A 57,671-nucleotide genomic window follows, 5' to 3' on the forward strand; every position below is an offset into this window, starting at 1 on the left:
CGACTGTTTGGGGTTGTATAGTCAAGTAATTAAGTGCATGTGGTGGATGCCTTGGCAGTCAGAGGCGATGAAAGACGTAATAGCCTGCGATAAGCTCCGGGGAGGCGGCAAATATCCTGTGATCCGGAGATTTCTGAATGGGGAAACCCACTTACCATAAGGTAGGTATTGCAACATGAATACATAGTGTTGCAAGGCGAACGAGGGGAAGTGAAACATCTCAGTACCCTTAGGAAAAGAAATCAATTGAGATTCCCTTAGTAGCGGCGAGCGAACGGGGAAAAGCCCATTAAGTCATATCAGTTCTAGTGGAATGCTCTGGGAAGTGCAACCGTAGTGGGTGATAGTCCTGTACACGAAAGGGCTGATATGATGATGTCGAGTAGGGCGGGGCACGTGAAACCTTGTCTGAATATGGGGGGACCATCCTCCAAGGCTAAATACTCCTGACTGACCGATAGTGAACCAGTACCGTGAGGGAAAGGCGAAAAGAACCCCTGTGAGGGGAGTGAAATAGATCCTGAAACCGCATGCATACAAGCAGTGGGAGCCGGCATTGTGTCCGGTGACTGCGTACCTTTTGTATAATGGGTCAGCGACTTACATTCAGTAGCAAGGTTAACCGAATAGGGGAGCCGTAGAGAAATCGAGTCTTAATAGGGCGTTTAGTTGCTGGGTGTAGACCCGAAACCAGGCGATCTATCCATGAGCAGGTTGAAGGTTGGGTAACACTAACTGGAGGACCGAACCCACTGTCGTTGAAAAGCCAGGGGATGACTTGTGGATAGGGGTGAAAGGCTAATCAAGCCTGGTGATAGCTGGTTCTCCCCGAAAGCTATTTAGGTAGCGCCTCGGACGAATACCATTGGGGGTAGAGCACTGTTTCGGCTAGGGGGTCATCCCGACTTACCAAACCGATGCAAACTCCGAATACCAATGAGTACTATCCGGGAGACAGACTGCGGGTGCTAACGTCCGTAGTCAAGAGGAAAACAATCCAGACCGCCAGCTAAGGCCCCAAAATCATAGTTAAGTGGGAAACGATGTGGGAAGGCATAGACAGCTAGGAGGTTGGCTTAGAAGCAGCCACCCTTTAAAGAAAGCGTAATAGCTCACTAGTCGAGTCGGCCTGCGCGGAAGATGTAACGGGGCTAAAACTATGTGCCGAAGCTGCGGATTTGCAATTTATTGCAAGTGGTAGGGGAGCGTTCTGTAAGCCGATGAAGGTGGATTGAGAAGTCTGCTGGAGGTATCAGAAGTGCGAATGCTGACGTGAGTAACGACAATGCGAGTGAAAAACTCGCACGCTGAAAGACCAAGGGTTCCAGTCCAACGTTAATCGGGGCTGGGTGAGTCGACCCCTAAGGCGAGGCCGAAAGGCGTAGTCGATGGGAAATTGGTTAATATTCCAATACTTCTGTGTAATGCGATGAGAGGACGGAGAAGGTTAAGTCAGCCTGGCGTTGGTTGTCCAGGTGAAAGGTTGTAGGCATGTATCTTAGGCAAATCCGGGGTACTCTATGCTGAGAACTGATAGCAAGCTGCACTTGTGCAGTGAAGTGGCTGATACCATACTTCCAGGAAAAGTCTCTAAGCTTCAGTTACACAGGAATCGTACCCGAAACCGACACAGGTGGTCAGGTCGAGTAGACCAAAGCGCTTGAGAGAACTCTGCTGAAGGAACTAGGCAAAATGGTACCGTAACTTCGGGAGAAGGTACGCTGCTGGCGGTGATAACCCTTGCGGTTTGAGCGGCGAGCAGCCACAGAAACCAGGCCCCTGCAACTGTTTATTAAAAACATAGCACTCTGCAAACACGAAAGTGGACGTATAGGGTGTGATGCCTGCCCGGTGCTGGAAGGTTAATTGATGGGGTTAGCGTAAGCGAAGCTCTTGATCGAAGCCCCAGTAAACGGCGGCCGTAACTATAACGGTCCTAAGGTAGCGAAATTCCTTGTCGGGTAAGTTCCGACCTGCACGAATGGCATAATGATGGGGGCGCTGTCTCCAGCAGAGACTCAGTGAAATCGAATTCGCCGTGAAGATGCGGTGTACCCGCGGCTAGACGGAAAGACCCCGTGAACCTTTACTGCAGCTTGACATTGAACTTTGATCTTACTTGTGTAGGATAGGTGGGAGGCTTTGAAACTCGGACGCTAGTTCGAGTGGAGCCAATCTTGAAATACCACCCTGGTAATATTGAGGTTCTAACTCTGCTCCATGATCTGGAGCGAGGACCATGTCTGGTGGGTAGTTTGACTGGGGCGGTCTCCTCCTAAAGAGTAACGGAGGAGTACGAAGGTGCGCTCAGCGTGGTCGGAAATCACGCGTAGAGTATAAAGGCAAAAGCGCGCTTAACTGCGAGACCCACAAGTCGAGCAGGTACGAAAGTAGGTCTTAGTGATCCGGTGGTTCTGTATGGAAGGGCCATCGCTCAACGGATAAAAGGTACTCTGGGGATAACAGGCTGATACCGCCCAAGAGTTCATATCGACGGCGGTGTTTGGCACCTCGATGTCGGCTCATCTCATCCTGGGGCTGAAGCAGGTCCCAAGGGTATGGCTGTTCGCCATTTAAAGAGGTACGCGAGCTGGGTTTAGAACGTCGTGAGACAGTTCGGTCCCTATCTACCGTGGGCGTTGGAAATTTGAGAGGATCTGCTCCTAGTACGAGAGGACCAGAGTGGACGAACCTCTGGTGTACCGGTTGTGACGCCAGTCGCATCGCCGGGTAGCTATGTTCGGAAGGGATAACCGCTGAAAGCATCTAAGCGGGAAGCCTACCTCAAGATAAGATTTCCCAAGGACTTTATGTCCTCTAAAGAGCCGTTGAAGACTACAACGTTGATAGGTTGGATGTGGAAGCATAGTGATATGTGAAGCTGACCAATACTAATTACTCGTGAGGCTTGACTATACAACACCCAAACAGTTGTTGTATAAAAGCTCAATTGATTCGATATACATCAAAATAGCTTGATTCAGTAAGCCGTTAGTATCACAATATTCAACTCAGATATATCTGTTAATAACTTCTTTGACCAAGCAACGGCATACATCAAACGATGTGAATAAGACCCAAGCAAAGTCACAACAGTTGTGCTGGCGACAATAGCAAGAGTGAACCACCTGATCCCTTCCCGAACTCAGAAGTGAAACCTCTTTGCGCTGATGGTAGTGTGGGGTTACCCATGTGAGAGTAAGTCATCGCCAGCTCATTATTCCTAAAAACACCCCCTTCAAACGAAGGGGGTGTTTTTTTATGTTTAAAGCATTCTAAAAATTATGTGAAGTAACACTCAGAGCTGAAAGGTACTAAAAAGCTGTTTATAATATAATCAAAATTCATTATGTTTATATCTTTATTGAAGATTTTTTTTTATAAATCATTATTTACTGAGCTGATAGTTTGAGATTTCCATGGTTAACTTGAATCTTTAATTTTGCCTGTGCTATTTCAATGATCCTCAGCAGAGTTTTAAATCTTTAATGGCAAGCTAATACATAGAAAATTCCGAATTTATGTTTCTATTAAAAAGCATCAAGGCCTTAGAAAAAAGATTTACTAGATTACATTGTATAATTCTTGATCATTTTAATTTTCAAACTTATACAAACATCGATATTAACGAATTTCTTCGGTGATTTGTTCTCTATTATTTCTGAAGGCAGTACTTAAAGATTCAAAACTATTAGCTAAACCAGAGGCAATATACAGGTTCGTAAGAGAATACTTTTATCATTGTTGGGACATTGGATTAATTATTTTGATTCTAATTAATGGTAGTGCATGAATATGACGTCATAAGAATAATAAGTTATTGATATTAAAATATATAAATGTATTATTACACGTTGGTTTTTAGCACTACCTAATTAATATTGTTTGCCATTAAACCTTGATTCTGCGCTTCTGCAATCAATCGTTCAGCAGTTTCTCTAGATTTTTTTAAGCCTGGCATACGGAATTCTGTATGACCATAGTCATGAATACGTGTCCATCGTCCCCCCCAAGTCAATCCAACCTCTTCAGCAGTTACACCGTATAGTTGATATCCTTTCATTGCCCAAGGATCACGTTCACTAATTACTACTTTACCATCACGTTTGAAGGCTACATCTGCTGCAAGACCGAATTGATGATAGCTTTGATATGCTCTTGCCAGTGTGGTTGCTTTATTGCCAGATAAACGTGTTTGACGTTCTGGACTACGATATCCTTCAAGTAGAATCAATTCATAGCCATGACGTTCTTTCATCAGCTTAAAGACCATCAGCAAACGCTGTTTGTAACTAGGATGCATTTTATCCCATTTACGATCTATTTTTGTTGGCTCATAAGCATGGCTCTTACCATCATTTTCCTCACCATTATACGTACCAGGGATTGGACTACTTTGAATTGTGGGTGATGCGATTTGATCCGCAAGTATTGCGGCTTCTACCAAGGCTTCTTCCACGGGAGGAGGAGGAGATAGTATGTCTCCATTCAAGAGATTGTAAATTTGTGGATCATTTGATTTCAAGTAATTTGCTTCTACGACTTTGGTTGGGTCAACTTGGGAAGTAAAAGCAAACATTAAAATGCTGGATAGCAAAAAAAAGCCAGCAATTAAAATCCACCACTGTTGTAAATGCCAATGTGATTGGGTTTGTTCGGCAGCAGCAGCGTAATTCATTTCTTGAGCAAAATTTTTAGCTGAAACCCATTTTTTTCTACTCTGAGGAATTAACCCTTTAAGTCTATCTATTGCTTTAGTTCTGAGTTCATATGACATCATCAATGTGAGGGCAATCGTCAGAACAATAAAACTAAGAACAATAAATATAATCACGGCAATTATTCTTTAACTGAGCGTGTAACTGATATCTGTACTGTAGCTTTAGGTAAATCTACGTCATTTTCATTTTGAACGCCCTTAGCTTTAGCTGGTAGCGCTTCTGACTTAGCTTGAATTTTAGGTTCTACTTTTTGAGGAGTAACTTTGTCAGACACTGGTTTTGCTTTAACTGTAGTCGCTGCCACGATAGGCTTTTTCACAACAGTTTTTTCAGAGCTTAGTACCGGTTTAGCCGCTTCTTTTTGGCTTGTAGCATTGGCAAATGGATTGCGATTGGTTTGATCTGCGGTAATTTGTTTTTCTTGTTTAAAAGCATTCGGGATGTCTTTCAATTTGGTTTGTGGCTGATCATAATCATCCATACTATTGTGATCAAGTTCTTCCTTTTGATCATTTGCTACTGCCACTGTCGGACGAGATTTGCTTGAAACTATATTAGTTTGATCATGAGAAGAAGGTTGCTCATTCACTGTAGTATTATTATTTTGAGCAACGATCTGATTATTGTTAGACTCATCACCCAATACTGAAAAAATTAAAACAGAAGTTACAGCAATACCGAATGTCACACCCGCTATACCGTAGTATATCGGTGATAGATTCTTCTTTTTCTGTGAGGGTTTTAGTACCCGAATTACTTTTTGTTTTTCTTGAGTCATTTTTCTAATTCTTTAAGGTAAATGAATTGTAATATGCGCTTGTTCTGCTGGAGCACTGATCACATTCTGATACTTTGCCATCGCGGTATCTTCGTGTTTACCCAACATATAACGCAAACCTGAAAAAGCGAGTAGTGCGAAAAGGAGGAGGAAAAGAAGAATCCATGTGAATGGAAGTTCTTTATGAATAATATTTTTTATCTGATCTGGTAACCCTGCAAAAGGCGAAAATGCTGCTTTTTTACCTTTTAGATAATCAATTTCATCACCCACACGAGCAACAAGGTGATTGAGACTCTCGATGGATTCAATACGGTACTTACCCTGGAAACCCAGTAATAAACAATAATGGAACACTTCAAGTGCAGACAGACGATCTTTACCACGTGCACGAATGTGTTCCAAAATATCAAAGAATCGATATCCTGCTAGTTGTGAACCAAATAAGCTGAGTTGTAATGGGCTAATGAGCCATGAGTTTTGAAGATTAAAAAAGCTCGGATCTTGCTGAGTCACAATAGTTTCATCAAGCAAAGCACAATAAGCATATTTTGCATCATGAATATCTTCGGCAGAAAATTGTAGTTTTTTGGCTTGATGTTCAAAACGGTTTAACTGATCCATGATTTTTTCACGGAACTGTTCTGCATTTTGTGGGACATATTGGTTTTTAATCATGAATACAATATAAAAACCATCATGCATCAAATCCACCAAGTTTGTGGTTTGAGTCATTTTATTTGCATGATTTGGTGTTGAGCCTACACCAATTTGACCATCATCGAAGAGGGAAGGAGCACCATTTGGATTATTCATTATTATTTTCCTTATTATCCATTCATCACAGCAATCAATTCAATCGTAATATCTTGGAAACCAGCAGGAACATAAATACAGATGGTTTCTGAGTCAAGCATACGTTGATAGAGTTCATGATGCGGCTCAACTTCAAAATAATTCACACCTGAACGTACAGGAATTGCAGTTGGAACTTGCATCAGATGATGAATTGGAATCACTGGTAATGCAGAAACTACGCGTTGTTCTACATCAACGGTTGTACCGACTTTGAATCGTAGAGGTACAATCTGAACTAGTTCATGCGTTTGCATCATCGTGCTAGAAACAGCGATGTATAAACGTGAATCACGTGTGATCTTGTCAGATTCAAGACTGCCGACCCAATAAGATGGGCGAATTTCTTTTAAGCCAATATTGATATAACGACTCGAAATAATAGTGTCGAGTAAATCACGCAAAATCACATCGAGCTGAGCAAAGCTTTCTTGGAGATTGTGATGTTTATATTGTGGTAAATGTTCAACTTCGTAAGCGGTTGAGAATGTAAGTAATGAACCCGTTAAACGCAATAATTCAAAGAATAAACGCTCTGGGTGAATTTGTGGATTGAGCATCAAGTGGCTTAAAGTTGCATGCGCTGTATTTAAAGCATTGACCAACCAAAATGAAACGATATCACCAGAGCGGAATTCGATGAGTTTTTGTTCATTTTCACGGTTGTTGGTTTGAATGGTTTTAATTTTTGCCTTAATGACATTCAATGTTCGTTTCAAATTACTGATTAAAGAATCACATGATTCAATATGTAAAATAGGTGGAATGAATTTATAATCAAGTTCAAAATTACCTGCACTATGTCGTTTGATCTTGCCGATGGGCAGATATAAAAAACCATCCATATCGTGGTTTGGATCGATTTGCGATTCCAATAGTTTTATTTCAGCACGTTTACGGACTAATGTAATTTCAGCAGGAACTGCATCCGTATAAAGATCATGTGTTTCATTGAGATACGAATGATAACGACTCGGCTGTTTGGCATCATCTAAGGCAACATTCTTTTTATTGGGTTGCAATATAGAGAGCGCAAGGAAAATCGTCATTTCACCGCGGAAGTTGAGATCATCCAACTGTACAGGCTCAGGCAATAAATCACGAGAGGGTGCAGAATAGATTTCACCATCTTGCCACATCATATCTACGCTTTCTAAAGCAAGGACATGTGTTCCAAGCTGAGTTTCATCGAATCGAATCGACTGAACACCATAAGCATAAGGAATCGTTGAACGAATGGTCTGATTTAACCTTTGCTCATGGTAGGTATCTTGGACCTGAAAGTGTTGAGGTCTTAAAAATAAACCTTCACCCCAAAGTATTTTTTCCGCTTTAAACATTAATTATTACCATTCATTCGATTCATGATTATTGTTGACGCCCAGTAATTCTTGAACAGCTTCAAGAGGGCTTTCAGTTTTAATAACTTGTGCTAACCATTCGTGTAAAGGCATCTGGCTCCACTTTATGGTCTTCTGCAACATATAGCTCACAGGACTATGCGGTTCATTGGTTTGGAAATAGTCAGCAATTTCTTGGAGCACCTTCATCGCTTGTTCACGATTTTGTAAGTGACTTTGAGGTTGCGGTTGAAATGATTGGGTATTCTGGTTGTTCTGCACCATTTCAATAGCTTGTGTTATGTGTTCTGTAGGCTGACCAGTCGATGTTTCTGCAACTAAAGACTGAACTTGGTTGGTATTATGAAAAGCATCCGCCTTATATAATTTTCTAAGGGTCTTATTAATGGAGTCTAATTGAGAGTCAATACTTGCAAAACTTGGTGCATCGAGTTCCATCAATTGATCAAGCACTTGTTTTAACGTATTCCAATGATCAAGAATGTCTGTAAAGTGTTGATAATTCTGAATCTGGAAACTTTTAGATGTATTAAATAGCGCTTGTTCAAAACGATCGAATTCATCCGAAGCATTCACTTCATTTGAGTCATCGGGTTTTTTCAGTCGGTTATTTTGATCATGCAAAATTTTTTCATAATCAAATAAAGAATAAAAAGGCTGTCCTGTCACCAAAGGTATTTTTTTAATGATGGCAGGTACTTGAGTGGTTAAACCTTGAAGTAAACCCAAACGTTGGTCGAGATCATCATCTTCAATTTCAGGATGAATATGTAACCAGTACTCTTCCAAAATACGATGCGATAGCTCTAGACTTTTTGCTAGACCTTCAAGGCCGTATAAGTTACCCCAAGCTTCACTGAGCCAAGTCAGCAAGCGAATATCCTTGGTTTTATGCGTCAACAGCTCAATGGATTTATTACTCACAAAATTCCAATCAGCCTGTTTAGGCTCGGCAACCCATTCGCCTAATGCGAGTAGTGGATCATCTTCTGTTTTCGCTTTTTTGATTTCATGGAAATCATTCGAAAATGACTGGTCATCGCCACATAAACGCTCTGCAGAGATGGGTTGTAATAATGCTTCGAGATCTAAATTCATTGTATTGTCTGTCTCTTATTTATTGCCTAAGCTTCGGTCGCTTTGGCTTTTTTAGGCGTACGCTTTTTAACGGGTTTTTCAACAGGATCTAAAAGATACTCAATTTCATTCTCTTTGCTGTCAATTTTGATCAGCTTAGGCAAGTTTTGATCTGCCAGTGCCATCAATATTTGAGTCGCTAACTCTGGAAGTACAGAAGAATTTAAAATGTTATCGACATTTCGAGCACCACTGTCTACTTCTGTACAACGACTGAGTAATAATTCAACCAAGTCGTCGGTATATTCAACACGAGTTTGATATTGTTTTTCAATACGTGCCGTGATCTTACCAATCTTATGATGAATGATACGAACCAATAAATCATCATGTAATGGGAAGTATGGAACAATACGCATACGACCTAAGAATGCAGGTTTAAACTGTTTATATAAACTTGGTTTAAGTTGATCCAGTAATTCTTCAGCCGTTGGCCATTCTTCAACTGGATGTGGTAAACACGCTTGCATAATTGCACTCGAGCCTGCATTTGAAGTCAGTAATATCGTAGTATTTTTAAAGTCGATGACACGACCTTCGCCATCTTCAAGCGTTCCTTTATCAAAGACTTGATAAAATAATTCTTGTACGTCTGAATGGGCTTTTTCAATTTCATCTAACAGTACGACACTATAAGGATTACGACGTACAGCCTCAGTTAATACGCCACCTTGACCATATCCGACATAACCTGGAGGTGCACCTTTTAAAGAGGAAACCGTATGTGCTTCTTGGTATTCAGACATATTGATGGTGATTAAATGTGATTCACCACCATACAATTCATTGGCAAGTGCCAAGGCTGTTTCTGTTTTACCTACACCACTTGGTCCAACCAACATAAACACACCTTGTGGTTTATTTGGGTCTTCAAGCTTCGCTTTGGATGTTTTAATACCTTGAACCAGTTGATGAAGGGCATAATCTTGTCCCATCACGCGCTGTTCAAGTTTTTCTTCTAAACTTAAAATCTGCTTAATTTCATCATTGACCATCTTACCGACAGGGATTCCAGTCCAATCTGAAATGATTTCATTAATGATTTGTGCATTAACGCGTTCAAAAACCAGTGGAAATTGCCCTTGGAATTGAGTTAATTCATCACGAACTTTGGCAATGGCATCTGCTTCGAGTGCTTCACCATTCTCAGCTTTAATTTCAAGTTCTTTAAGCTGTTGAACCAGTTTCAGTTCATGTTGCCATCTTTGTTCTGTTTGTAGAATATCAGCTTCAAGCACTGTAATGGCATTTTTCAAATTTGCTAAGCGTTCTTGATGAATTGGAAAATGCTGATGTTCGTTTTCTAAAATTTTTAGTTCTAAATTGAGATTGTGTTGTTGAGCTTTGAGTTGATCTAGTTTAACGGGTTGCGCATTTTGAGTCAGTGCAACACGTGCAGCAGCAGTGTCTAAAACACTGATGGCTTTATCTGGAAGTTGGCGACCGGTAATATAACGATGTGATGAATGGACTGCTGTCACAATCGCTTCGTCATCAATTTTTAAATTGAAGTGATTTGCCATGACTGGAATCATCGCACGAAGCATATCAATAGCAACTTCCTCAGTAGGTTCTTCAACTTTAACCACTTGGAAGCGGCGACTTAATGCTGCATCCTTTTCGAAGTATTGCTTATATTCAGCCCAAGTTGTTGCTGCAATCGTGCGTAACTCACCACGAGCCAAAGCCGGTTTAAGTAAGTTAGCAGCATCATTTTGACCCGCTTGACCACCTGCACCGATCAAGGTATGTGCTTCATCAATAAAGATAATAATCGGATGTGCCGAACTTTGAACTTCTTTAATCACTTGCTTTAAGCGATTTTCAAACTCACCTTTTACACTTGCACCCGCTTGCAATAAACCCATATCCAATACATGTAAGTGCACATTCTTAAGTGCATCAGGTACTTCATTGTTGGCAATTTTAAGTGCTAAACCTTCAACAACTGCGGTTTTACCTACACCGGGTTCACCCGTCAAAATAGGGTTGTTCTGACGACGACGCATTAAAATATCCAGCATGAGACGGATTTCAAACTCACGACCAATCACTGGATCAATCCCGCCTTTAAGTGCTTTTTCAGTCAAATTGATTGTGTACTGATCTAATGCAGGCGTTTTTGGCGTAGCCGTTTCTGAATGATCATTAGACAATGACTGTTCATTATTTTGAGATTCAGTGTGGTCAGATTCAGATTGTTGTTCAGCACTTTTCACACAAATATCAAGAAACTTGTGTTTCATCGTGTCAATCGGGAATAGATCAAATAAACTTGAAGCACGAATAGCAATTTGATAAAGATCCGGTGCTGTAAGCAACGCAACAAGCAAATGCCCACTACGGATAACAGGATTCTTTTCAGCAGAAGCCAGTAGCCAAGCTTGCTCTAATAATCGTACGATTGATTTAGCAAAAATAGGCGTACGTGAATTGCCCTTTGGCAATTGAGAAATGGTTTCTTTAATATCGTCCAGTAAGCCATCTTTAGAAATTTTGTATTTTTCTAAGAGGATAATCAGATCATTTTTCTGATCTTGATTGAGCAATTCATACAATAAATGTTCAATTTCAATTTCGTAATTTTGTTGTGTAATACAAAAATTGGCAGACTTTTCTAAAGCTGTTCTTGTTGTTGTAGATAGTTTTGTAATTAAAATTTTCAAATTATTCATTTGAGGTCTCTGTGAAATTATAAATTTTTTAGATCAATTTTGCCTGTAAAATAGACAACAACATTTATGTTTAAATCTGTGTAAATGTATAAAAAACAACAAATTTTTGATACATATTTAATGGTTCTACTCGTTATTGTACATAATTTTTAATGAGATAAAAACATTATTTAGGTATCAAACTATATCGCAACTATATTGTTTTGTAACCAAAAATTGATAACTAATTCACTTTTATGGCACGATTGTTCTTGACGAGCACATAGTTTTTCTAGTTAAATTTCATACGGTTTAATAAAAAAGTCAAAACCTTAACAACAATAAAATTTATTTTAAATAAACTTTTAATAAACAATGGGGTCGTTAGAGCATGAGCAAAGTTGTACAAATTAAAACCTAAGAATTTAATACAGTGGCAGAGGTATATTTTGAAAAATGCAATATTATTTACAACGCTTTTAGTGGGTTCGTTGCTAACCAGTCCAGCATTTGCGAATGAGCTTAAAAGAGGTTGTTTAAAGGATAATCCTTTGGCTGTGGGTGAAACGGACCCAACATTGTTGCAAATTTATGCTCAAGCATGTGATAAGAAAAATAAAGATAATGTAAATGGATACCTTGCCCAAGCAGCGCAAAGATTTCAACAAATGGGTAAAAACTACAAAGCGCTTCAATTGGTGAATGAGCTTAATGCTAAACAAGTTCAGCATTCATCTTTAACGGATGTGAAGTTTTTAGCGGGTGTTGCAATCGCGAATGAAGCTTTAACTCAGATTCGAGACAAAGAAGTGCGTTATCTTTCGGATGAGGGTTATGCGCCAGCAGTGGCTTTTTCAGAAGCAGTGAGAAGAGCAAAACCTTTGGCTGTAATTGAAGATAAGAAGGAAGTGGCTGTATCTGAGTCCCGTCCTAGAATGCAATCTTCACGTACACAAAGTCGTCCTAAAGTACAGCCTAAGCGTACAACGACTCGGAAAGCACCGACTCAAGCTCCTGCGAAAGTAGCACCTAAATCTAAATCAACTGCACCTGCAAAAGCGTCAGGAAGTAGTCCATTTGCAAATTTATAAGATTCAATTATTAGGATAAAAAATTATGGCTAAGCGTGAAAGTGTACAAAAAAAATTACAACGCATTCGACCACCGCGTGTTCAGTTGACGTATGACGTTGAAGTCGGTGATGGTAAAGAAATTAAAGAATTACCTTTTGTTGTTGGGGTGATGGGGGATTTTTCAGCGGCATCTGAACTCGAGAAAACCAAATTAAAAGACAAAAAGTTCATCAATGTTGATTTGGAAAATATCGATGAAGTGATGGAGTCCTTGGCTCCTCGAGCAGCTTTCCAAGTTGAAAATACGTTGACTGAAGAAGGTGGGCGTATGAACGTTGATCTAACGTTTAACTCAATGGAAGACTTCCGTCCTGAAAATGTCGTTCAAAAAGTTGATCCTTTGAAAAAGCTGGTTGAAGCGCGTGAGCGTTTGACAGATCTGCGTAATAAAATTTCAAATAGTGAGCGTTTAGAAGATCTTCTAGATGATGTATTGAAGAATACAGATCAAATTCGCAAGATGAGTGCTGAAGCGGGAGCAGATGATCATGAGTAATTTACAAGCTGCTCAAGCAAACAGTCAAACGACAGAAGATGTGGGTTTATTAGATTCAATCGTTGAACAAAGCCGTATCGCACGTAATGATGAAGAGCATGTGCGTGCAAAAAGCTTACTTGGTGACTTAGCAAAAGAAGTGATGGCTGGAACAATTACAGTTTCAGATAATATGACGCTTTCGATTGATAAGCGTATTGCTGAGATTGATGCCTTAATTTCAGCTCAGCTCAGTAAAATTATGCACAATGAACACTTTCAAAAAATTGAGTCGACGTGGCGTGGACTTTATTACTTCTGTCAGGAAACACCATCAAATCCTTTGATTAAAATTCGTATGTTGAATACGACGAAAAAAGAGTTGGTCAAGGATTTTCAAAGTGCGACAGATTTTGATCAAAGCACATTGTTTAAAAAAGTCTATGAAGAAGAGTATGGTTCATTCGGTGGTGCGCCTTATGCAACACTCATTGGTGATTTCGAGTTTGATCGTACACCTTCTGATATGTATCTGCTTGAGCAGATTTCTCATGTTGCCGCTGCGGCACATGCGCCGTTTATTTCAGCAGCGAGCCCATCGATTTTAGGTTTAGAATCATTTACAGAGATTGATCGTCCACGTGATGTATCAAAAGTATTTGAAACTGCTGAATATGTACAGTGGCGTTCGTTCCGTGAAAGTGATGACTCACGTTATGTTGCATTGACTATGCCACGTGTCCTTGGTCGTTTACCTTACGATCCTAAAGAAGGGTGGGCAACTGAAGGCTTCAACTTCGTGGAAGATGTAAATGGTGATAACCATGACCAATATCTATGGATGAATGCTGCCTACGGTTTTGGTACACGTTTAACCAATGCGTTTGACCAGCATGGTTGGTGTGCTGCTATTCGTGGTGTTGAAGGTGGTGGTCTGGTTGAAGGTTTGCCTGTTCACACGTTTAAAACAAATGATGGGGAAGTGGTCTTTAAATGTCCAACAGAAGTGGCAATTACAGATCGTCGTGAAAAAGAGCTCAGTGATCTAGGCTTTATTCCGCTGGTACATTGTAAAAATACCGATTACGCAGCGTTCTTTGGTGCTCAATCGACGCAAAAACCGAAGAAGTATGACAGTGATACAGCCAACGCAAACTCTGCGTTATCCAGCCAAATTCAATACATCATGGCAGTGTCTCGTATCGCCCACTATTTGAAAGCGATGATGCGTGACAAAATCGGAAGTTTCGCATCCGCAGGTAACGTGGAAGCTTTCTTAAATGAATGGTTGGCGCAATATATTTTATTAGATGATGGTGCTTCTCAAGAAGCGAAAGCACAGTACCCGCTTCGTGAAGCATCTGTAAAGGTTGTAGAAGATCCAGCAAATCCGGGTCACTACAAGTCGGTCGTTTTCTTAAGACCACACTTCCAGTTGGATGAGTTGTCAGTTTCTCTGCGACTTGTCACTGAGTTACCTCAGTCCTCTAACTAAAATAGGGCAACTTTATAATAATGTTAATATAATAGGAAATCTTCAATGAAAGATATATATCTTCAATTTCGAGGAAAATACAAGATTGATGGCGAATCGCGTGACAATGAGCACAAGAAATGGCTAGAAGTTAATTCTTGGTCTCATAACATTCGTCAGCCTAAATCAGCAACGTCTTCAAGCGTAGGTGGTCATACTGCTGAACGTGTTGAACACTCTGATATGCTTTTTGTTAAAGATTTGGATGCTACAAGTCCAAAACTTTGGGAAGCAAGTTCAGCGGGTTATACATTTGATGAAGTACAAATCGATTTTTACCGTGCAAATGGTGACAAGCGTATCAAGTACTTACAAATCAAATTAAAACACGTTTTGATTTCAAGTGTATCTCCAAGCGTAAGCGAAGAAGGTGTGCCACACGAATCATTTGGTCTTAAGTATGCTGCGGTTGAGTGGACTTATAACCAACAAGATATCTCTGGCGCTCAGCAAGGTGCGATTACTGGTAAGTGGTCACTTGCGAATAACGTTGCGCAATACACTGCTGCAAACTAATTGTAATTTAAGTGTTAAGACAAGGATCAATACTCTATTGGTCCTTGTTTCTCCCTTAAACATAGATATATAGAATGAAACTCGATCATTTATATCCTTTTGGATTTAGGTCAACATTGTTTGATCGTTTAATACCAGAACAAGAAGAACAACTCAGAGGTTTAACGATTAAGGAGTTGCGGGAATCTGTTGCTCATGATTTAGAAGACCTTTTAAATAGTCGAGTTGCAAAATTTGAAACCATTGATGATTTTCCCTTAGTTAAGAAATCTATTTTACAGTTTGGCATTATTGATTTTGTTGGACTGTCCACAGCAAATCCAATGGATCGAGACAAAATTTGTCAATCAATCGAAAGTTCGATTGCTGCGCAAGAATCACGGTTAACACAAATAAAAGTAGAAATGTTAATTGATGAACAAAATATGGGATCGCTTTGCTTAAGCATACAAGCATATTTAAATATTCATCCCTTATATGAACCTGTCATTTTTGATGCTTTATTAAAACCGACCACGCAACAATATGTAATTTCTGCACGATCTTAGACCCGGGGCTCCAGTGATAGAAGAACTTTTACCGTATTATGAGAAGCAGCTACAAGAATTTGGTCAGCAATCGCGGGAGTTTTCGCAGAAGTATCCAAAGATTGCACAACGCCTATCCTTAAACCAAGAGCAGATTGACGATCCTCATATTGAGCGTCTAATACAAGCATTCTCACTGATTGCTGCACGTGTCGATAAAAAGTTAGCTGACAGTTACGATATTTTTACTCGTGCATTGTTTGAGGTGATGTTTCCTCAGTATCTCCGTCATTTTCCAAGTTGTACGGTGGTAAGTTTTGAAGATGTCAATAAAGTGAAGCAGCTTACTGAAGCACATGTGATTCCTAAAAACACGATGTTGAAATCACGGAGTTTTAAAGGCGTGCAGTGTGAGTTTAACAGTACCCAGCAAGTTAAATTACTCCCCATTCTTCTCAATAAACTTGAGTTTAAAACCAATCCAAGTGCACATATTCATTTGAATCAAAATGCCACGATGGTCTTGGGTTTTGAATTGTTTAATGATGCGCATAAATGGATCGGTAATGAAAAGTTACCCATTTATTTGGATGCGATTTCAAATTTCCCACTTCAAGTTTTGGACAGTATTTTTAAAACGACCACAGGTTTTTCAGTCAAAATCGGTACTCAAAACTTCCCCATTCAAAATCCTTTTGATGTGATTGGATTTGATGAAGAGGAAAGTGTATTGCCGATTGATCAGCATACGCATCATGCATATCGCTTATTGATGGAATATTTTTGTTTTGCTGAAAAATATAATTTTCTCAACCTTAATTTAGGTTTCCTGAAAGGGCGGATTAAAGAACAGACCAGTTTTGAAATTCATATTCATTTTAAATTGAACTTGAATGATCAAGTGGTGATCCGAAATTATTCTGAGTTGAATGTTGCCAATTTTAAATTGTTTTGTACACCTGCGGTTAACCTATTTGAAAAAAGTGCAGAACCCCAAAAAATAAACCATAAGAATATGGAGTATCCATTACTCACAGATACGCATCATCCAGAATTTTATCAAGTGTATTCAATACTCAGTATGAATATGGTGCGCGAGAAAAATAGTGATGATCAGGTTTTTTATCCGATCTTACCTTTCTTTGCGATGAGTCATTATAACGATGAAAAAGTGCAATTTTTTTATTCGCTAAATCCGACTCTGATGCATAGCAAATTTGTGGAAACAGGCTATTCCATCATCTCCAAGCAATTGAGTCCATTTGATACCAAATCTGATTTTATTAGTACTAAACTGCTGTGTTCAAATCGAAATTTGCCCCATGAAGCACTGAGTCAGTCGAATAATGTCCTGAATCTGAATGACAGTAGTTTGGCACGGCGTGCTTTGGTCTTGAAGCGTCCGACACTACCGAATCAATTTAAACAAAATCAGCAAGAGCAGTGGCGTATCATTTCGCATTTGTCCTTAAATACTTTAGCGTTGATGAAAGGGGATGCGGTGAGTCATGTTAAAGAATTATTAGAACTATATAACTTACCTAAAACCAAAGAAAATCATTTATTAATTGATGCGATCAAACAAGTTGATTTTGAATTGACCAATAAGTTGGTTGAAGCAAAACCCTTCCCAATGTTTGTTCGTGGTGTGAAAGTTCATCTGCATATCGATGCAAAAGTATTCCATGGACACAGTCTTTATATTTTTAGTCAATTACTGAGTCATGTGTTTAATTTAAAAGTTCAAATGAACAGTTTTGTTGATGTCATTATTTATGATGTGAACTCACAACAGGAGTTATACCAATGCGTTCAGAACGTTGGTGGCAAGAAGCTTCTGTAACTGATGAGTTGTTTAAAGCACCGACTTCCTTTGAGTTTATTCAAAGTATTCGACTGCTAAGGCATGTTCCTTATCAACAAAATTTAAAGTATTGGGCAAATGATTTTCGCTTTGAATCATCAGTTGAGTTGAACTTTCCCAAAACTGAAATTGAATCTTTACAATTGGTTGAAGAAAAGGTTGAGCTGACCAATCTAATGGTGGGTTTAACTGGTATGCAAGGTGCATTACCGTATAGCTATACCAATAAAGTGAAACTTGCTCCACGTAAAGCGAGAGAAGAAACGCGGAAGTTTCTAAGTTTATTTAACCATAAACTGACTGCGCAATATGCTGAGTCAAGTGTTGCCTATAATTTACCGATTCGTTATGAGATTGAAGAAGAAAATCATTATTTAAAGATTCTACATGCGCTAAATGGATATATCAGTGAGCATCATCAGCAAATTGAATTGGATGATTACTTTGCTGAATTTGCAGGTTTAATGCAGGGACAGAATAATAATGCCTATGCTCTAAAAACCATGTTGAGTAGCATTTTTAAAACTGATTTTCATATTGAAGAATTTGTGGAAGAAAAATTTAAATTAGCACCTGAACAGCGAACCAGTCTCGGTGGTACAAATCCGAGTTTGTTGGGTATCAATACTTTTTGCGGTGAAGTGGTCAAACAGATTGATGGGAAAATTGAAATTCAAATCGGTCCCTTAGATCGTAAGACTTACTTAGATTTTTTACCCCATAAAAAGCGCAGTCAAAAATTAAAGAGCATCATTCAGAGTTGGTGTAGTCCAACCTTAATGGTGGATGTGAGATTGATTTTAGATAAAAAAGAAATTCAACCGATTTGCTTGTCATCAAATTTTGATATGGGCTTAAGTCAAGGGGTTTTTTTGATGCCTCAACAACCGGAACATAATAATGAAACCTGTTATGCACTACTTGGGGCTGCTTAATGATTAAAATGATTTTAGGTGTGTTTATCACTGTTTTTGTCATTGTAACGGCAGTTGTAGTGTTCTATTGGCGTGATATTAATCATGATCCTTCTACACAGGATATGTTGTTATTTTTTGGCTTATTGCCCTTCGCTTTATCGATGCTCTTTGTCATGCCATTTATGATTCGAAAATGGTACCAAGAAAGTCAAGAAAAGAAGCAAAATGCACAACGTGCCAATGATGATCAAGATGAAGCAGAGCAAGAACGTCCACCTGAAAAAATCATGTGGACTGAATTGAATGTATTTTCGAGTAAATCTTTAAGCGCGTTGGGCGAGGATGAGGCGATCTGGGAAGAATTAAAAAACTTCAAAAGCCCAGAACTTGATTCAAAACTTTTAAATGGTTATGGATTACCTATTTTGAGTTATCGCATTCCAGAAATTGACGATATGCTTGAATCAGAGGATGAAGATGAATTTGACCAAGGCAATAAACGTCAAAAACGTATTGAAGCTTTGATTAAACACCAACTTGAACAGAATACGGAAACACTGTGGGCGATTGCAGAGCATCTAAAACAGTCTGCGTTGTTCTATGAAGGGCAGTTGGTACATGAATATCGTATGCATCCTGCATGGATTGACCCGAGTGCAGACTATGAAAATGAAGAGAGTACCGAGCGTAAGATTGAACAGGTTTCAAAATTAAATCGTTTAGATGTTCATCTGGTTTTGGCAGAAGATTTACTTCATGTTTGGGATGAGGACGCGACAAAAGAGTTAATAGCTGATTTCTTTACTGCGCTCGGTATTATTCCGCAAAAGTTCCACGTGGAACTTCATTATTGGGGTAAAGAAACATCGTATAAAGAATGGATGAATTTGTTACAGCAAGTCCAGAAATCAGAAGATATTGTGAGTTTTGTTGTCGTTGCAGATTCAGAAATTGATCAAGACACAGTCGATGAAAAAACATGGATGTCTGAACAGTATCTTCCGTCGGAATTTGTGGGAAGTTGTTGTATCGCCAAAAATTCAGTGCTAATAAATCATTTGCAACCCGTAAAAACGATTAAAATTGCATTAAACGAAAGTAAGTTATTGAACACTTTAGAACAACTTAATATTCATCAACTTGAACAATATCAACACGAGCAACCTTTTGTCATGCAGCTTGATGATGTTACTGATTTAAAAGTGGTGAAAGGCCTAAATCATAATTTTTCCGAAACGCCAATTGAACAACATCACTATGTGTATATGAAATCGAGTGTAGGGCAAACAGAGCATGTGGCGAAGGTGTTTGGATTTATCTTAGGCATGCAAGCATCAGATGAATTGACGTCAATGGTGTATTGCTGTGACTTGCCACAAACGCAGAGCTTTATTCAAGCCATGAGTGAACAAGAACAATCGAATGAGCGAGCTGTTTAGCCTTTAGCTGGATAAGCAAATCTGCATGAACGAATTTGAATTAAAGAATAGAACGAGAAAAAAATGTACATTATTTTAGGCTACTTGTGGCAATACGTTACAAATCCAAAGGCAATCATCGCATTGTCTATATTTGTTTCACTTATGGCGTTGAAAAATACCATTCCGAGTAAATTCTTTTGGCCTTTACTTGGCGCATATTTTGTCGGTTTAATTATTTATGGGATCTATTATTTATTCCAACGTCGAAAACATGCGCAGCAAGGTGAAGAGCTAGCTGAAGCAATAGAAAAAGATACTGAAGCCGAATATGGCAAAAAGAAAGATAAAGAAGAGCTTGAACTCGTTAGCCAGCAGATGAAAGAATCAATTCAATTGATTCGTAAGTCAAAATTGGGTGATAAAAAAGGCAATGCAGCCTTATATGAATTACCTTGGTATATGGTGATTGGTAACCCAGCAGCAGGTAAAAGTTCTGCTATTTATAACTCAGGTTTAAAGTTTCCATTTGAAGAAACGCATAAAAGTGCAGTGTCTTCAGGCTTAAGCGGTACGCGTAACTGTGACTGGTTCTTCTCAACAGAAGGGGTGCTGTTGGATACTGCTGGTCGTTATTCTGTCTATTCAGAAGATCACTCAGAATGGGTCGGTTTTTTAGATTTATTGAAAAAGAACCGATCTAAAGCACCGATTAATGGCTTGATTGTTACGGTCAGTATTGCTGAATTGGTCAGTCAAAGTCCTGAAAAATCTTTAAAATTAGCAAAAAATTTACGTGCACGTATTCAAGATTTAACAGAACGTTTAGAGATTTTTGCACCTGTGTATTTGGTCTTTTCAAAAATGGACTTGATTGCAGGTTTTACTGAATTTTTTGATTGTTATGAGCAGGAAGAGTTTGATCAGGTTTGGGGGGCAACATTGCCATATGAGCCTGATTCGTCAAATAATGCGGTCGATTTGTTCGAGCAACACTATAATATTTTATATGATGGATTGAAGAGCGTCAGTACCACGCATTTAAGCCGCCGTCATTCTCAAAATATTTCTCCAAGTGTGATGACTTTCCCACTTGAGTTTAAAACGCTTAAACCTGCGTTGAAGACCTTTATTGGTACGTTATTCGAAGAAAATCCATATCAGTTTAAGCCTGTGTTCCGTGGTTTTTATTTTACTAGTGCGTTACAAGAAGGTGTGATTGAAAGTCCGATGACAGAGCAAATTGCTCAAGACTTCCGATTAACAAAAATTCCGAACAGTGAGCATGGTATTCCTAAAACTTCGGTTTCTCAAAACCATGGTTATTTCTTAAAAGGTCTATTTTCAAATGTGATCTTGAAAGATAAAGACCTAGTGAAGCAGCATATTAATCCAGCCAAAAAGCGTCAGCGTTATTTAACCTTTATTGCAGCTTTATTGGGTATGTCGATTATTTTAGGTCTATGGGTGTGGTCATATCGTAATAACCAACAATTGATTGCAGATGTTCAGGCAGACTTAAATAAAGTTGTGCAAATGGAACAGACCTCTGGACAAGCACTTTCAACACAGTTAGATGCACTTTTAGTATTACAACAACGCTTACAACAACTGGATGATTTTGATGAAAATCGCCCATTAAAATTTGGCTTTGGGATGTACCAAGGCAATGAGCTTCGTGAAAAGCTGAAAGTTGAATATCTCAAAGGCGTGAAGCAAATTGTTTTAGAACCATCACAACAGAATATTTCGCAATTTTTACAACGTGTAAAAGCCAATGAAGCAACGTTGAAAGCGAATCATGTCAATGTAGAAATTCAACAAGCCTCTGGTCGATCACAGCAGAATTTAGAACCCAGTGATACCAGTCCACAAGATGCCTACAACGCACTCAAAGCCTACTTAATGATGAGCAATCCACAGTATATGGAAGCCAGTCATTTAAGTGATCAGGTGACTCGTTTTTGGCGTTCATGGTTAGATGCCAATCGTGGTCAAATGCCGCGTGGTGAAATGATTCAGCGTGCAGAACAAATTTTGACTTACAGCATGACATTGGCGAATGATCCAAAGTTCCCAACCTTATCTGCAGATGCACAATTGGTCGATCAAAGCCGTAATGTGTTGCTTTCAGTGATGAAAGGTATGCCTGCACGTGATCGTGTGTATAACGAAATTAAGATGCGAGGTGCAGCGCGTTTTCCTGCAGTGACGACAGCTCAAATCGTCGGTGAAGCAAACCGTTCAGTGGTCTTGGGTTCATATGCATTGCCGGGTGTATTCACACAGAAAGCATGGAGCGAATATATTGAGAAAGCGATTGATGATGCAGCGAATAGCCCGACAGAATCTAGAGATTGGGTACTTAATGCAAATCAGTCTGATGATTTAACCTTTAGTGGTAGTCCAGATCAAATTCGTAGACAGTTAACGGAACTCTATAAAAAAGAATATATCGCGGAATGGCGTAAATTCTTAGGTTCTGTTTACTATGCGAAAACTTCTGATTTTGAACAACAGCGTAAAGCCATTGATTTATTAGGTGAGCCACAAAACTCTCCGATTCGTACATTGGTCGAACGTACAGCCAAAGAAACCAGTTGGGATAACCCGGTGGTTCAAGCTGAACTCGCTGCACCGCAAAAAGGTTTTGTAGCATGGTTTAAACGTAAAGTATTACGTCAAGATACTTCGAATGCTGTTGAGCGTGCTGCAAGCCAAACTCAAGGCATTATCTCGAAAGAGTTTAATGTGTTCTATCAATTGGTGCGTAAGCGTGACGATCAGCAGAACAAATCATTACTGGATGAGTACTTAGAAAGTCTAAGTCAAGTCCGTAGTAAAATGAACGATCTGAGAAATGCGGGTGACATTGGTCCGAATTCAATGGCACTGGTGAAGCAAACCATCAATGAACAAACTTCTGTGCTAAACGTTACGCAAAAGTTAGTCGATGAAAAACTGTCAGTGGGTCTAAATGACCTAGACAATAAGATTGTGCAAAAGCTATTTATTAGTCCTTTAACGCAATCGTTTGAAAGTTTAATTGTGCCCACACAGGAAGAGATTAATAAGCTGTGGATGATGCAGGCGTATCAACCGTTCAATCAAAACTTAAGTAAAAAAGTACCATTCAACTCTTCAGCATCACTTCAAGCGACCAGTGGAGAGATTGGTCAGATCTTTGGTGAAGCCGGTAGTATTGCCAACTTTGTGAAAGAAACGTTAGATCCATTTGTGGTTCGTCGTGGTTATACTTTGACGTCTAAAACGTGGAAAGACCAAGGGATTATTTTAAATCCTCAATTTGTGATGAACTTCCAGCGTTATGTCGCACCGTTAAATGGTGTGGCAACTGGATTATCTGCGGGTGCAGCTGCGCCAGCACCGGCTGCAGCAAACCAGTCAAACTTCCAGTTCTATCCATTACCAAACCAACAATTATTGTCTTATACCATCGACATTGATGGTCAGCGTTTGATTTTTGAAAATGGCATTCAACAGTGGGTCAACTTTGTCTGGCCAAATGCAGGTGCAATTCCAGGTGCACGTATTACTGCAGTGGATTTGGAAGGTAAGACACACACTGTATTTGATGCACCAGGTGAGTACGGTATCAATAAGCTCATTGATTCATCACAACGTGTGGAGCAAAATGGCGTTGTTCAAATGACATGGGCTAGTCCACAAAATCCTCAAGTTGCAGTTAAAGTGAACTTCCGTCTGATTAGTGGTAACTCAGGTCAAGGGGGGAATCCAAGTGTAGGTTCGAACCGTGATTTCAACGGCTTGCAACTGGTTGATAAAGTCACAACCAATAAGACGGCTGTACGTGTGATTTCTGCGCAAGCTGCACCTGTCGCACCTTCAACCGGTGCTGCTAATCCTGCGACTGCAACAGCACTCCAAAATGCAACAAGTGCCAATACTCCTGCATCAGGAGGTGCAACACCATGATGAATCAAGGAAAGATCAGACAGGGAGATCAACCATGCAAATCGTAAAGTCTACGCCGTTGTATTACGGTAAGAGCCCTGCAAGAGGGGATTTTCTCAAGAGCAAAGGACAGTATTCGCTGATTCAAGTCATTGATCAATGGATCACCGAAGCCCTTGATTTGGCCATGAAAAAGCCGAATTTTAATGAAACTTATCAAACCTTGGCCTCTTTAGATTTCTTTATTGCGAATCCTAAAGAAAATATGTTTTTGGCTGCGAACCTGATTACCAGTGAAGATAGCTCTGGTCGTCAGTTTCCGATGGTCCTGAGTCACTTGCTAGAAGTAGATTCGCCTTTCCAAAACTTGTTATATGCACCGTATAGCTATAAACCTGTACTGATTGATCTGTTCCAACGTAACCGTGTAATTCGCACGGTACGAGATCCAGATATTTTGTTAGATAAACTCGCTAAGTTATCGGATGAGATTCAAATTTTAGATCCATCTGAAACCAGTCATTTTTTTGACAATCATACAATGCATTCATTTGCACAATTGATGAAAGTCAGTGTCTATGAACTTGCTCAGAGTATGATTGGTCTTGGATTACTTCTTCAGCCGGTATTAAAAAGTGGTACCGCAAAGATGAATAAGATTCTCATTTTGCCGATTAACAATCCAGCCTATTGCTATGAGATTGCGGCATTTTGGGTGAGTTTGATTTCCAGATTCTTATCTAAAAGTAACACTGAAGTCCTAATCGGGATTCTGCATTCAGATAATCCTGTCCTTTTATTCGGATTCCAAGGTGCAGATATTGAAGCATTGAGCGATATTTTTACCCAAAATATGCAAACAGAGCATTGGGTATCACTCATTGAAGCCAGTTGGATTGACGCTTATTTAGAGCAAAATGCAGGGCTTGCGACGCTAGAACAAAACTTATGCGAAAGACAACTCAGCCTGAATCAAGGGATGAAAATCTTCCGTCAGACTTTTATAGATGAATAATTATGAATATAAAAAATAAGATTACGAATGCATTTCAATTGAGTTGTTTGTGTATTGGTCTAGGGATCAGTGGCATTGGTTTTGCGAAAGATATTATCGTTGAGGGTGTTGTTCCAAACGAGCAGTCAAAACAAGCCATTTTAGCAAAAACTCGAACAATTTACCCTCAAGATCAGGTGATTGATAAAATCCAAGTGCGTCCAGTTTCAGCACCCAATGGTTGGAGTGAATCTGTAACCAATGTGATTACACCTGATTTGAAAAAAGTTTCGCAAGGAAAATTATCTGTTCGCGGAACACAGGTCGATTTATCGGGTAAGATTTTAAACCCAGATGAAATTCAGTCGATAACAGCCACTTTTCAGTCATTGATTCAGGCACCTTATCGTTTTAGCGCCCAATTGGGAGTAAACCATGCTGAACAGGCTGTAATTGATAATGCACTCAAAAATCGTATCATTGAGTTTGAATCTGGCAGTGCAGTGTTATTACCTGTAGGGATACAAATCCTTGATGAGATGGTCATTGCACTGAATAAAGTTCAGGGTAAAAATGTCAAAATCATTGGACATACTGACAGTCAAGGTAATCCAGTAGCGAATAAAGCATTAAGTCAACAGCGTGCTGAAGCAGTAAAACAATACCTCATTTCAAAAAATATTGTTCCTACACGTTTAAGTACCGAAGGTCTTGGCGCGGATAAACCTGTTGCAGACAATGCAACAGCTGAAGGTCGTAAGAAAAACCGCCGTATTGAGTTTGAAGTTTTATAAGGTCTACTCAATATCTATAACAAGGAGAACAAAATGGCTTTTCCCTATATTACGATTGGTTCACCAACGACAGGCGGTGGCAAAGTAATTTCTGCGAATACCGCTTTCCTTATTGAGGGTAAGGCAGTCGCATGTGTCGGAGATAAAGCGACATGTCCTAAGCACAATACTGTGACTACAATTGTTGCAGGGGATAATAAGATGGTGGTGATGGGTAAACCAGCCGCACAGCATAATTCACCATTAGCCTGTGGCTGTAAATGCATAGGCAATCAAAATTTAACAGTAGGTCAAAATTAATCACTGAATCATCAGAATAATTATTCTGGTGATTCTAATCATTCCCCTGAGTCGCTTTAAATTTTGATTACATTTAAATGTGATTATTTTGTTGATCATTCCTGATTTTTATATGACATTGAAAAGTCAAAAAGAAAACATGGAATGATTCTAATGAAAGAAATATTGAAAAACCCACACCTGAAAATTTCAACTGCACTCAAATATTCAATGCTTTTATCGGGCTTATCTGTCTCCGCAACACTCTATGCAGCTACACCTGAACAAATTAAAACCGCTGTGCAGGCAGAAGAAACGGCTTATCTAGACACATTAAAAACGTTGGTCAACATTGAATCTGGTAGCAAAGATATCGAAGGGCTGAATCAAATCGCTAAAGTTGTTGCTGATCAATTGAAAACGGTGGGTGCTGAAGTCAGCATTATTGACAGCACAGACATTTATCGGATGGATGATACCCCTGAAAAAATGGGGCCTATAGTCAAAGCTGTGCTGAAGGGTCAGGGTAAAAGCAAGATCATGATGATTGCGCACATGGATACCGTCTATCAACGGGGTATGCTGAAAAACCAACCCTTTAAAGTCGACGGTGACAAAGTCTACGGGTTAGGTATTATTGATGATAAACAAGGTGTTGCTTCAATTCTACACGTGTTAAATACCTTAAAAAAATTAAATTATAAAGACTACGGCACAATTACTGTTTTGATGAATTCTGACGAGGAAATCAGTTCACCTGCATCTCGTAAACTGATTACTGAGACTGCTCAAGATCAAGACGTTGTTTTCTCATTTGAAGGCGGTGGCAAGGATGGAAATCTACGTTTAGCCACCAGTGGCATCGGTGCTGCATATTTAGACATTAAAGGAAAATCTTCACATGCAGGTGTAAAGCCTGAAGCTGGCGTAAATGCACTCACAGAACTTTCACACCAGATTGCTCAATTACAAAATTTATCTGATCCAAAAACGGGTTTAAAACTCAACTGGACGGTTGCTGAAGCGGGAAAGACGCGTAATGTCATTCCGGATCAGGCGACTGCGCAAGCAGATGTACGTGCATTACGTGTGCAAGATTTTGAAGCAGTTGAAAAGACTCTGAATGAAAAAATCAAAAATAAAAAACTGTCCGATAGTCAAGTGAGTGTGAAATTTGAAGTTCGTCGCCCACCTTTAGCCGCAAATGATGCCTCTAAAAAGTTGGCTGAGCAAGCACAAGCGATTTATAAAAATGAGTTAAATATTCCACTTACAGTTTCTGTCACACCTACTGGTGGTGGCACAGATGCCGCATTTGCTGGTGTCAAATCTAAAGCCGCAATTATTGAAGGTATGGGACTGTCAGGAGATGGTGCTCATTCGAGTCATGCTGAATATATTTTAAAAGATACCATCGTCCCGCGCTTGTATTTAGCGACACGATTGATTGTAGAACTCTCTAAAGCTAAATAATCTTTGAGCTTAATGCACATCCTGCCTATTGGAGGTAGGATGTCTTACTCTTATTTTCACGCACTATTCATGAGTACAAAATAAAAAAGCCCCAACATCCTGTTGAGGCTTTTTCGTATATTGCTCAGATTCAACTCCTGTCAAATCTATCGCTTCCTGCATTGAATGTTGTTTTTATTTTCTGAGACATCCTGTCTCTGTATAAGTTAAATATAAAGTGAATAGCTCAATCAGCATAGAGGTCATAGACGGATTCTCATGTAAGCATTTGCGTACACGGAGGCTGACCAAAGATTGATTTAAGCACTTACATATTGAACGAGTTTATCGAACACTGATTTTAAAGCTTGAGCATCAAACTCGTTGCCTTCAAAAGTTTCACTACGGTTCCGCGCGAAGATATCACGAATTTCTACGACTGCATTTGAGTCAATCAGGCCCAATTGTGTTGCCACTTGACGGATTTGATCAATAGAGCGCGAACCATTGCTGCCCCCATAACTGACGTAACCAGCAGGTTTACCTTGCCATTCTTTACCTAAGTAATCCAAAGCATTTTTCAACACAGGGCTATAGCCATGGTTGTATTCAGGACTGATAAAAATAAAGGCATCGCCTTGCGCAATTTTATCTGCCCAGTCTTGTTGCTTTGGCTGATCATAAATACCCGTTAAAGGGGGATTTGCACCTGCAAAGAAAGGTAAATCCCATTCTTTTAAATCGATAATTTCTGTCTTTACTGTACTGTATTCAAAAGATTGAATGGTTTTTTGAATCCAGTCTGCAACTTTAATTGCAGTACGACCTTCACGCACACTACCCACAACAATAAAAATATTCATGTATTATCCTTTTTGAGTTTATCTCTCTGAGATTAAAACGTTTATCGGTATAAAAATATTCGATTATTGTATTTAAATGCAGGACAAATACAATTGAATAAAAAAAAGCTCCCGAAGAAGCTTTAAACAATATAGGTCAGAATGACTTACATAATTTTAATGCCTTGCTGACCTGCAGGGGTCACTTTAAAGATTTCTACTTCAAACGTAATGTTCTTACCAGCAAGAGGATGGTTAAAATCCACTTCAGTGATGTCATCACCAATGGTTTTCACCACGCCAAATAAGCTTTGTTTAGCTTTATCTTCAAACTCGATCATTTCGCCTTCAACAGGACGTTGTTCGAACTTGATAGTATCGAACTTTTGCACGTTTTCAGGATTCCAAGGACCAAATGCATCTTCAGGAGGGAGACTCACTGTACGACGGTCACCTGCACGTAAACCAAACAATGCTTTTTCAAAACCAGGGAGTAAACTACCGTCACCCATGACTAAGCTCACAGGCTCTTCACGGCTACGGGTATTGTCAATTTCTACGCCATTTTCAATCGCGACAGAAAAGTGTAGATCGACTTTAGAACCCGCTTCAATGCGAGTATCTTCATTTGGATTGATAAAATCAGTCATTTTTTTGCGCTTCCGCAGCTTGAATACGATGCTTTTCTAAGAAGAAAGTATCGATAAGGAGCAAGATTGTACCTAAAGTAATGGCACTATCCGCAATATTAAATGCAGGGAAATGGCTGTTATTGTAATAAACGTGAATGAAATCGACCACATAGCCTAAAGCAACACGGTCAATTAAATTACCGACAGCACCGCCTAAAATCAGGGCGATCGCCAAAGGTAAAATCGTCACGCTCTTCGGCATACGAACCAGCCAAAATACAAAAATAACCGACACAATCCCTGCAAGAGAAGTAAAGAAATAGCGTTGCCATCCACCGGCATCGGACAAGAAACTAAAGGCGGCACCGTAGTTATGCAGTAATGTCCAATTTAAAAAGGGCAGTACAGGGACAGGATCTGCATAGTTCAGATGTGTCGTTGCAATCCATTTGGTCCATTGATCGAGAATAATCGCGATTATAGACAAAGCTACCCACCACAAATTGTGTGGGTAGAATTGGAATAAGCCCTTTTTATTGTGTGGATTAGGCATACTTTCTCTCTTCACCTTGACCTGTTGGAAGGTTAATAATACAACGAGAACAAAGACCTGGATGTGCATGATGTGTATTTACATCAGGCAGCACATGCCAGCAACGTGCACATTTTTCACCGTCAGCCGCAGAGACTTGTACACGTAAACCATCTAGATCTGATGCTTCGCCTTGTGTTTCATCAAAGCCATTGACGTTGACTTGAGATGTAATTAGTACGAAACGTAATTCATCACCTAAACGATCTAAAACAGTTTTCAATTCATCATTTGCCCAAAGATCAACTTTAGCAGACAAGTTTGAGCCGACTGTTTTAGCAGTACGTGCAGCTTCAATGAACTTATTCACCGCTGATTTTACAGAAATGAGTGTTTGCCATTCAGCTTCAGATACGACGTTGGCATTTGATGCAGCAGGGATGTCATACCATTCAGTGGTGAATACATATTTCTCAGTTTGACCTGGAATCAGTGGCCAAGCTTCTTGCGCAGTAAAGGTCAAGATTGGTGCCATCCAACGAACAAAGGCTTGAACCAGATGGTACAACGCAGTTTGCGCAGAACGACGTGCTTGAGAATCCGCTTTGGTCGTGTACTGACGGTCTTTGATGATATCTAAGTAGAAACCACCCAAATCGTTGATACAGAAGTTTGTTAAAGCATTGGTGACGATATGGAAGTTCATATCTTCATAGGCTTGTTGAATGGTTTTCTGTACTTCAGTCGCACGTTGCAAGATATATTGATCAAGCGCAATCAAGTCATCAATCGCTAAGCAATCGGTTGCAGGTTGGAAACCATTCAGATTCGCAAGCAAGAAACGAAGGGTATTACGAATACGGCGATAACCGTCTGATGCACGGCTAAAGATCTCTTTACCTGCGGTCATTTCATAGCGGTAATCTGCTGATGCGATCCAGAAGCGCAAGCCATCTGCACCCATATCTTTAATGATATCTTGCGGGGTAATGATGTTACCCAACGATTTAGACATCTTGCGGCCTTTTTCATCCACCACAAAACCGTGAGTCAATAAGCCTTTATACGGTGCACGTTCATTGATGGCAATCGACGTTAACAGGGAGGATTGGAACCAACCACGGTGTTGATCTGAACCTTCAAGGTAGAGATCAGCAGGATCTGTCAATTCTTCACGTTCGCGAAGCACTGCAAAGTGAGTTGTGCCCGAGTCGAACCATACGTCTAACGTGTCACGAACGGCATTATAGCTGTCAGCATCATCACCGATGAATTCGCGTGCATCACGGTTATACCAACCATCAATCCCTTCTTTTTCAATTAACTGAGCAACTTCTTCAATCAATTCAGGTGTACGAGGGTGGAGCTCATTGGTATCTTTATGCACGAAGAATGGAATTGGCACACCCCAAGTACGTTGACGTGAGATACACCAGTCAGGGCGCCCTTCAATCATTGCCTGAATACGGTTTTTACCCCAATCAGGTACAAAGCTGATGTCATTTTCAATGGCATTCAATGCTTTTTGACGTAAACCTTTTGCATCCATGCTGATAAACCATTGCGGTGTCGCACGGAAAATAATCGGTGTTTTATGACGCCAGCAATGCGGGTAGCTATGTTTAATCGCAACATGCGCCCAAAGTTTGCCACCTTCACTTAATGCCGTGATAATTTTTGGATTGGCTTTATAAATGTGTTCGCCCGGGAAGATGGGTGAAGTCGGTAAGTAAACACCGTTGCCACCCACAGGATTGTCAACTTTTAAGTTATAGAGTAAACCGACTTTATAATCGTCCACACCATGACCTGGTGCGGTATGTACTGCACCTGTACCACTGGTTGCAATGACATGCTCACCTAAAATCACAGGCACTTGGCGTTCAGTAATCAAAGGATGTTGGAGTTGAAGTAACTCAAGCTTGGCACCCTTAAAATCAGCAATAACTTCAAAACTTTCGAAACCGTAACGCTCAGTTGCAGATTGAACTAAATCTTTGGCAAGAATAAGGTTTTGAGCAACTTTATTTTCACCGACAGCTTTCACCAACTGATATTCAATATCGGCATGGAGTGAAACGGCTTGGTTCGCAGGCATGGTCCAAGGTGTAGTTGTCCAAATCACGATGTCTGTAGGATCGGTAACGGTTACACCTAGGCGAGCAGAAAGATCCGCTAAATCAACAACAGTGAAGCCGACATCAATTGCATCTGATTTTTTATCTTCGTATTCAACTTCAGCCTCAGCCAATGATGAACCACAGTCTAAACACCAGTTAACGGGTTTAAGACCGGGCTCAATGTGACCTGCTTTCGCGATTTCACCCACAGAGCGAACGATATCCGCTTCTTGTTTGAAGTTCATCGTTAAATAAGGTTTGTCCCAATCACCGAACACACCCATACGCACGAAATCTTTCTTTTGAAGTTCGATTTGAGTGTAAGCATATTCACGGCATGCTTTACGGAAGGTAGGTGCATCGACTTTAACACCGACTTTACCGACTTTTTCTTCGACTTTAAGTTCGATCGGTAGACCGTGGCAGTCCCAACCTGGCACATACGGCGCATCGAAACCGTCCATTACACGGCTTTTGATGATGATGTCTTTGAGGACTTTGTTGACCGCATGACCTAAATGGATTTGACCATTGGCATATGGAGGGCCGTCATGAAGCACATATTTTTTCTTGCCAATACGCGATGCACGAATCTGCTGATAAATGTCGTCGGCATACCACTCTTCTAACCATTTTGCTTCACGTACTGCGAGATTTGCTTTCATCGCAAATTCAGTACCTGGGAGGTTTAGTGTGGCTTTATAATCCACAGCATTTTCAGGAGTTTGCTTATCGCTCATGCAAGTTGTCTTCCAAATTTATCAGTGATTAGACTGACGCGTTTTACAATAAAAAATAGGGATTTAAAATGGAAAATGGGGATGATTTTGACGAAACTCAAGGAGCTTCTCTACATCATCATCAATTCCAGATTTTAAGGCTTCAAGCGAAGGATAATTCTTTTCGCCATGTAAATAGTTCAAGAATGTCACCCGCATAAGCAGGCCATACAGATTAGCAGAAACATTGGGGAAATGTACTTCTAATCGCCATTCAGGATGATCTTGTTTGATCGCAGGTCGAGTACCGACATGACCCGCACCAAATAGGGAGGATTCGGTATAACCCGAAACTCCAACTTTATTGGAATTGTCTGAAATCACTTTATCTTTTAAAGATTGTGTTTCGCAAATCACATCAACGCCATAAATGCCATTTAGACATGGACGATGTCGATTTAAGCGGACATTAATCGTAGGAAAGTCAATCGTTCGACCAATTTGATCGCCGTATTGGACACGCCCAGTGATGCTATAGGGGCGACCAAGGAGTTTGGCTGCACGTTCTAAATCACCTGTAGCTAAAGTTTGGCGTACCAAGGTTGAGCTGACGCGTTCACCATCGACTTCGACGTTTTGAAGATCGGTCACATGAAAACCATAGTCTCGTAAAAATTGGCTATTGCCTTGACGGTTTTTACCGAAATGATGGTCTTCACCTAAAACGAGGCTTTGGGTATTTAGTTTATCTTTTAATATGTCGGCAAATTCTTCTGCACTCAGATTACGGAAGGCATCATCAAATTTTGCTACCGCAATGTAGTCCACGCCCAATTCAGTTAAATATTCTACTTTTTCACGCAGTGACGTAATGCGAGGTGGAGCATCATAGGCTTTGAAGTATTCAAGCGGCTGTGGCTCAAAAATCATCACCACTGTTTTTAGATTTTGTTGCTCGGCAATATCTTTGAGCTGGCTCACCATCGCCTGATGCCCCAAATGCACACCGTCAAAATTGCCGATGGTCACGGCAGTTTCGGGCAATTTAAAATTTGGCGCTAAAGCATTCAGACGGAGCAGCTTCATGGGCGATTAAGTGACTAATATGAATTTGGGCTATATATTGCCATATTCTGACAGTTTCGTCTTGTTGTTGTGTTTTTACCCAGCTTTTTTCTGTGAAAATAATTTTTTGCTGTTTATTCTTGAGTTTATACATTTGAATTTCAAATACATTGAATTGCGACAAATGCTTTTTTGATTTCTAATACGCGCTTTAAAATCACATGCAATGAGTGAGTAAATGTCTGATTTAGCTTTAATCATGGCCTTGCCCAATGAATCAAAAGGTTTGTTTGAACAAGCTGGTATCGAGGTGCATTACAGCGGTATCGGTAAGGTTAATGCGGCATTTAAAGCCTTTGAAATCATTCAAAAAACAGGCTGTAAAACCCTCATTAACTTAGGAAGTGCAGGCAGTTCCGTCTTTGATGCACATGCTTTGATTGAAGTCACTCAGTTCGTACAACGTGATATGGACGTTTCACCGCTTGGTTTTCCTGTGGGTGTTACGCCTATGGATCATGATCATCCTGCGGAAATTGATTTGGAAGACTTTTTTGTAGATTTGCCTAAAGGTATCTGTGGAACAGGAGATAGCTTTGAAACAGGTCAACCGAAAGTGCCTTGCAACTTAGTTGATATGGAAGGCTATGCCATCGCGAAAGTGTGCAAGAAACTCGGCGTTCGATTCATCTCTGTCAAATATATTACCGACGGAGCCAACGATACGGCTCATCTCGATTGGGAAGAAAATTTATTATTGGGCGCTCAGAAATTATTATCGTTATATAAAAGCATTTAATATTTGTTGATCAGCATTTCAAATTTTAAATCAGAGCGTATCTCTGAGTTTGGCGACCATAGAGCGCTATGGTCGTCTGCCAAATCAATATGTGCGTACAGATATTGATACGAATGATGAATGAAAATCTAGGATCGTGAGGAAGGATTAACGAGGCATAATACCGTATAACATCATATGAACTGTATGTTCAATAGTCCGTTGATACATGCTGCGGTTGCTTAAAGTTTTACCCGTCACCATTTCGATTTGGGTACTGAAATCAGCATAGTTCTGCGTAATTCCCCACAAGTTTAAAATCAAAACTTCAGCATCAATTTTGTCAGAAATTTTGCCTTGCTCTTGCCAGTTTAAAATCACTTTAGATTTGCGTTTAAACAGCTTTCTTAAAGGACCTTTTAAAATCGGCAAAATATGTGGCGCACCTTGAATGATTTCAAGCGCGAATAATTTAGATGCTTTCGGCTGAGTGCGAGACACTTCAATCTTTTGCATCAAATACTGTGTGATGGCTTCTGCAGGTTCAAGATCAGGCTCTAGCACTTGTAAAGGCGCAAGCCATTTTTGCATCACCGTGGTGAGTACTTCAACGTACAATGCTTCCTTATTTTCGTAGTAGTAGAAAATATTCGATTTATGCATATCAGCGCGTTGTGCAATTTCATCTAAGCTTGCACCGCTGAATCCATAAAGAGAAAACACATCAAGTGCTGCGGATAAAAGTTGTTGGCGTTTTTGCGTACTTTTTTTCTGTTCCATCTCATCTATAGCTAAAAAAAGGGATTTGCAAATTGTACGGTAAAATGTCTGATTTGTGCACAAGCGAAATCGCATTTCAAAATGATTATGAGAATTAATTGTGAAGAATAGTTATCAAATTGATATTTAGTGATCAATCTAAACTTTTTAATAAACAATAACTAATGAAATACTAAAAATAGTATTAGGGATTAAATATTTAAATTTATTAAAAAAGCGATAGCCTATATAGATTAATCCCATCAAAAAATCCGACAAAAAAAGTATGAATTAAAAAGATCGAGGTGATGAGTTCGTATTATTTTTTATGCTCGTCTGAGTTAAACGAGCATTGATCAATGAATTTAAGTAGATAATACAGCGTTTAAAACTTGTTGCTCTAGCTCAGCAAAACGTGCATTTTTTTGACGTGGACGAGGGAGATCGACTGTGAATTGATGTGCAATATGTCCTTTGTCCAAAAGAATAATTCGATCTGCCAGTTGTACAGCTTCACTGACATCATGGGTCACTAAAATGGTGGTAAAGCCTTGTTCCAACCACAACCGTTCAATCAGGCTTTGCATATCTAAACGCGTGAGCGCATCTAGAGCACCCAAGGGTTCATCCAGCAATAGGATACGCGGTGTGTGCGATAAAGCACGTGCTAGAGCTGCACGTTGGCGTTGCCCTCCTGAAAGCTGAGCAGGCCACAGATCCGCTTTCTCATCTAAGCCGACTTTTTTCAATAACTCATGGGCTTTGCTATGTTGTGATTGATCGACCCCCAATTGCACATTTTTGAGAATGCTTTTCCAAGGAAGAAGACGTGGGTCTTGAAACATCACGCGGATGTCATCTGAGGTAATGCCTTCACGAAAATTCAGTGCAGATTTAAACTTAATTTCACCATAACTTGGTTGCTCTAAATCAGCGATCAGTCGAAGAAGTGTGCTTTTACCACAACCGCTACGCCCCACAATCGCAACAAATTCACCCGGCGCAATATGTAAGTCTAAATCCTCAAGCACAGTGACCTTGCCATAAAATTTATGCAGTTGTTCAATATGAATTTCTGCCCCAATGGTTTGGGCATCTTTCACCGAGGTCGCTGCATTCTGAGAAGGATTTGGGTTTGGATTCGGATTTTGGTTTTGCGCATGGTTTTTTGCGTCATGGTTTTTTGCATAGTGTTGAACACTTAAATCAGTCATGAGCCACTCCTATTTTTGATAGCCGGGATGCCAGCGCAATAGATATTTTTCTAAACCAACAGCAAGTACATCGGCCAGTTTACCGAGCAAGGCATACAGTAGGATTCCTACAAGGACAACATCTGTCTGTAAAAATTCACGTGCATTCATGGTCATATAGCCGATACCTGCTTGAGCTGAGATGGTTTCAGCAACAATGAGCAGTACCCACACTAAGCCCAGTGCAAAACGGAGACCGACTAAAATAGAGGCTAAAGCACCAGGTAAAATAATTTCTTTATATAACTGCCATTGGGTGAGGCCGTAGCTTTTACCCATTTCAATCAGTTGTGGATCAACGGATCGTATCCCGTGGTAGGTGTTGATATAAATTGGAAAGAACACGCCAATCGCCACCAAAAATAATTTGGCACTTTCATCAATCCCAAACCACAGAATCACTAAAGGAATTAAAGCAAGTGCAGGAATATTCCGAATCATCTGTAAAGTGGTGTCGAGAAGAGTTGATGCGATTTTAGAAGAACCGTTAAGCAGTCCTAACAATAAACCCAGTCCACCACCAATCAATAAACCAATGATTGCTCGTCCTGCACTGACTTGAACATGTTTCCAGAGTTCGCCACTGACCAAAAGCTCCCAGAACGCAGTGATTACAGCTGTGGGTGCAGGTAGGACACGACTTTCGAGTAAGCCAGTCATGGACGCCACTTGCCAAATACCAATTAAGAAGATGGGAACTAACCATGGCAATAAACGTTGTCCAATGTGTCTTGAGCCACGAGTGATCAAACCTTGAGGTTTGATCACCTTGGTTTTATTCAACACAATCGTGTTGCTTTGAGATTTCTCTGTGAGCGCGGTCATGCTAGCTCCTGAGTTTTGACCTCTTTCTTAGCGTCATCAGCAACGTAGTTATTTGCTACGATTTCACCAAATGGGCCAGTCAAGTTCGGTTGGGCTAATTTTTGACGTGTTTCAAGTGGAAGAAGAGGGAAGACCAATTCTGCAAAACGGATCGACTCTTCTAAATGCGGATAACCCGAGAAGATAAAAGTATCAATGCCCAATTCAGCATATTCTTGGATACGATCAGCAACGGTCTGTGGATCACCGACAAGTGCAGTACCTGCACCGCCACGAACTAAACCAACACCTGCCCATAGGTTTGGAGAAACTTCAAGTTTAGTACGATCGCCATTATGAAGCTCTGCCATGCGACGTTGACCAATCGAATCCATGGTTTTGAATTTGGCTTGTGCAGCGGCAATCGTTGCATCATCAACATATTGAATCAGTTCTTCCGCTGCTGCCCACGCTTGTTCATTGGTTTCACGTACAATCACATGTAAACGAATACCGTAATTTAATGTACGACCTTTGGCTGCTGCTTTAACGCGAACATTTTCAAGTTTTTGTTTCACTGCTGCGGGTGGTTCACCCCAAGTTAAGTAGGTATCCACTTGTTCAGTTGCAAGTTCCACGGCATCGTCGGAAGAGCCACCGAACCAAAGTGGTGGGTATGGTTTTTGAATCGGTGGATAGAGTAATTTTGCATCTTCAACTTGTAAGCGCTCACCATTGAATGAGAAGCTTTCACCTGTGTGCGAACGCGTTAAAATTTCACGCCAAATTTTGGTGTATTCGGTTGCTGTTTTATAGCGCGTTGAATGATCTTCATAAACGCCATCACCTTTTAACTCTTGTTCATCACCACCTGTGACAAGGTTTAACAGCACACGACCATTGGATAAACGGTCAAATGTGGCAGCCATACGTGCAGCTAAAGCAGGTGTCGTTACGCCCGGACGTAAAGCCACAAGGAATTTAAGGTTTTTGGTTGCATCGATTAGGCTTGCTGCTGTGATCCAAGGATCTTCGCAAGAACGACCAGTCGGAATCAGAACACCTTCATAACCAAGGTTGTCTACTGCAACAGCAATCTGTTTCATGTAAGCGTGATCAACTTGGCGAGCACCTTTGCTTGTACCTAAGTATCGACTGTCACCGTGAGTCGGAATAAACCAAAAAATTTTCATGTCATATGTCCTTGCTGAATCTGTTCGAGATCAATGTGTCTAAAATGAATAGGTCAAAGTTAAGGGTTAACAATTGCCGTTTTAACGACATCTTGAATATTGATTTGCTTCGGTATCAATTTTTCTGCATAAAACAAGTCTGCAATTTTTTGCTGTGATGCAATGTTTTCCGCTGTTAAAGGGCGAATTGGAGAAGGCTTTAAACGGCGATCAAGAGCCGATTGAGCGACTTCTTTGCTTAAGCCAGTACTGGTCGAATACAGGTCAATTGCTAATGTTTGGTTATTCAAAATCCAAGTGTCTGCTTCGTTTAAGCTTTTCAACACTTTGTCGACAGCATGAGGGTGTGCCGTTGTGAATTTTGGATTGGCAATGTAATACGAATAGGTCTTCGGGAAGTCTGTGCCATCAATGAGTACATCGACTTTTCCAGTCAATTCAACTGCAGAGAGATAAGGATCCCAAATGGACCATGCATCAATTGAACCTTTATCAAGCGCTGCACGTGCATCTGCAGGCGGTAACCAAATCGGTTCAATGTCTTGCCATGACAATCCTGCCTTTTCTAAAACTTTGGCTAAAAGTTCGTGTGCGCTTGAACCCTTTTGTACAGCAATGCGCTTGCCCTTTAAGTCTTCAATTTTTTGAATCGCAGAGTTTTTGGGTAAAACCACACCTAAAGCATTGGCTGGATAAACTTCATAGCCCACATAGCTCAGATCTTTATCTGCAGCTTGAGCAAAGATAGGTGGTGTGTTTCCAACGTAACCCACATCCACAGCACCGACAGCGAGCGCTTCAAGCATTTGTGGGCCAGCAGGGAACTCACGCCACTCAATTTTTGCATCTGGAAATTCTTTTTCGAGAAGCTTTTGTTCACGGGTAACCAATAGGTTTAAAGCTGATTTTTGAAAACCAATTGAAATGTTTTCTATGGGTTGGTCCGCGCTTTCTTTCGTCGTTTTTCCAGCTGGTTGTGACTCAGTTTTTTGGCATGCACTTAAACCCAATGTCTGTGCAGTTAAACCTGTGATCGCCACAATTTTATAAGTGTTCATATTAAATATTCTCATTATTTTTCACTGACTGTACTGAGGATTGCAGCCTGAATATTGATGTGATTTGGAATCAATCTTTGTTGATAAAAGGCATCGGCAACATATTGTTGTTCTTTCGCGACACGTGTAGAAATGGGTGTGACACCAAAACCCATGCGTGAAATCGAAGATTTCAATACATCAAAAGATAAGCCTGTTGGTTTTTCTAAGAGTTTGCTGGCTTCGTCTTGATTGGCAGAAACCCATTGCGTGGTTGAGTTAAGTTCATTCACCACAGTGTTGAGAACATTCGGATTTTGTTCTGCAAATTTACGATCAGCGAGATAGAACTGATGGTTACTGACAAGGTTGTCACCTGTGGCGATCACACGCGCACCAATCTGATGTTCAGCTGCGGCAAAGAACGGATCCCAAATCACCCAAGCATCGACCGCACCGCGTTCGAACGCAGCTCGTGCATCCGAAGGGGGAAGGTACACCACTTCAATATCTTCAAGTTTAAGTTGGTTGGCTTCTAAAACTTTGAGTAGAAGGTAATGAACATTTGAACCTTTATTCAGGGCAACGCGTTTTCCTTTTAAGTCTTGTACAGTTTTAATTCCTGAATCTTTTTGTACGATCAGCGCTTCAGCTTTTGGTGCTGCGGGCTGATTGGCGATATACACTAAATTGGAATTGGCTGCTTGAGCAAAAATAGGCGGTGCTTCGCCCGCTTCACCAAAAGACACACTGCCCACATTGAGACCTTCAAGAAGTTGAGGCCCTGCAGGAAACTCAACCCAACGGATATTGACGCCTTGTGCTTTAAGCGCTGTTTCAAGTGTGCCTCGTTCTTTTACAATCGGCAAAATACCGTATTTTTGATAACCAATATTCAGCGTTAAGTTTTCCGCTTCTTTTTTACCGCAGCCTGAAAGCATCATGACACCCGCAACCACCGAAGAAAGAATCAGTGTTTTTTTGAAGCGTTTTGAATTGGCTGTAGTCATGAGCAGTAGCATCCCTAAATAAAAAGTTGTAAAAACTAAAAATTTGAATGGCTAGAAAAGTTTGAACAACTTTAATAACTAATTTAATAAGTAAGATGCATAAGCTAATGAATTTTCTATTGCGAAAAAAATAACAAATCAGGAATTCCTAATGAATAAAAAAGATAAAATCAAAAGTGCAAAACTTATTCAAAAATGTGCAAAATAGTTCAATGTTTTAATAAGATTTATTGTTTATAGGTTGCTGAAATAATTAATATTTTTATGAAATCCATTTCGTAGATGTCTTTAGATGAAATTGTACTAAGTCTATTAGCTCAAAAGGTGGACGCATTTTGGATAAGCTTATGCAAAATAGAGATATGACAGACATAAAAAAACCACTTTTAAAGTGGCTTTTTACAAACGATTGAATTTCTTTGAAAGTTATAAAGGGCTTGTCGAGCTTGGGGCAGATCATCTACCGAAGCATTTTCAAAACCCTGTTCCAAAAACCAATGTGCGGTTCGTGTGGTAAGAATAAAAAGTTGCTGAATGCCTAAATCTTTGGCTTTTTCTTCAAGGTAATGCAAGATTTGACTACCACGGTTTGATTTACGATAGCTTGGATGAACCGCAACACACGCAATCTCAGCCGATTTCAACTCATCTTCAGCGCTTGGAATAGGATAAAGTGCGGCACAGGCTAAAATCATGCCATCACGTTCAATCACTGCAAATTGCTCAATTTCATTTTCTAAGCGTTCACGCGAACGATAAACCAAAATTCCTTCTTCTTCCAAAGGTCTTAATAGACCAATTAAGCCACCGACATCTTTGATATTAGCAGTACGGACTTCTTCATAATGCGCATCGGTGATCATGGTGCCATGACCATCACGGGTAAAAAGTTCCTCAAGCAATGCGCCATCATGTGCATAAGAGAGCAGATGGACACGCTGTACACCTTTGAGTGATGCTTCTTTGGCTTTATCTAAATGCAATGCAATTTCAAAATTTGAGTCTACATATTTGGCAATGTGTTGATCCAACTGTTGTGGTGTCACTTCTCGCATCAACTTGCCAAACTCATCCATGACCCCTTGTTGGCTCCCTAGAAATATCAATTTATCCGCTTGTAAATGGATTGCGGTTTTAGTCGCGACTTCTTCAGCCAATAAATTATAAACTTCACCTGTGGTGGAGTAACCTGTTGGCCCAAGTAAAACAATATTATGATTATCCAGTTGTTTTAAAATCGCTTCACTGTCAATGGAACGAACTTCACCTGAGAGTTGATAGTCCACGCCATCACGAATGCCATAGGGTTTTGCTGTAACAAAATTACCTGAAACTACATCAATTCTTGCGCCGTACATCGGTGAATTGGCGAGCCCCATTGAAAGTAGGGCTTCAATTTCCAAACGAATTGAACCGACTGCATTCATTACTGCACTCAAAGATTCGCGGGGGGTGATACGACGATTTTTATGAAATGGGCTTTTTAGATTCTTTTCTTTTAAATTTTCACTGATTTGTGGACGTGCACCGTGCACCAAGATCAAACGAATCCCTAGAGAATGTAATAGGGCAATATCGTGAATAATATGCTGAAAATTATCAGACAGTAAGGCTTCTCCTCCAAACATCAGCACAAAGGTCTTATTGCGATGAGCATTGATATACGGTGCAGAGTTTCGAAACCAATGCACATATTGTTGCGCTGTGCCTTGTACTGTTTCTGATGAGTCTGGATGCATAGTCATACCAATAGGAATAAGGTTATTTTTAGATTCTAAACAAAAAAAACCAATTCCACACCTTAGATCGAATTTGGAGCATAAAAAAGCCCAAATCAGATTTGGGCTGGAGGAGGAAAGTGATGTTTAAGCGATTGAAAAATAAAGATTCGATATTATCCAATGATTTTTAAAATACGGTCATTACGTTCATTTACAAGTACGTAGTCACCGTTGATTTTTAACCACTGTTGGTTATGTCCAGCTTTTGGTAAACGACGTAATTCATTTTTGTTGACTTCATATCGAGATGAAGCGAATTGACGAGGAAGTTCTTGACCTGTACGCCATTGACGACTTGGATTTAACGATGAACTATGTGCTTTTTTATCAAAACGATGATCATTAGCACGAGAATCACGATGGTCTTTATTCCATTGTGGATTTGCTTTCGGGTGATGACGGTCATCGCGATGATCATTTGGTGCAGCCATTGCTGTGGTCGCCATCAATGCACTCATAGAAATTGCGATTGCAGTTAATACTTTTTTCATTTCAGTTACCTCAACATTGTTCTATCTGTATTTGATGGTTCTAAGTTAAAACATCATGTGAGATAAACCGTGGAGAAATTTAGTTAAATTGTGAAATGTATGAAGACATCGTGGAGGTTGCTATATCAGGCTTTGACTGTCGGGTATTGATAAATCATCAGTTTAAAGGCAAATAAAAAAAGCCCAACCAATGTTGAGCTTTGAATTTTTATTTGTGCTTATATTGAAGATTAATCTTCTTGGATTTTCAAAATACTGTTGTTGTCTGAGTCCACCAAGATGAAATCATTATTGATCTTGTACCATTGCTGGTTACGAGAGGGTTTTGGCAGATTATTATCTTTATAATCTGTCTTATAACTGTTTCCACGATAATGCTGTGGCATGACATAACCCGTTTGCCATTTATGCTGTTTTAAGCGTTTAACACCACGTTCTTCACGGACTTTGCGATGATCTTGAAAATCTTGATCATCCTCCGCATCTCGATAACCTCGCTTTTCAAATCCTTTGCTACGATCCGGTCCATTGTCACGAAACTCTTGAGAATGAGGAGATGCAGGTACAACTGTTGAAACCAACAGCGTACTGAAAGATATTGCCAAAGCTGTCAAAATCTTTTTCATATTGCGACCTCATTTACCCTGAATGGCTTATTATTCGACTACTGTACTGAAAAATTGCAGAGAAACTGTGAAGATTAAATGTATATTCGATTAAAAAAGCAAAGATAATAAGAACATAATTTCATAAAATAGAAAAAAAGCCATTGAAATAGCGCTGTTATAAGCACCTTATAAGCTGTTTAGTCTTTGATCGTGATTACAATTGAATATGTAAGATTTTATAAAAATTTTAATAAGATTGTTGTGGCATCTAATTTTTTAAATCACTTTTTTGAAAAACTTTAAGCAGAAAATTGAATAGATAAGATTAAACGAATAGGAAGATAAATATTTAAAAGGACTGAGCTCGATCTGAACTCAGTACCATTTTTTGCTAAATGCCATTAATATTTCTATAGCTTCAACGATTTGCTGTGCATCATGTGCGTTGTCTAAAGATGAAATCAGCGTGTTTGATAATTGAAGATTTTCAATGCGATGAATCGTTGCAGTTTTGCGTACTTGGTCAGTCATATTTAGTCCTTTTCGATTCTGGGCTTATATGCAGTGATCTTAGAATGGATCTTTTAATTTGAAAAACCGAATAAAATTATAATTTTAATCAGATATAACGATTGTTTGATTGTTGAGCATCATTAAAAGCGTCAATACCTGTGATTATTTTTAGAGTATTTTAAGTCGGAAACTTAGCGTCTTTGTTGAGTTTTGCTATAGTAAGAGCAATTTTGAATCAACATTAGGAATATGTTATGTCAGCAGCTCCACGCATTGGTGTACTTGGTGCAGGCGGTCGTATGGGACGCATCCTTATTCAAGCTGTTAAAGAAGCTGGCTTCCAGTTGGCAGCCGCAGTTGAACGTCCTGAAAGTAGCTTGATTGGCGCTGATGCAGGTGAACTTGTGGGTATTGGTGCTGTTGGTGTCAAAGTTGTTGGAAGCTTAGAACAAGTTTTAAAAGATTGTGATGTGGTGATTGATTTCACTGCGCCTGCTGCGACGCAACAGCATTTAAAGCTGTGCCGTGAAGCTGGTGTTGCGATCGTGATTGGTACAACGGGGATGAATGATGAGCAAAAAGCATTCCTTGAAGAATCTGCAACTCAAGCCCCTGTGGTGTATGCAGCAAATTATTCAGTTGGCGTGAACGTATCGATTAAACTGTTAGAACTTGCATCTAAAGTCTTTGGCGATACAGTTGATATCGAAGTGATTGAAGCACATCACCGTCATAAAGTTGATGCACCATCAGGTACGGCATTGATGATGGGTGAGGCGATTGCTGGAGCTTTAGGTCGTGACCTAAAAGAAGATGCTGTCTATCACCGTGAAGGACATACAGGGCCACGGGAACGTAAGAGCATTGGTTTCCAAACCATTCGCGGTGGCGATATTGTGGGTGAACATACGGCGATGTTTATCGGTGAAGGTGAGCGTGTCGAAATTACCCATAAAGCAACCAATCGCATGAACTTTGCGTCGGGTGCTGTCCGTGCTGCGGCTTGGGTTGTCGGTAAAGAACCGAAAAAATATGATATGCATGATGTATTAGGCTTTAACGAAATTAAAGTTTAATTCTGAGCCACAAGCTTTTGAGCGATAAGCTGTTTGAACTGTAAGCAGAATAAACAGTGAAAGCACGATGCACATTAAGTGCAATTTAAAATAATTAAAATTGAAGCATTGAGAAATGAAAAATATAAAAATCAAAACAGGACGCTGTCCTAAACTTTTTATGATGATGTGTGTTGTCAGTGCAAGTTGCCTGACAACACCTGTTTTTTCGGCTGAAACAGCGAAACTCAGCATCAATAAAAACAACATTAAAGTATGGACGATTCAAAGTCCCAATAATCCAATCATTTCATATAAAGCCGAAACGACGTTAAATACCACTTTAGAACGTGCAGTAGGTCTTGTTTTGGATGTAGAAAATGCCAAAGCATGGATTCCAAATGTGGCATCGACCCAAGTACTTTCTCAAGACTTAAATAAAGGCGAATTCAAGCTGTATATGGTTTTGGATTTTCCATTTCCCTTGAAAGATCGGGATTTGGTTATCCAAGGGAAAATGCAAAAAGATGCCAATGGGACGATTCAAATTAAGAACAAAGCCATTCAGCAAGGCAAAGCAATCAATCCCAATTATATTCGATTAAAAAAATATGAAGGGGATTGGACTTTTAATCAGTTGGGTGATGGAAAAGTCAGTGTTGTTACGACGGGTTATGCTGATCCTGAAGGTGTGATTCCACAAAGTGTGACCAATATGTTTGTACAACAACAGCCCTATCAAATGCTACAAAAAATGAAAGCAGAATTGGCCAAGCCCAATCTTAAACTTCCAAATTTGCCGAATATTTTAAAGTAAGTGATTTTTTGAAATACTCGATTCTAAAAGCGTTAGACACAAGCCTGCTCTAAAGCAGGCTTGTGTTTTTTACTTTATTTTCAGTTTTGATCTAAAGCATATGCGGTCAATTTCTTAATTTGTTGCTGAGGCGGTAAATCAATACTCATTAAGGCGGATAATCGCTGTTGCGATGGATCAAAGAGTTCCACACTGAATCGTTGTTCCGTGGGTTGGTTGCAGATAAATTTCAACTCATTTTGTTTAGGCATATTCAATCTAAAGTTTTGATCACTGCGAATGTTATAAATATAGTGGCGTTGTGGTGAAGCTTGATCCAAGCTCGGAGAAACTTCGCTGAGTTCGTATTGTCCCAATTGTTGAGTTTTTAAAAAACCATCAATCAATGATTTACAAATATAGTTTGTTGCTGCGCTAGAACATTCGGTTGCTGTGTTTCACAGCCCGTCATGAGGGTTGCAAGTCCAATCAAGCTGAGTTGAAACATCTTATTTTTATTGGGTTGAAAGTTCATTGTTGTATTCATCATGGTCTCCATTGCATTCAGCGTTGATTGTGCTAAGCACTGAGAAGAGCATAAATCTGCTATGCTGATAGTTACAGATACAACAATGAATAAAAAATAGGTACAGAATGGCTTTTCAATATCAAATCCTTGCTGAGCAACTGGCTCAAAAAATCCAGCAAGGCGAATTGGCTTTGGGTCAGCGTTTAAATTCATTACGCCATTTTGCAAAACTCAATGACATTAGTCTGAATACCGCAAAGAGTTGCTATGAATTATTAGAAGCACAAGGATTGATTTATGTGAAGCCTAAAGCAGGCTATTTTGTCCAAGAACAATTGTCTAAAACGGTCAAAGCGCCTGTTCCTCATCATCCTGATTTTGTGTCGATTCCGCGTGAGGTGACCAATTTACAATTACAAATGGAGATTCAAGAAGCTTCGATTAACAGTCAATTGATTCATCTTGGCGCGATTCAGTTATCACCCAATTTAGTCCCAGTGGATGCAATGCGTCGCTCCCTACAACGGGCGCTCAAACACAGTAAACCTGAAGACTTTTTATATAGTGATCGTCAAGGACATCGTATATTACGAGAGGCTTTATCTGCACATTGGGCAGAGGATGGCTTTCATATTGCCCAAGAAGATATTTATATTACCAATGGTTGTATGCCTGCATTGTCAGTGGTCTTACAAAGTATCAGTCATGTGGGTGACAGCATTATTGTTCCCACGCCAAATTTCAACGGGCAATTACAATTGTTGGCGGTGTTAAAACGAAAAATTATTGAAATTCCAGCCAGTACCGAAGGTTTTGATATCGATCGTCTAGAACAAGCTATGCAAAATCCAGCAGCCAAAGCATGTCTATTGACCTCCAATTATCAAAATCCTTTGGGGTTTTGTCTCACTAATGCTGAAAAAGAAAAAATTGTGCAACTGGCAGCTAAATATCAGTGCTACATCATTGAAGATGATATCTATGCCGAATGTAGCTTTGATCTCAATCGACCTTTGCCGATGAAGAATTGGGATAAAGAAGGCTATGTGATTTATTGTAGTTCGATCTCTAAATCACTATCGAGTTCCTATCGAGTCGGCTGGTTCTGTGTACCTGAACGCTTAAAACATTTGCGTTATAAATTTATTCATAAAAATGTGGTGGTGAATACGCCGTTGCAATTGGGCTTAGCTGATTTGATTTATAGCCGTGCTTATCGTCAGCATTTAAAGAAACTCAGACCAATTTTAAAACAGCAAGTGGAGCAGTATCGTCAATTTATTATTCAAGCCTTTCATGGTGTAGAACTGAGTATCAATCAGCCTGAAGGCAGTTATTGCTTATGGCTACAGTTCCCTGAGCACATTGACAGTTTGGCGATGTATTACTTTGCTCAAGAGCAGGGGATCAATATCGTACCGGGCAAAGTTTTTGGTGAAGATCAGCGTTATAACAATTGTATTCGCTTGAATGCAGGACATGAGTTGTCATCACCGATTCAAGATGCAATCCATCTCTTAGCCGATTGGACACGTAGAGAATTAGCGAGGGGCATGCAGGATTCTGTGGCTTGAAGCAGACAAATCAAAGCTGTACCTGTAATGATCTGAATTACGGTTGAGATTTGGAAAAACAGTCATTTTCATGATCATCGACCATGCCAACTGCCTGCATAAAGGCATAGATGGTGGTTGGGCCGACAAATTTAAAACCGTTTTTCTTTAAGGTTTTAGACAGTTTCAAACTTAATTCAGTTTGCGCAGGGGCGGTTTTATAATTTTCAACGTGATTGTAGATCGGCTTTTGCTCGACAAAGTCCCACAGCCATTTCACCATATCGGTTCCTTGGTCTTTCATCTGTTCCCATGCGATGGCATTGTCACGAATGGCTGTGAGTTTACCAATATGACGAATGAGTCCTTTGTCCAAACACTTTTCCTGGAGTTGTTCATCCGTAAACTGAGCAATCTGAGCAATTGGATGTTGAAAAAACTGCTGGCGATAGCTTTCTCGTTTTTTCAGTACCGTAATCCAAGACAATCCCGCCTGTTGACCTTCCAAGCAGAGCATTTCAAATAAATGTGGTTCATCGAATTGCGGTTTTCCCCATTCGTGATCATGGTAAGCGATATAGAGAGGATTATTGGAGCACCAACCGCAACGTTGTTGATTCATATTGAGGTGCTCCTAAAGGTGTTTATTTTTATTATTTGATATTGAGGTACTGAATTAAAAAATTAGATCTTAAATTCAACCCAGAGATCGTTTTTGTTATCCCAAAAATAAAGCTCAGCTTGGGTCAAATCTTCAAATTTCAGCCATGCATCATGACCCGATTTTTCTGCAAATCCTGTACTGATCATCAGAGCTTCATCGCTGATTTCCATGATCCAGCCTTGATGGGTTACGCCATTCAGTACAATCCTTTGCTGATTGCCTGATTCTGCAAATTCAACGAGACGATTGATCAAAGCTTCTGACATGAAAATTTCCTAAAACTAAAATAAATGAATACATTAACGTAAATATGGATAGGGATTGACTGCACCGCGTCCGCGACCAGACAAATACAATCCATAGTGTAGATGTGGAGCAGTATGACGTGCATTTCCAGTATTGCCAACATAGCCAATGTGTTGACCTTTGCGTACCACATCACCTTCTTTTAGACCGCGCTTGTGGTCATCGAGATGTGCATAATAATGCCAAGAGTTGCTTGGACCCAAAATCCAAATGACTTTACCACCCAGATTATTGTTCCTCATACTTCCGACCACGCCATCGGTTGTACTATAAACCTTTGTGCCTTTGGGTGCCAAAATATCAATCCCTTCATGGGTACGCCCACTGCTCCGTGATGCGCCCCAAGTATCTTTTAAATGTTGAGTTTTTACATTTTCAACTGGAATAGGAAGCTTCGAGGGCAATGGCGTGCTTTTTAAGCGTTGGGTAATGTTGGGATCTAAGGGCTGAGGCTTTTTGGGTGCAGTGCTACATGCCGAGATCAAAAGTACAAAAAAACTGATGAAACAAAAGCGAAATAACATAGTCAGCACTTAATCCTTAAATGAGATGAGAGAGAAAAGTTCTCACTTGAATATGTCACAGTTCAACGGCTGAGATCAATTTTTTCATCGCAGTCGGAATCCCCATTTCTATTGCTTTTTGTGGTGTGAGCCATTCACCACGCATTTCAGCCTGTAAAAACTCAAGCTGATCCTCTGCAACTTGGAAAATATGTGTATCTAACATCCACGTAAAATGGGTAAAGCTATGTGAAATTTGTACCACTTCATGCTTGGAGATCAATTGGTACTGCTGAGTAAGTTGGTTAAAAGTATGTTCATCTTCAATAATCGGGAGTGACCACAAACCACCCCACAAACCAGAGTGTGGGCGTTGCATCCATAACCATTCATTCGTAGATGAACATAGTAAAAGCACCTGAGCATTTTTGATTGGGACAGCTTTCTTCGGTTTTTTAAAAGGTAACTTTGTTTCTAAACCTTGTTGATGGGCTTTGCAATGTTGTTGCATCGGGCAATACAAACACAAAGGCTTTTTGGGCGTACAAATGGTTGCGCCTAAATCCATAATGGCTTGGGTATAGTCATGATTTCGTTCAACTGGGCAGAGTTGTTCAGCCAATTGCCACATGGCACGCTCATGGACAGGTTTAGTTAAGTCATCTTCAATCGCAAAAAAACGAGCTAAAACGCGTTTCACATTGCCATCCATAATCACGCCGTATTGACGTAAACCGAGGGACATCAATGCACCACCTGTAGATGGACCAATGCCGGGTAATTCAATCCATTCAGCCAGCGTGGTTGGGAAATATCCTTGCTGATGCACGATAGCGGCTGCTTTATGCAAATTACGTGCACGAGCGTAATAACCTAAGCCAGCCCAATAAGGTGCAACCTCATCCCAAGTCGCTGTACCCAAATCATGGACGGTGGGAAAGCGCTCAATAAACGGCTCAAAATAATTCAGTACCGTTTTCACTTGGGTCTGTTGCAACATAATTTCAGAGACCCAAACTTTGTAGGGATCATCTGCAACTTGCCAAGGCAGATCATGGCGTCCATGGAGATCGAACCAAGACAGGAGAGCATCTGAAAATGAAAATTGCGACATAGAGAACGTAATAAAAACGTATAGAGGGACAGCTGACTAGTATACCCAAATGTAATGTCCGACATGGAAAAAGGTGCCGAAGCACCTTTTATTTTTTTGAGTTATTTCAGATTGGATTTCGCTTATTCAGCGATAACGCCCCAACGATTATCTAATTTTAAAGGCTGGTTCTTATAACGTGGAATAATATGAATATGTAGATGATCCGATTCTTCCTCACCAAACACATGACCGTCATTAAATGCAATATGAAAGCCTTCAGGCTGATGACGCATTTTCAATTCATTACGTGCAAGTTCAAGTAACGATTGTAAGCTTTTACGCTCTTTATCGGTGATCTCAAAAAAAGAGCTAACATGGCGTAAAGGAATAATCACGGAATGACCTTTGGTCAAAGGCGTATGTTCGGGCAGAATCACGCCAAAATCATTTTTATCAATCACATCATACTCATCATGATTGCAATAGCTACATTCGTGTTGTGTCATCGCCATATCCTCTTTTATTTTACATATTACTTTTAAATTGAGTCTCTAAACCTTACAGATATACTTAATAGTTCAACCCATTAGCTGAGTTGACGTGCAAGTAAGGCATACATTTCTGCTAAACTTTTTTGTTCTGCCTCAGCGTTATACCCTAAATCAACACCGTTTGCTTTGGCACGTTCGTCCGCAAGTGGGTTACTGAAACCATGTTTGGCATCTTCATAAATGATCACTTCATGGTTTACTTGAGCTGCAAACATTTCTTCTTTGAATTTAGCAACATCATCTAAGGTGACCATGCTGTCCTCTTCACCATGAAAAACCATAATCTCAGCGTTCACCTGACCTTCTTGGGCAGGTGCTTTTGGTGTCAAAGTTGCATGGAACGTTGCAACTGCTTTGAGATCTGCACCTGAACGAGCCAAATCTAAAACGACTTTACCACCGTAGCAAAAACCAATGGCTGCCAGTTTATCTGCATTGACTTCAGTTTGTTGTGCCAATGTCGCTAAAGCAGCAGACGCACGAGTCACGATGGTATCGGGATCTTCAAAGGTCTGCATCATCCATTCATAGGCTTGCTTTGCATCTGTGGTGACTTTTTTGTCCCCGTACATATCGATAGCAAGTGCAGCATAGCCATGTTCAGCCAATTCACGAGCGCGTTGTTCGGTGTATTCATTTCTTCCCCACCACTCTGGTGCAACGATAACCCCTGCAATTGCTTGTGAATGTTCAGGTGCAGCATAGTAGCCAATCAGTGTTGAACCATCGGTTGCCGTATATTGAATTTCACGTGTTTGAATTGCATTTGTCATCTTGGAAGTCCTTTTGATCAATGGTAACGATCCAAGATTAAAGCACAAAATAATTGAATGGTAATGAAAATTAGGAGATAAACTCAGTTGAAATGTGAGAAATTATGAATAGAAAATAATGATGTTAGAATGCAAAAAAGAAGGACGAATCCTTCTTTTGAGTAACTTTATGACAACGAAACTTTAGACTTTGCCGCGCGAGATAAATCCAATAATGGCCAAAATAACAGCAATGACTAAAAGGATAATAGCGAAGTCTTTAGATAAGCCTGCAACCCCACCAAATCCGAGTAAACTTGCGATCAGCGCGATTACTGCAAAGATAATAGCCCAACGAAACATTATGATTCTCCATGTGTTTTTATAAGTGTTTCATCAGTATAGGAAATAAATCTGATTAAATTGTATTCAAAACGTATGCGTGGGTTAGTATTTTTGAAGATTAGGTTAATATTCTGTAACATATTCAATCGCAGTGCTAACAATTCTAATAATGCTATGATGGCATCCCATTTTCCGCTGACTAAAATATTGACTATGAGCCTGCAATTACGCCCTGAATTTTGGAAACACTATTCTCTTGCTGAGATGACTCAAAATGAGTGGGAAGCAGTGTGTGATGGTTGTGGCTTATGTTGTCTCATTAAGTTGGAAGATGAAGACACACATGAAGTGTGCTACACCAAAGTGTCATGCAAACTATTGGATTGTAAAACAGCACAATGCTCTGATTATCCCAATCGTAAAACCCATGTACCTGACTGTATTCAGTTGACTCATGAAAGCTTACAAGAGATCGGTTGGTTACCTTCAACATGTGGTTATCGACGCCTGAATGAAGGTAAAAAGTTGCCATCTTGGCACTATCTCAATACAGGAACACGTGAAAGCGTAATTCGAGCAAAAAAATCTGCAGCAGGTCGTTGTATCTCTGAATCAGATATTCATGCAGATGATATTGATGAATATATCGTGCGCTGGGTTCGCTAAGCTTATCGGTAATGAGTATGTTTTAAACGTAGGTAGCCTTGAAGAGCAATTCGATTTTTCTAAGTGACTAAAACTAAGCCACTAAAATCCGAGTCGATAAAATCTAAGTCACAAAAATCTAAGTTACTCAAAATAATTCTGATCCTCTCTCAGGAACAAATATGGAAATTGAGTATTCCATAGTAGACTAGGTTCGAGCACTTTTAGATTCAATAAGAATATGTCCGACACTCAAATTCCACTTCCTGAACGCATTCGTCCACGTGATTTGTCTGAGATTATTGGGCAGGATCATCTTTTAGGAGAACAAGCACCCTTACGCCAAATGATTGATCAGGGACATTTGCCTTCGGTCATTTTTTGGGGGCCTCCTGGAGTTGGTAAAACCACGATCGCCTTACTGTTAGCACAGGCGGTAGATCGACCTTTTATTAGCCTATCAGCATTGAATACAGGCGTTAAAGAGCTTCGTGAAATTATTGCTGAAAGTGGTGATTTGATCGTACCTGTCGTTTTTATTGATGAGATTCATCGCTTTAATAAGTCACAACAAGATGCATTACTCAGTGCGGTAGAAAAGGGCAAAATCACCCTCATTGGTGCAACCACAGAAAATCCTTCATTTGAAGTGAATAATGCGCTGTTGTCACGTTGTCAGGTATATACGCTGCGTGCGTTAACCGAAGAAGACATCACTCATTTGATCCACCGTGCTCTACAGCAAGATAAATTTTTGCAAGATCGCTATATCCAAATTGAAGAATACGAGGCTTTAATTCAGTTTGCGGCAGGAGATGCACGTAAAGCACTGAACTTACTCGATTTGATTGCATCTACTTTAGAACCTGAAATCGAAAATATCATCACCAATGCGATGGTGGTGAAAGTCGCTCAGCAAAATATTGCGCGTTATGATAAATCGGGTGAACAGCATTACGATTTGGTGTCAGCATTTATTAAATCTATTCGTGGCAGTGATCCCGATGCAGCGCTGTATTGGATGGCCCGCATGCTCAAAGGCGGAGAAGATCCTGTATTCATTGCACGTCGTATGCTCATTGCGGCCTCAGAAGATATCGGCAATTCAAATCCCAATGCTTTACTCCTCGCAGGAGAGTGCTTCCGTTCGGTACAAGCGGTAGGGATGCCTGAATGCAGAATTATATTAGGACAATGTGCTGTTTATTTAGCGACAAGCGCAAAAAGTAATAGCACGTATTTAGCCATTAACAAAGCTTTAGAGTTAGCAGAGAAGACATCTAATTTGCCTGTACCTCTACATTTAAGAAATGCACCTACAAAAATAATGAAAGAGCAGGGCTATGGCGTGGATTATCTTTATCCTCATAACTACCCAGAGCATTTTGTTGCTCAGGAATATTTACCGCCAGAGCTGAAAGGCACGAAACTCTATGAATCAGCACGTAATAAGCGTGAGGTTGAAGGGGAGCGTCTACAGCAACGACGTTGGCAACAAGAACAGCAACAACAGTAAGAAAGTTAGAGTCGGATCAATTAAATTTGGCAAAAAAAAGCCCCATTCAAAAGGGTTGAATGGGGTGAAAACACATTTCTATAATCTGGTCGGCAACTACAGTCTCTCTCAATGAGCCACCAACTCCTGCAGTTGCCTGGTATGGAAGTCATCATATTTAGTTTCTATGAGTATGTAAAAACGATCATTCTGATAATATTGATTTATATTTTCGATTCTAAGTTTGAGTCAATTTAATGCTTTGATGCCTATAGATAATTTAGCCTATTTAAATTTTTTATTTCGAATCATCTTTCAAAAAAAGTATTTAGAGTGAGAAAATACGCCAGAATTGTCATCTAAATTTCATATACATTGCTTATCTTAAAGGTGTTGCCAACGTTGGAGAGAGCATTGGCAATATTGAAATTTATAATAAGAAAGAGTGAAATATAAAAGAATCGACAAAAGTGATAAAAAATACAATTACAGCGATTAAAAATCAAAAGATGACAATTATAATAACAATGAGAGAAATTTGAGAGACAAAAAAAACCGAGTCAATTGACTCGGTTTTTTTTGACTTCATTGAGCTTAGATATCAGAAAGATCAACGCCAATACGTGATGCGACTTCTTCATAAGCTTCAACAACGCCGCCCAAACCTTGACGGAAACGGTCTTTGTCTAATTTTTTCTTGGTCTCTTTGTCCCATAGACGGCAACCATCTGGAGAGAATTCATCACCCAATACGATACGGTCATGGAATACACCAAACTCAAGTTTAAAGTCGACTAAAAGCATACCGCCTTGCGCGAATAATTCTTTAAGTACAACATTCACTTGGTAAGTCAGTTCTTTCATACGTTCAAGTTGATCAGCAGTAGCCCAACCTAAAGCAATTGCTTGAGATTCGTTTACCATTGGATCGCCAAGACCGTCATCTTTGAAGAATAATTCGAATGTCGGTGGAGTCAGTTCTAGGCCTTCTTCAACACCTAAACGACGGCATAAAGAGCCTGCAGCATAGTTACGAATGACACATTCAACTGGAATCATGCTGAGTTTTTTCACTAAAACTTCATTTGGTGTAAGAAGTTTTTCAAAGTGAGTTTCAATACCTGCAGCAGCAAGTTTTTCCATGATGAAGGCGTTAAAACGGTTGTTCACCTTACCTTTGCGATCTAGCTGTTCAATTTTCTCGCCATTGAATGCCGAAGCATCATCGCGAAAGACTAAAATCAGGTGGTCTGCACTATCGGTTTCATAAACGGATTTAGCTTTACCAGTATAGAGCAAGGTTTGTTTTAACATGGTGGAACCTTTATCAGAGAGAATATGCCTAGAACGACTAGGCTGGCCAGTTTTGAGAAATCTGGGTTAATAATTCTGCAGCTTTTTCTTTGTCTGCAAAAGTATTATTGGGATTGAACACAGCAAGCGTATTGGTTGAACCGACGGCATTCAACTTCAATACATAGCTTTCACCATCCACTTTCAATGTCACTTGTTGAGCATTCTTAGCTGTTGAAGTAACGTTGAAGTTCAAGCTACTCAGTGTTGCGAGTGTGTACTGCCAAATTATATCAGAATTTCCTTCAATTTTAATCAGTGGATTACCATTACCGTCTGTTAAAAGTTGAGGACGCGTTACTGTATTATTGGCTGTTTTTTCTGAAGTTACGGTCTCTTGAGCCACAGTTGCACGAGGAAGCTCAAAGCGGTTGCCACGTTTATTTTCCAATGCTGGCGCATGCTCAATCGCAAGCGGGTCAACGACTGGGAAAGGATACAACGGCGTTGCTGGTCTAACCATTGAGCCTTCAGGGTATTTAAGCGGTTCTGGAGCAGGCACGTTCTTATAATCTAAAGAACCATTATCGAAACTGATCGTACTACAACCCGCAAAACTTAAAGCTGAAAGGGTAATGATTAAACCATAACGTAATTGCATATTTTAAAACTCTTTTTTAAATGATGCTCGCTGCTTTTAAATCTTCACGCAGAGGAGCTCTGTATTGTTCTGCAAGAGGCGTTAATGGCAGGCGAATACCTGTTCCAATTAAGCCCATTTCATATAAAGCCCATTTCACAGGAATTGGGTTTGATTCACAAAATAAAATATTGTGTAAATTTGCGACTTGATTGTTCATGCTTTCGGCTTGAGCTTGATCACCTGAAAGTGCAGCAACACAAACTTCGCTCATTTGTTTTGGTGCGACGTTGGCAGTCACAGAAATATTGCCTTTTGCACCTTTTGCAATCAGTTGATATGCAGTTGCATCATCACCTGAATAGACCACCATATCCTTGCCTTTCAAGCCTTCAATTAATGCCGCACCACGAGGTACATCACCTGTTGCATCTTTAATGCCGACAATTTGTGGGATATCTGCTAAACGAATCACCGTTTCATTGTCCATGTCCACACCTGTACGACCAGGGACGTTATACAAAATTTGTGGTAAGTCTACAGCTTCAGCAATGGCTTTATAGTGCTGATATAAACCTTCTTGTGTCGGTTTGTTGTAATAAGGCGTTACTAACAATGCTGCATCAGCACCTAGTTCTTTCGCTTCTTTGGTGAGTTCAATCGCTTCGCGCGTTGAGTTTGCACCTGTACCCGCAATAATAGGAATACGTTTGTTGGCCACACGAATGATCTCTTTGATCACTTGCGTATGTTCTACCATGCTAAGCGTCGATGCTTCGCCTGTTGTACCCACGGCAACGATACTATTAGTACCTTGTTCAATATGCCATTCGACAAGCTTCTCGAGACCCTTCCAATCTACAGTTCCATCTTCAAACATGGGAGTGACGATTGCGACAATTGAGCCTTGAATAATCTGAGCTTGCTGAGTAGTCATTTTGAAACAATATCCTATTTTTTCCATCCAGAGAGGGTTGAGAAGCGAGAGGTTGGATGGGTTTGTATTTTGATTTATAACACGATCCAATAGGCTATGCATACTGGATAATGCTTATGCAAATTATGAACTAACACACGAATAAGAACAATACGATTTCGATTAAGCACAGAAAAAGTTTAGTTAAAACAAGTAACTTTTTTTTAGAGCTGTATCTTAGCTTATTTATGTATTGACCAAACGGGATGCGCTATGCATTTTTATTCATGTTAGAGCTTCTCAACGTTAGAATTTCTAACTAGATTAAATCCAAATAAAATACTCGGAATTAATAGTTTATAAGGATTGAGTGATATTTTTTGAGTATTTAAGCTATGTTTTTAAACACAATCGAATCAAAATCCATAGATCGGCTTAATTATTTATAAGTCTTAATTATTTTACCAAAAGGTTAAAAAATATGTTGAATTGTAAGCTGTGCAACATTGAATAGTCTTTATTCATTCTAAAAACATATTTCATTAATCGTTTTAAAGACTTTTTGATAAAAATAGAAATTAGAATATTTATCCAACATCGCTCAAGATGGGCTTTGTTCTACCACCATTTGATAGCTCTAATTTGTGTATTGAACAAGACATAATCGACCTCGTAATTTATTGCTGGTTTTTATGAGGAAAATTCAATGCAAGGATCGGAGAATAAGCATGCAATTGTGACAGTAGGAATCTGTTTTCTCATTGCAGTAATTGAAGGTTTAGATATTCAGGCTGCGGGGATTGCAGCGGCTGGTATCCGTGAACATTTTGGATTAAATAGTTCACAATTGGGTGTGTTTTTTAGTGCGGGTATTTTAGGTTTATTACCTGGGGCATTATTAGGTGGTCGGATTGCCGATCGTATTGGTCGTAAAACAGTTTTGATTTGGTCAACTGCTGTGTTTGCGATCTTTACACTGTGTACAGTATGGGTAAATAGTTTTAATACCTTATTGGCGGTGCGCTTCCTCGCTGGTGCAGGTCTAGGTGC

General features: G+C 39.9%; 53 protein-coding genes and 2 rRNA genes (1 of these 55 running past the window's edge). 22 read left to right on the top strand and 33 right to left on the bottom strand.

Going from position 1 to position 57,671, the window contains the following annotated elements; genetic code table 11:
• Positions 1-19 precede the first annotated feature (19 nt).
• Positions 20-2,916, top strand: a 23S ribosomal RNA gene (locus AC5YCE_RS07725).
• 184 nt (positions 2,917-3,100) lie between these two features.
• A 5S ribosomal RNA gene (gene rrf / locus AC5YCE_RS07730) occupies positions 3,101-3,215 on the top strand.
• A gap of 656 nt (positions 3,216-3,871) precedes the next feature.
• Here the strand turns inward: rrf and AC5YCE_RS07735 are convergent.
• Genes AC5YCE_RS07735 through tssH form a run of 6 tightly spaced genes read right to left on the bottom strand, consistent with a single transcriptional unit; the run spans position 3,872 to position 11,527 of the window.
• On the bottom strand, positions 3,872-4,780 hold the full coding sequence (locus tag AC5YCE_RS07735) for a M15 family metallopeptidase (RefSeq protein ID WP_496125408.1): 909 nt from the start codon (positions 4,778-4,780) through the stop codon (positions 3,872-3,874).
• Positions 4,781-4,839: 59 nt separating this feature from the next.
• Entirely contained in the window at positions 4,840-5,499 is a 660-nt protein-coding gene (locus AC5YCE_RS07740) for a hypothetical protein (protein ID WP_496171615.1), read from the bottom strand.
• Positions 5,500-5,511: 12 nt separating this feature from the next.
• Positions 5,512-6,315, bottom strand: a complete 804-nt coding sequence (icmH, locus tag AC5YCE_RS07745) for a type IVB secretion system protein IcmH/DotU (protein WP_496125404.1) — start codon at positions 6,313-6,315, stop codon at positions 5,512-5,514.
• A gap of 14 nt (positions 6,316-6,329) precedes the next feature.
• Positions 6,330-7,694 carry a type VI secretion system baseplate subunit TssK gene (gene tssK / locus AC5YCE_RS07750; protein WP_496125403.1) on the bottom strand — a complete coding sequence of 455 codons (1,365 nt, stop codon included), beginning with the start codon at positions 7,692-7,694 and terminating at the stop codon, positions 6,330-6,332.
• A gap of 6 nt (positions 7,695-7,700) precedes the next feature.
• Positions 7,701-8,813: a type VI secretion system protein TssA gene (gene tssA / locus AC5YCE_RS07755; RefSeq protein ID WP_496171616.1), complete on the bottom strand. Its 1,113-nt coding sequence runs from the start codon at positions 8,811-8,813 to the stop codon at positions 7,701-7,703.
• A gap of 26 nt (positions 8,814-8,839) precedes the next feature.
• On the bottom strand, positions 8,840-11,527 hold the full coding sequence (gene tssH / locus AC5YCE_RS07760; RefSeq protein ID WP_496125401.1) for a type VI secretion system ATPase TssH: 2,688 nt from the start codon (positions 11,525-11,527) through the stop codon (positions 8,840-8,842).
• A gap of 428 nt (positions 11,528-11,955) precedes the next feature.
• On the opposite strand from tssH, the gene AC5YCE_RS07765 reads away from it, so the two are divergent.
• The 13 genes from AC5YCE_RS07765 to AC5YCE_RS07825 all read left to right on the top strand — a co-directional run bounded on the left by AC5YCE_RS07765 (position 11,956) and on the right by AC5YCE_RS07825 (position 27,366).
• Positions 11,956-12,597, top strand: coding sequence for a hypothetical protein (locus AC5YCE_RS07765; protein ID WP_496171617.1), 642 nt, complete (start codon positions 11,956-11,958; stop codon positions 12,595-12,597).
• Positions 12,598-12,622: 25 nt separating this feature from the next.
• Positions 12,623-13,135 carry a type VI secretion system contractile sheath small subunit gene (gene tssB / locus AC5YCE_RS07770; protein ID WP_496125399.1) on the top strand — a complete coding sequence of 171 codons (513 nt, stop codon included), beginning with the start codon at positions 12,623-12,625 and terminating at the stop codon, positions 13,133-13,135.
• Positions 13,128-14,609 (top strand): type VI secretion system contractile sheath large subunit, encoded by a 1,482-nt coding sequence (gene tssC, locus AC5YCE_RS07775; protein WP_496125398.1) that lies wholly within the window; start codon positions 13,128-13,130, stop codon positions 14,607-14,609. Before tssB ends, tssC begins: the two co-directional genes overlap by 8 nt.
• Before the next feature lie 45 nt (positions 14,610-14,654).
• Complete coding sequence (locus tag AC5YCE_RS07780) at positions 14,655-15,164, top strand: Hcp family type VI secretion system effector (protein WP_496125397.1); 510 nt, start codon at positions 14,655-14,657, stop codon at positions 15,162-15,164.
• Positions 15,165-15,238: 74 nt separating this feature from the next.
• On the top strand, positions 15,239-15,712 hold the full coding sequence (tssE, locus tag AC5YCE_RS07785) for a type VI secretion system baseplate subunit TssE (RefSeq protein ID WP_496125396.1): 474 nt from the start codon (positions 15,239-15,241) through the stop codon (positions 15,710-15,712).
• A gap of 13 nt (positions 15,713-15,725) precedes the next feature.
• Positions 15,726-17,534 carry a type VI secretion system baseplate subunit TssF gene (gene tssF / locus AC5YCE_RS07790; RefSeq protein ID WP_496125395.1) on the top strand — a complete coding sequence of 603 codons (1,809 nt, stop codon included), beginning with the start codon at positions 15,726-15,728 and terminating at the stop codon, positions 17,532-17,534.
• A complete protein-coding gene (gene tssG, locus AC5YCE_RS07795) occupies positions 17,498-18,490 on the top strand; it encodes a type VI secretion system baseplate subunit TssG (protein WP_496171618.1) in 993 nt (330 codons plus the stop codon). The genes tssF and tssG overlap by 37 nt, the downstream gene beginning before the upstream one ends.
• Positions 18,490-19,911, top strand: coding sequence for a hypothetical protein (locus tag AC5YCE_RS07800; RefSeq protein WP_496171619.1), 1,422 nt, complete (start codon positions 18,490-18,492; stop codon positions 19,909-19,911). The genes tssG and AC5YCE_RS07800 overlap by 1 nt, the downstream gene beginning before the upstream one ends.
• A 63-nt stretch (positions 19,912-19,974) precedes the next feature.
• A complete protein-coding gene (tssM, locus tag AC5YCE_RS07805; RefSeq protein ID WP_496171620.1) occupies positions 19,975-23,847 on the top strand; it encodes a type VI secretion system membrane subunit TssM in 3,873 nt (1,290 codons plus the stop codon).
• A 34-nt stretch (positions 23,848-23,881) separates the two neighbouring features.
• On the top strand, positions 23,882-24,841 hold the full coding sequence (gene tagF, locus AC5YCE_RS07810) for a type VI secretion system-associated protein TagF (protein ID WP_496171621.1): 960 nt from the start codon (positions 23,882-23,884) through the stop codon (positions 24,839-24,841).
• 2 nt (positions 24,842-24,843) lie between these two features.
• Entirely contained in the window at positions 24,844-25,614 is a 771-nt protein-coding gene (locus tag AC5YCE_RS07815; RefSeq protein WP_496125390.1) for an OmpA family protein, read from the top strand.
• 33 nt (positions 25,615-25,647) lie between these two features.
• Positions 25,648-25,914: a PAAR domain-containing protein gene (locus AC5YCE_RS07820; protein ID WP_496125389.1), complete on the top strand. Its 267-nt coding sequence runs from the start codon at positions 25,648-25,650 to the stop codon at positions 25,912-25,914.
• A 153-nt stretch (positions 25,915-26,067) separates the two neighbouring features.
• The gene (locus tag AC5YCE_RS07825; protein WP_496171622.1) at positions 26,068-27,366 is read left to right on the top strand and encodes a M20/M25/M40 family metallo-hydrolase; all 1,299 of its coding nucleotides are present in this window, start codon (positions 26,068-26,070) and stop codon (positions 27,364-27,366) included.
• Positions 27,367-27,665: 299 nt separating this feature from the next.
• On the opposite strand, the gene AC5YCE_RS07830 is transcribed toward AC5YCE_RS07825, so the two are convergent.
• From AC5YCE_RS07830 to ribF, 5 genes are all read right to left on the bottom strand, one after another.
• The gene (locus tag AC5YCE_RS07830) at positions 27,666-28,208 is read right to left on the bottom strand and encodes an NADPH-dependent FMN reductase (RefSeq protein WP_496171623.1); all 543 of its coding nucleotides are present in this window, start codon (positions 28,206-28,208) and stop codon (positions 27,666-27,668) included.
• 146 nt (positions 28,209-28,354) lie between these two features.
• Positions 28,355-28,837, bottom strand: coding sequence for an FKBP-type peptidyl-prolyl cis-trans isomerase (locus AC5YCE_RS07835; protein WP_496125386.1), 483 nt, complete (start codon positions 28,835-28,837; stop codon positions 28,355-28,357).
• The gene (gene lspA, locus AC5YCE_RS07840) at positions 28,830-29,372 is read right to left on the bottom strand and encodes a signal peptidase II (protein ID WP_496171624.1); all 543 of its coding nucleotides are present in this window, start codon (positions 29,370-29,372) and stop codon (positions 28,830-28,832) included. The genes AC5YCE_RS07835 and lspA overlap by 8 nt, the downstream gene beginning before the upstream one ends.
• Positions 29,365-32,211, bottom strand: coding sequence for an isoleucine--tRNA ligase (ileS, locus tag AC5YCE_RS07845; protein ID WP_496171625.1), 2,847 nt, complete (start codon positions 32,209-32,211; stop codon positions 29,365-29,367). The genes lspA and ileS overlap by 8 nt, the downstream gene beginning before the upstream one ends.
• A 63-nt stretch (positions 32,212-32,274) precedes the next feature.
• Positions 32,275-33,276, bottom strand: a complete 1,002-nt coding sequence (ribF, locus tag AC5YCE_RS07850) for a riboflavin biosynthesis protein RibF (protein WP_496125383.1) — start codon at positions 33,274-33,276, stop codon at positions 32,275-32,277.
• A 217-nt stretch (positions 33,277-33,493) separates the two neighbouring features.
• Here ribF and AC5YCE_RS07855 point away from each other — a divergent pair, with 217 nt between their 5' ends.
• Positions 33,494-34,054, top strand: coding sequence for a 5'-methylthioadenosine/S-adenosylhomocysteine nucleosidase family protein (locus tag AC5YCE_RS07855; protein ID WP_496125382.1), 561 nt, complete (start codon positions 33,494-33,496; stop codon positions 34,052-34,054).
• Between the two features lie 147 nt (positions 34,055-34,201).
• On the opposite strand, the gene AC5YCE_RS07860 is transcribed toward AC5YCE_RS07855, so the two are convergent.
• From AC5YCE_RS07860 to AC5YCE_RS07905, 10 genes are all read right to left on the bottom strand, one after another.
• A complete protein-coding gene (locus AC5YCE_RS07860) occupies positions 34,202-34,822 on the bottom strand; it encodes a TetR/AcrR family transcriptional regulator (protein WP_496125407.1) in 621 nt (206 codons plus the stop codon).
• A gap of 335 nt (positions 34,823-35,157) precedes the next feature.
• The gene (locus AC5YCE_RS07865; RefSeq protein ID WP_496125381.1) at positions 35,158-36,006 is read right to left on the bottom strand and encodes an ABC transporter ATP-binding protein; all 849 of its coding nucleotides are present in this window, start codon (positions 36,004-36,006) and stop codon (positions 35,158-35,160) included.
• A 9-nt stretch (positions 36,007-36,015) separates the two neighbouring features.
• Positions 36,016-36,870: an aliphatic sulfonate ABC transporter permease SsuC gene (gene ssuC / locus AC5YCE_RS07870; protein WP_496171626.1), complete on the bottom strand. Its 855-nt coding sequence runs from the start codon at positions 36,868-36,870 to the stop codon at positions 36,016-36,018.
• Positions 36,867-38,042, bottom strand: a complete 1,176-nt coding sequence (gene ssuD / locus AC5YCE_RS07875; protein ID WP_496171627.1) for an FMNH2-dependent alkanesulfonate monooxygenase — start codon at positions 38,040-38,042, stop codon at positions 36,867-36,869. The genes ssuC and ssuD overlap by 4 nt, the downstream gene beginning before the upstream one ends.
• Positions 38,043-38,101: 59 nt before the next feature.
• Positions 38,102-39,100 (bottom strand): aliphatic sulfonate ABC transporter substrate-binding protein, encoded by a 999-nt coding sequence (locus AC5YCE_RS07880; protein ID WP_496171628.1) that lies wholly within the window; start codon positions 39,098-39,100, stop codon positions 38,102-38,104.
• A gap of 14 nt (positions 39,101-39,114) precedes the next feature.
• A complete protein-coding gene (locus AC5YCE_RS07885) occupies positions 39,115-40,089 on the bottom strand; it encodes a sulfonate ABC transporter substrate-binding protein (protein ID WP_496171629.1) in 975 nt (324 codons plus the stop codon).
• 386 nt (positions 40,090-40,475) lie between these two features.
• Positions 40,476-41,828 (bottom strand): amino-acid N-acetyltransferase, encoded by a 1,353-nt coding sequence (gene argA, locus AC5YCE_RS07890; RefSeq protein WP_496125376.1) that lies wholly within the window; start codon positions 41,826-41,828, stop codon positions 40,476-40,478.
• Positions 41,829-41,983: 155 nt separating this feature from the next.
• Positions 41,984-42,361, bottom strand: coding sequence for an RcnB family protein (locus AC5YCE_RS07895; RefSeq protein ID WP_496125375.1), 378 nt, complete (start codon positions 42,359-42,361; stop codon positions 41,984-41,986).
• Between the two features lie 230 nt (positions 42,362-42,591).
• Positions 42,592-42,987 carry an RcnB family protein gene (locus AC5YCE_RS07900; protein ID WP_496125374.1) on the bottom strand — a complete coding sequence of 132 codons (396 nt, stop codon included), beginning with the start codon at positions 42,985-42,987 and terminating at the stop codon, positions 42,592-42,594.
• Between the two features lie 357 nt (positions 42,988-43,344).
• Positions 43,345-43,500 (bottom strand): hypothetical protein, encoded by a 156-nt coding sequence (locus AC5YCE_RS07905; RefSeq protein ID WP_496171630.1) that lies wholly within the window; start codon positions 43,498-43,500, stop codon positions 43,345-43,347.
• A 236-nt stretch (positions 43,501-43,736) separates the two neighbouring features.
• Between AC5YCE_RS07905 and dapB the strand changes: the two genes are divergently transcribed.
• Complete coding sequence (gene dapB, locus AC5YCE_RS07910; protein ID WP_496171631.1) at positions 43,737-44,558, top strand: 4-hydroxy-tetrahydrodipicolinate reductase; 822 nt, start codon at positions 43,737-43,739, stop codon at positions 44,556-44,558.
• Between the two features lie 115 nt (positions 44,559-44,673).
• Positions 44,674-45,354 carry an START domain-containing protein gene (locus AC5YCE_RS07915; protein ID WP_496171632.1) on the top strand — a complete coding sequence of 227 codons (681 nt, stop codon included), beginning with the start codon at positions 44,674-44,676 and terminating at the stop codon, positions 45,352-45,354.
• 80 nt (positions 45,355-45,434) lie between these two features.
• Here the strand turns inward: AC5YCE_RS07915 and AC5YCE_RS07920 are convergent, their stop codons facing one another.
• Positions 45,435-45,740, bottom strand: coding sequence for a hypothetical protein (locus tag AC5YCE_RS07920; RefSeq protein ID WP_496171633.1), 306 nt, complete (start codon positions 45,738-45,740; stop codon positions 45,435-45,437).
• Complete coding sequence (locus tag AC5YCE_RS07925; protein ID WP_496171634.1) at positions 45,737-45,880, bottom strand: hypothetical protein; 144 nt, start codon at positions 45,878-45,880, stop codon at positions 45,737-45,739. The genes AC5YCE_RS07920 and AC5YCE_RS07925 overlap by 4 nt, the downstream gene beginning before the upstream one ends.
• A gap of 107 nt (positions 45,881-45,987) precedes the next feature.
• On the opposite strand from AC5YCE_RS07925, the gene AC5YCE_RS07930 reads away from it, so the two are divergent.
• Positions 45,988-47,436 (top strand): aminotransferase-like domain-containing protein, encoded by a 1,449-nt coding sequence (locus AC5YCE_RS07930; protein WP_496171635.1) that lies wholly within the window; start codon positions 45,988-45,990, stop codon positions 47,434-47,436.
• Between the two features lie 37 nt (positions 47,437-47,473).
• Here the strand turns inward: AC5YCE_RS07930 and AC5YCE_RS07935 are convergent, their stop codons facing one another.
• The 7 genes from AC5YCE_RS07935 to AC5YCE_RS07965 all read right to left on the bottom strand — a co-directional run bounded on the left by AC5YCE_RS07935 (position 47,474) and on the right by AC5YCE_RS07965 (position 51,650).
• Positions 47,474-48,037: a DNA-3-methyladenine glycosylase I gene (locus AC5YCE_RS07935; RefSeq protein WP_496171636.1), complete on the bottom strand. Its 564-nt coding sequence runs from the start codon at positions 48,035-48,037 to the stop codon at positions 47,474-47,476.
• A 62-nt stretch (positions 48,038-48,099) separates the two neighbouring features.
• Positions 48,100-48,345: a hypothetical protein gene (locus tag AC5YCE_RS07940; RefSeq protein WP_496125366.1), complete on the bottom strand. Its 246-nt coding sequence runs from the start codon at positions 48,343-48,345 to the stop codon at positions 48,100-48,102.
• A gap of 33 nt (positions 48,346-48,378) precedes the next feature.
• Positions 48,379-48,909, bottom strand: a complete 531-nt coding sequence (locus AC5YCE_RS07945) for a M23 family metallopeptidase (protein ID WP_496171637.1) — start codon at positions 48,907-48,909, stop codon at positions 48,379-48,381.
• A gap of 55 nt (positions 48,910-48,964) precedes the next feature.
• Positions 48,965-50,002: an A/G-specific adenine glycosylase gene (gene mutY / locus AC5YCE_RS07950; RefSeq protein ID WP_496171638.1), complete on the bottom strand. Its 1,038-nt coding sequence runs from the start codon at positions 50,000-50,002 to the stop codon at positions 48,965-48,967.
• Positions 50,003-50,124: 122 nt separating this feature from the next.
• Complete coding sequence (locus AC5YCE_RS07955) at positions 50,125-50,490, bottom strand: HIT family protein (protein ID WP_496125363.1); 366 nt, start codon at positions 50,488-50,490, stop codon at positions 50,125-50,127.
• An 80-nt stretch (positions 50,491-50,570) separates the two neighbouring features.
• Positions 50,571-51,308, bottom strand: a complete 738-nt coding sequence (locus AC5YCE_RS07960; RefSeq protein ID WP_496171639.1) for a dienelactone hydrolase family protein — start codon at positions 51,306-51,308, stop codon at positions 50,571-50,573.
• Positions 51,309-51,491: 183 nt separating this feature from the next.
• A complete protein-coding gene (locus AC5YCE_RS07965) occupies positions 51,492-51,650 on the bottom strand; it encodes a DUF1328 domain-containing protein (RefSeq protein WP_496125361.1) in 159 nt (52 codons plus the stop codon).
• A gap of 195 nt (positions 51,651-51,845) precedes the next feature.
• On the opposite strand from AC5YCE_RS07965, the gene AC5YCE_RS07970 reads away from it, so the two are divergent.
• Both AC5YCE_RS07970 and AC5YCE_RS07975 read left to right on the top strand, forming a co-directional pair.
• Positions 51,846-52,298 (top strand): YcgN family cysteine cluster protein, encoded by a 453-nt coding sequence (locus tag AC5YCE_RS07970; RefSeq protein WP_496125360.1) that lies wholly within the window; start codon positions 51,846-51,848, stop codon positions 52,296-52,298.
• A gap of 220 nt (positions 52,299-52,518) precedes the next feature.
• Positions 52,519-53,793, top strand: a complete 1,275-nt coding sequence (locus AC5YCE_RS07975) for a replication-associated recombination protein A (protein WP_496171640.1) — start codon at positions 52,519-52,521, stop codon at positions 53,791-53,793.
• Between the two features lie 573 nt (positions 53,794-54,366).
• Here the strand turns inward: AC5YCE_RS07975 and purC are convergent.
• The 3 genes from purC to dapA are packed head-to-tail and all read right to left on the bottom strand — an operon-like array spanning position 54,367 to position 56,642.
• Complete coding sequence (gene purC, locus AC5YCE_RS07980; RefSeq protein WP_496125358.1) at positions 54,367-55,086, bottom strand: phosphoribosylaminoimidazolesuccinocarboxamide synthase; 720 nt, start codon at positions 55,084-55,086, stop codon at positions 54,367-54,369.
• Positions 55,087-55,123: 37 nt separating this feature from the next.
• Positions 55,124-55,726 carry a lipoprotein-34 precursor (NlpB) gene (locus AC5YCE_RS07985; protein ID WP_496171641.1) on the bottom strand — a complete coding sequence of 201 codons (603 nt, stop codon included), beginning with the start codon at positions 55,724-55,726 and terminating at the stop codon, positions 55,124-55,126.
• Between the two features lie 16 nt (positions 55,727-55,742).
• The gene (gene dapA / locus AC5YCE_RS07990) at positions 55,743-56,642 is read right to left on the bottom strand and encodes a 4-hydroxy-tetrahydrodipicolinate synthase (RefSeq protein WP_496171642.1); all 900 of its coding nucleotides are present in this window, start codon (positions 56,640-56,642) and stop codon (positions 55,743-55,745) included.
• Positions 56,643-57,327: 685 nt separating this feature from the next.
• Between dapA and mhpT the strand changes: the two genes are divergently transcribed.
• A protein-coding gene (gene mhpT, locus AC5YCE_RS07995; RefSeq protein ID WP_496171643.1) for a 3-(3-hydroxy-phenyl)propionate transporter MhpT crosses the window boundary here: on the top strand, positions 57,328-57,671 show its beginning. The gene runs 862 nt beyond the window's last position; 344 of the gene's 1,206 nt are visible here — the first part of the coding sequence; the start codon lies at positions 57,328-57,330; its stop codon lies beyond the right edge, outside the window.

It is taken from the genome of Acinetobacter sp. CY79 (assembly GCF_059515845.1).

Excerpts from the sequence above, each read along its gene's own strand:
- AC5YCE_RS07735 (WP_496125408.1), bottom strand. The coding sequence starts at position 4,780 with ATGATGTCATATGAACTCAGAACTAAAGCAATAGATAGACTTAAAGGG.
- AC5YCE_RS07740 (WP_496171615.1), bottom strand. The coding sequence starts at position 5,499 with ATGACTCAAGAAAAACAAAAAGTAATTCGGGTACTAAAACCCTCACAG.
- icmH (WP_496125404.1), bottom strand. The coding sequence starts at position 6,315 with ATGAATAATCCAAATGGTGCTCCTTCCCTCTTCGATGATGGTCAAATT.
- tssK (WP_496125403.1), bottom strand. The coding sequence starts at position 7,694 with ATGTTTAAAGCGGAAAAAATACTTTGGGGTGAAGGTTTATTTTTAAGA.
- tssA (WP_496171616.1), bottom strand. The coding sequence starts at position 8,813 with ATGAATTTAGATCTCGAAGCATTATTACAACCCATCTCTGCAGAGCGT.
- tssH (WP_496125401.1), bottom strand. The coding sequence starts at position 11,527 with ATGAATAATTTGAAAATTTTAATTACAAAACTATCTACAACAACAAGA.
- tssB (WP_496125399.1), top strand. The coding sequence starts at position 12,623 with ATGGCTAAGCGTGAAAGTGTACAAAAAAAATTACAACGCATTCGACCA.
- tssC (WP_496125398.1), top strand. The coding sequence starts at position 13,128 with ATGAGTAATTTACAAGCTGCTCAAGCAAACAGTCAAACGACAGAAGAT.
- AC5YCE_RS07780 (WP_496125397.1), top strand. The coding sequence starts at position 14,655 with ATGAAAGATATATATCTTCAATTTCGAGGAAAATACAAGATTGATGGC.
- tssE (WP_496125396.1), top strand. The coding sequence starts at position 15,239 with ATGAAACTCGATCATTTATATCCTTTTGGATTTAGGTCAACATTGTTT.
- tssG (WP_496171618.1), top strand. The coding sequence starts at position 17,498 with ATGCGTTCAGAACGTTGGTGGCAAGAAGCTTCTGTAACTGATGAGTTG.
- AC5YCE_RS07800 (WP_496171619.1), top strand. The coding sequence starts at position 18,490 with ATGATTAAAATGATTTTAGGTGTGTTTATCACTGTTTTTGTCATTGTA.
- tssM (WP_496171620.1), top strand. The coding sequence starts at position 19,975 with ATGTACATTATTTTAGGCTACTTGTGGCAATACGTTACAAATCCAAAG.
- tagF (WP_496171621.1), top strand. The coding sequence starts at position 23,882 with ATGCAAATCGTAAAGTCTACGCCGTTGTATTACGGTAAGAGCCCTGCA.
- AC5YCE_RS07815 (WP_496125390.1), top strand. The coding sequence starts at position 24,844 with ATGAATATAAAAAATAAGATTACGAATGCATTTCAATTGAGTTGTTTG.
- AC5YCE_RS07820 (WP_496125389.1), top strand. The coding sequence starts at position 25,648 with ATGGCTTTTCCCTATATTACGATTGGTTCACCAACGACAGGCGGTGGC.
- AC5YCE_RS07825 (WP_496171622.1), top strand. The coding sequence starts at position 26,068 with ATGAAAGAAATATTGAAAAACCCACACCTGAAAATTTCAACTGCACTC.
- AC5YCE_RS07830 (WP_496171623.1), bottom strand. The coding sequence starts at position 28,208 with ATGAATATTTTTATTGTTGTGGGTAGTGTGCGTGAAGGTCGTACTGCA.
- AC5YCE_RS07835 (WP_496125386.1), bottom strand. The coding sequence starts at position 28,837 with ATGACTGATTTTATCAATCCAAATGAAGATACTCGCATTGAAGCGGGT.
- lspA (WP_496171624.1), bottom strand. The coding sequence starts at position 29,372 with ATGCCTAATCCACACAATAAAAAGGGCTTATTCCAATTCTACCCACAC.
- ileS (WP_496171625.1), bottom strand. The coding sequence starts at position 32,211 with ATGAGCGATAAGCAAACTCCTGAAAATGCTGTGGATTATAAAGCCACA.
- ribF (WP_496125383.1), bottom strand. The coding sequence starts at position 33,276 with ATGAAGCTGCTCCGTCTGAATGCTTTAGCGCCAAATTTTAAATTGCCC.
- AC5YCE_RS07855 (WP_496125382.1), top strand. The coding sequence starts at position 33,494 with ATGTCTGATTTAGCTTTAATCATGGCCTTGCCCAATGAATCAAAAGGT.
- AC5YCE_RS07865 (WP_496125381.1), bottom strand. The coding sequence starts at position 36,006 with ATGACTGATTTAAGTGTTCAACACTATGCAAAAAACCATGACGCAAAA.
- ssuC (WP_496171626.1), bottom strand. The coding sequence starts at position 36,870 with ATGACCGCGCTCACAGAGAAATCTCAAAGCAACACGATTGTGTTGAAT.
- ssuD (WP_496171627.1), bottom strand. The coding sequence starts at position 38,042 with ATGAAAATTTTTTGGTTTATTCCGACTCACGGTGACAGTCGATACTTA.
- AC5YCE_RS07880 (WP_496171628.1), bottom strand. The coding sequence starts at position 39,100 with ATGAACACTTATAAAATTGTGGCGATCACAGGTTTAACTGCACAGACA.
- AC5YCE_RS07885 (WP_496171629.1), bottom strand. The coding sequence starts at position 40,089 with ATGACTACAGCCAATTCAAAACGCTTCAAAAAAACACTGATTCTTTCT.
- argA (WP_496125376.1), bottom strand. The coding sequence starts at position 41,828 with ATGCATCCAGACTCATCAGAAACAGTACAAGGCACAGCGCAACAATAT.
- AC5YCE_RS07895 (WP_496125375.1), bottom strand. The coding sequence starts at position 42,361 with ATGAAAAAAGTATTAACTGCAATCGCAATTTCTATGAGTGCATTGATG.
- AC5YCE_RS07900 (WP_496125374.1), bottom strand. The coding sequence starts at position 42,987 with ATGAAAAAGATTTTGACAGCTTTGGCAATATCTTTCAGTACGCTGTTG.
- AC5YCE_RS07905 (WP_496171630.1), bottom strand. The coding sequence starts at position 43,500 with ATGACTGACCAAGTACGCAAAACTGCAACGATTCATCGCATTGAAAAT.
- dapB (WP_496171631.1), top strand. The coding sequence starts at position 43,737 with ATGTCAGCAGCTCCACGCATTGGTGTACTTGGTGCAGGCGGTCGTATG.
- AC5YCE_RS07915 (WP_496171632.1), top strand. The coding sequence starts at position 44,674 with ATGAAAAATATAAAAATCAAAACAGGACGCTGTCCTAAACTTTTTATG.
- AC5YCE_RS07925 (WP_496171634.1), bottom strand. The coding sequence starts at position 45,880 with ATGAATACAACAATGAACTTTCAACCCAATAAAAATAAGATGTTTCAA.
- AC5YCE_RS07930 (WP_496171635.1), top strand. The coding sequence starts at position 45,988 with ATGGCTTTTCAATATCAAATCCTTGCTGAGCAACTGGCTCAAAAAATC.
- AC5YCE_RS07935 (WP_496171636.1), bottom strand. The coding sequence starts at position 48,037 with ATGAATCAACAACGTTGCGGTTGGTGCTCCAATAATCCTCTCTATATC.
- AC5YCE_RS07940 (WP_496125366.1), bottom strand. The coding sequence starts at position 48,345 with ATGTCAGAAGCTTTGATCAATCGTCTCGTTGAATTTGCAGAATCAGGC.
- AC5YCE_RS07945 (WP_496171637.1), bottom strand. The coding sequence starts at position 48,909 with ATGTTATTTCGCTTTTGTTTCATCAGTTTTTTTGTACTTTTGATCTCG.
- mutY (WP_496171638.1), bottom strand. The coding sequence starts at position 50,002 with ATGTCGCAATTTTCATTTTCAGATGCTCTCCTGTCTTGGTTCGATCTC.
- AC5YCE_RS07955 (WP_496125363.1), bottom strand. The coding sequence starts at position 50,490 with ATGACACAACACGAATGTAGCTATTGCAATCATGATGAGTATGATGTG.
- AC5YCE_RS07960 (WP_496171639.1), bottom strand. The coding sequence starts at position 51,308 with ATGACAAATGCAATTCAAACACGTGAAATTCAATATACGGCAACCGAT.
- AC5YCE_RS07965 (WP_496125361.1), bottom strand. The coding sequence starts at position 51,650 with ATGTTTCGTTGGGCTATTATCTTTGCAGTAATCGCGCTGATCGCAAGT.
- AC5YCE_RS07970 (WP_496125360.1), top strand. The coding sequence starts at position 51,846 with ATGAGCCTGCAATTACGCCCTGAATTTTGGAAACACTATTCTCTTGCT.
- AC5YCE_RS07975 (WP_496171640.1), top strand. The coding sequence starts at position 52,519 with ATGTCCGACACTCAAATTCCACTTCCTGAACGCATTCGTCCACGTGAT.
- purC (WP_496125358.1), bottom strand. The coding sequence starts at position 55,086 with ATGTTAAAACAAACCTTGCTCTATACTGGTAAAGCTAAATCCGTTTAT.
- AC5YCE_RS07985 (WP_496171641.1), bottom strand. The coding sequence starts at position 55,726 with ATGCAATTACGTTATGGTTTAATCATTACCCTTTCAGCTTTAAGTTTT.
- dapA (WP_496171642.1), bottom strand. The coding sequence starts at position 56,642 with ATGACTACTCAGCAAGCTCAGATTATTCAAGGCTCAATTGTCGCAATC.